General features: G+C 64.5%; 51 protein-coding genes (1 of these 51 running past the window's edge). 27 read left to right on the forward strand and 24 right to left on the reverse strand.

Annotated features, from left to right (window positions below; all coding sequences use genetic code 11):
• The coding region (locus DQW77_RS12255) for an abortive infection family protein (RefSeq protein WP_113258522.1) at positions 1-676 on the forward strand (676 nt) is incomplete at its 5' end.
• Between the two features lie 112 nt (positions 677-788).
• On the opposite strand, the gene glnT is transcribed toward DQW77_RS12255, so the two are convergent.
• From glnT to DQW77_RS12280, 5 genes are all read right to left on the reverse strand, one after another.
• Positions 789-2120 (reverse strand): type III glutamate--ammonia ligase, encoded by a 1332-nt coding sequence (glnT, locus tag DQW77_RS12260; RefSeq protein ID WP_113258574.1) that lies wholly within the window; start codon positions 2118-2120, stop codon positions 789-791.
• Positions 2121-2170: 50 nt separating this feature from the next.
• Positions 2171-3517, reverse strand: coding sequence for an FMN-binding glutamate synthase family protein (locus DQW77_RS12265; protein WP_113258523.1), 1347 nt, complete (start codon positions 3515-3517; stop codon positions 2171-2173).
• A gap of 10 nt (positions 3518-3527) precedes the next feature.
• On the reverse strand, positions 3528-4205 hold the full coding sequence (locus DQW77_RS12270) for a protein GlxC (RefSeq protein ID WP_113258524.1): 678 nt from the start codon (positions 4203-4205) through the stop codon (positions 3528-3530).
• Between the two features lies 1 nt (position 4206).
• A complete protein-coding gene (locus DQW77_RS12275) occupies positions 4207-5103 on the reverse strand; it encodes a glutamine amidotransferase family protein (protein WP_113258525.1) in 897 nt (298 codons plus the stop codon).
• A gap of 106 nt (positions 5104-5209) precedes the next feature.
• The gene (locus DQW77_RS12280; protein ID WP_113258526.1) at positions 5210-5920 is read right to left on the reverse strand and encodes a response regulator transcription factor; all 711 of its coding nucleotides are present in this window, start codon (positions 5918-5920) and stop codon (positions 5210-5212) included.
• A 390-nt stretch (positions 5921-6310) separates the two neighbouring features.
• On the opposite strand from DQW77_RS12280, the gene DQW77_RS12285 reads away from it, so the two are divergent.
• Entirely contained in the window at positions 6311-7075 is a 765-nt protein-coding gene (locus DQW77_RS12285; RefSeq protein WP_113258527.1) for a redoxin domain-containing protein, read from the forward strand.
• Here the strand turns inward: DQW77_RS12285 and DQW77_RS12290 are convergent.
• A complete protein-coding gene (locus DQW77_RS12290; protein ID WP_113258528.1) occupies positions 7072-7704 on the reverse strand; it encodes an XRE family transcriptional regulator in 633 nt (210 codons plus the stop codon). The genes DQW77_RS12285 and DQW77_RS12290 overlap by 4 nt on opposite strands.
• Positions 7705-7912: 208 nt before the next feature.
• On the opposite strand from DQW77_RS12290, the gene DQW77_RS12295 reads away from it, so the two are divergent.
• Positions 7913-8965: a zinc-dependent alcohol dehydrogenase family protein gene (locus DQW77_RS12295; RefSeq protein WP_113258529.1), complete on the forward strand. Its 1053-nt coding sequence runs from the start codon at positions 7913-7915 to the stop codon at positions 8963-8965.
• A gap of 440 nt (positions 8966-9405) precedes the next feature.
• On the opposite strand, the gene ndk is transcribed toward DQW77_RS12295, so the two are convergent.
• On the reverse strand, positions 9406-9828 hold the full coding sequence (gene ndk / locus DQW77_RS12300; RefSeq protein ID WP_113258575.1) for a nucleoside-diphosphate kinase: 423 nt from the start codon (positions 9826-9828) through the stop codon (positions 9406-9408).
• 173 nt (positions 9829-10001) lie between these two features.
• Here ndk and DQW77_RS12305 point away from each other — a divergent pair, with 173 nt between their 5' ends.
• From DQW77_RS12305 to DQW77_RS12325, 4 genes are all read left to right on the forward strand, one after another.
• Entirely contained in the window at positions 10002-11855 is a 1854-nt protein-coding gene (locus tag DQW77_RS12305; protein WP_113258530.1) for an ABC-F family ATP-binding cassette domain-containing protein, read from the forward strand.
• A gap of 298 nt (positions 11856-12153) precedes the next feature.
• A complete protein-coding gene (locus tag DQW77_RS12310; protein ID WP_113258531.1) occupies positions 12154-12780 on the forward strand; it encodes a MarC family protein in 627 nt (208 codons plus the stop codon).
• 76 nt (positions 12781-12856) lie between these two features.
• The gene (locus DQW77_RS12315; RefSeq protein WP_113258532.1) at positions 12857-13438 is read left to right on the forward strand and encodes a TIGR02281 family clan AA aspartic protease; all 582 of its coding nucleotides are present in this window, start codon (positions 12857-12859) and stop codon (positions 13436-13438) included.
• A 343-nt stretch (positions 13439-13781) separates the two neighbouring features.
• Entirely contained in the window at positions 13782-14219 is a 438-nt protein-coding gene (locus DQW77_RS12325; RefSeq protein ID WP_113258534.1) for a hypothetical protein, read from the forward strand.
• Positions 14220-14433: 214 nt separating this feature from the next.
• Here the strand turns inward: DQW77_RS12325 and DQW77_RS12330 are convergent, their stop codons facing one another.
• Both DQW77_RS12330 and DQW77_RS12335 read right to left on the reverse strand, forming a co-directional pair.
• Positions 14434-14892: a DNA polymerase III subunit chi gene (locus tag DQW77_RS12330; RefSeq protein WP_113258535.1), complete on the reverse strand. Its 459-nt coding sequence runs from the start codon at positions 14890-14892 to the stop codon at positions 14434-14436.
• Between the two features lie 4 nt (positions 14893-14896).
• Positions 14897-16369, reverse strand: coding sequence for a leucyl aminopeptidase (locus DQW77_RS12335; protein WP_113258536.1), 1473 nt, complete (start codon positions 16367-16369; stop codon positions 14897-14899).
• 185 nt (positions 16370-16554) lie between these two features.
• Between DQW77_RS12335 and lptF the strand changes: the two genes are divergently transcribed.
• The 6 genes from lptF to rsmA all read left to right on the forward strand — a co-directional run bounded on the left by lptF (position 16555) and on the right by rsmA (position 24111).
• The gene (gene lptF, locus DQW77_RS12340; RefSeq protein WP_113258537.1) at positions 16555-17679 is read left to right on the forward strand and encodes an LPS export ABC transporter permease LptF; all 1125 of its coding nucleotides are present in this window, start codon (positions 16555-16557) and stop codon (positions 17677-17679) included.
• A complete protein-coding gene (gene lptG, locus DQW77_RS12345; protein ID WP_113258538.1) occupies positions 17676-18767 on the forward strand; it encodes an LPS export ABC transporter permease LptG in 1092 nt (363 codons plus the stop codon). The genes lptF and lptG overlap by 4 nt, the downstream gene beginning before the upstream one ends.
• Before the next feature lie 80 nt (positions 18768-18847).
• On the forward strand, positions 18848-21034 hold the full coding sequence (locus tag DQW77_RS12350) for an LPS-assembly protein LptD (RefSeq protein WP_258523850.1): 2187 nt from the start codon (positions 18848-18850) through the stop codon (positions 21032-21034).
• A gap of 16 nt (positions 21035-21050) precedes the next feature.
• Positions 21051-22301: a peptidylprolyl isomerase gene (locus DQW77_RS12355; RefSeq protein ID WP_258523851.1), complete on the forward strand. Its 1251-nt coding sequence runs from the start codon at positions 21051-21053 to the stop codon at positions 22299-22301.
• Positions 22298-23275: a 4-hydroxythreonine-4-phosphate dehydrogenase PdxA gene (gene pdxA / locus DQW77_RS12360; protein WP_113258540.1), complete on the forward strand. Its 978-nt coding sequence runs from the start codon at positions 22298-22300 to the stop codon at positions 23273-23275. The genes DQW77_RS12355 and pdxA overlap by 4 nt, the downstream gene beginning before the upstream one ends.
• Positions 23272-24111, forward strand: coding sequence for a 16S rRNA (adenine(1518)-N(6)/adenine(1519)-N(6))-dimethyltransferase RsmA (rsmA, locus tag DQW77_RS12365; RefSeq protein ID WP_113258541.1), 840 nt, complete (start codon positions 23272-23274; stop codon positions 24109-24111). The genes pdxA and rsmA overlap by 4 nt, the downstream gene beginning before the upstream one ends.
• A gap of 71 nt (positions 24112-24182) precedes the next feature.
• Here the strand turns inward: rsmA and DQW77_RS12370 are convergent, their stop codons facing one another.
• The 4 genes from DQW77_RS12370 to DQW77_RS12385 all read right to left on the reverse strand — a co-directional run bounded on the left by DQW77_RS12370 (position 24183) and on the right by DQW77_RS12385 (position 28708).
• Positions 24183-25313 (reverse strand): Xaa-Pro peptidase family protein, encoded by a 1131-nt coding sequence (locus DQW77_RS12370; protein WP_113258542.1) that lies wholly within the window; start codon positions 25311-25313, stop codon positions 24183-24185.
• Entirely contained in the window at positions 25310-26347 is a 1038-nt protein-coding gene (locus DQW77_RS12375) for a pyridoxal-phosphate dependent enzyme (RefSeq protein ID WP_113258543.1), read from the reverse strand. Before DQW77_RS12375 ends, DQW77_RS12370 begins: the two co-directional genes overlap by 4 nt.
• Positions 26348-26839: 492 nt before the next feature.
• Complete coding sequence (locus tag DQW77_RS12380) at positions 26840-27853, reverse strand: patatin-like phospholipase family protein (protein WP_113258544.1); 1014 nt, start codon at positions 27851-27853, stop codon at positions 26840-26842.
• Positions 27854-27934: 81 nt separating this feature from the next.
• Positions 27935-28708: a 3-hydroxybutyrate dehydrogenase gene (locus DQW77_RS12385; RefSeq protein ID WP_113258545.1), complete on the reverse strand. Its 774-nt coding sequence runs from the start codon at positions 28706-28708 to the stop codon at positions 27935-27937.
• A 269-nt stretch (positions 28709-28977) separates the two neighbouring features.
• Here DQW77_RS12385 and DQW77_RS12390 point away from each other — a divergent pair, with 269 nt between their 5' ends.
• Together DQW77_RS12390 and DQW77_RS12395 are read left to right on the forward strand one after the other, a co-directional pair.
• Entirely contained in the window at positions 28978-30807 is a 1830-nt protein-coding gene (locus tag DQW77_RS12390; RefSeq protein ID WP_181711260.1) for an extracellular solute-binding protein, read from the forward strand.
• A 42-nt stretch (positions 30808-30849) separates the two neighbouring features.
• On the forward strand, positions 30850-30963 hold the full coding sequence (locus DQW77_RS12395) for an entericidin EcnA/B family protein (RefSeq protein ID WP_113258546.1): 114 nt from the start codon (positions 30850-30852) through the stop codon (positions 30961-30963).
• 7 nt (positions 30964-30970) lie between these two features.
• Here the strand turns inward: DQW77_RS12395 and DQW77_RS12400 are convergent, their stop codons facing one another.
• The gene (locus DQW77_RS12400; protein WP_113258547.1) at positions 30971-31594 is read right to left on the reverse strand and encodes a helix-turn-helix domain-containing protein; all 624 of its coding nucleotides are present in this window, start codon (positions 31592-31594) and stop codon (positions 30971-30973) included.
• Positions 31595-31660: 66 nt separating this feature from the next.
• On the opposite strand from DQW77_RS12400, the gene DQW77_RS12405 reads away from it, so the two are divergent.
• The 7 genes from DQW77_RS12405 (at position 31661) to DQW77_RS12435 (ending at position 39735) form a co-directional block, all read left to right on the forward strand.
• On the forward strand, positions 31661-33190 hold the full coding sequence (locus tag DQW77_RS12405; RefSeq protein ID WP_113258548.1) for a class I adenylate-forming enzyme family protein: 1530 nt from the start codon (positions 31661-31663) through the stop codon (positions 33188-33190).
• A complete protein-coding gene (locus DQW77_RS12410; protein WP_113258549.1) occupies positions 33177-33815 on the forward strand; it encodes a DsbA family protein in 639 nt (212 codons plus the stop codon). Before DQW77_RS12405 ends, DQW77_RS12410 begins: the two co-directional genes overlap by 14 nt.
• A 3-nt stretch (positions 33816-33818) precedes the next feature.
• Positions 33819-34184 carry a potassium channel family protein gene (locus DQW77_RS12415; protein ID WP_113258550.1) on the forward strand — a complete coding sequence of 122 codons (366 nt, stop codon included), beginning with the start codon at positions 33819-33821 and terminating at the stop codon, positions 34182-34184.
• A gap of 116 nt (positions 34185-34300) precedes the next feature.
• On the forward strand, positions 34301-35527 hold the full coding sequence (locus DQW77_RS12420) for an MFS transporter (protein ID WP_113258551.1): 1227 nt from the start codon (positions 34301-34303) through the stop codon (positions 35525-35527).
• 159 nt (positions 35528-35686) lie between these two features.
• On the forward strand, positions 35687-37891 hold the full coding sequence (locus DQW77_RS12425; protein WP_113258552.1) for an NADP-dependent isocitrate dehydrogenase: 2205 nt from the start codon (positions 35687-35689) through the stop codon (positions 37889-37891).
• 224 nt (positions 37892-38115) lie between these two features.
• Positions 38116-39345: an NADP-dependent isocitrate dehydrogenase gene (locus DQW77_RS12430; RefSeq protein WP_113258553.1), complete on the forward strand. Its 1230-nt coding sequence runs from the start codon at positions 38116-38118 to the stop codon at positions 39343-39345.
• Between the two features lie 54 nt (positions 39346-39399).
• Complete coding sequence (locus DQW77_RS12435; RefSeq protein ID WP_113258554.1) at positions 39400-39735, forward strand: multidrug efflux SMR transporter; 336 nt, start codon at positions 39400-39402, stop codon at positions 39733-39735.
• A gap of 119 nt (positions 39736-39854) precedes the next feature.
• Here the strand turns inward: DQW77_RS12435 and DQW77_RS12440 are convergent, their stop codons facing one another.
• On the reverse strand, positions 39855-40727 hold the full coding sequence (locus tag DQW77_RS12440) for an NAD(P)-dependent oxidoreductase (protein WP_113258555.1): 873 nt from the start codon (positions 40725-40727) through the stop codon (positions 39855-39857).
• 88 nt (positions 40728-40815) lie between these two features.
• Here DQW77_RS12440 and DQW77_RS12445 point away from each other — a divergent pair, with 88 nt between their 5' ends.
• On the forward strand, positions 40816-43302 hold the full coding sequence (locus tag DQW77_RS12445; RefSeq protein ID WP_113258556.1) for a penicillin acylase family protein: 2487 nt from the start codon (positions 40816-40818) through the stop codon (positions 43300-43302).
• Between the two features lie 68 nt (positions 43303-43370).
• Here the strand turns inward: DQW77_RS12445 and hflX are convergent, their stop codons facing one another.
• The 9 genes from hflX to dusB all read right to left on the reverse strand — a co-directional run bounded on the left by hflX (position 43371) and on the right by dusB (position 55201).
• Complete coding sequence (gene hflX, locus DQW77_RS12450; RefSeq protein ID WP_258523852.1) at positions 43371-44645, reverse strand: GTPase HflX; 1275 nt, start codon at positions 44643-44645, stop codon at positions 43371-43373.
• Positions 44642-44881 (reverse strand): RNA chaperone Hfq, encoded by a 240-nt coding sequence (gene hfq, locus DQW77_RS12455; RefSeq protein ID WP_113258579.1) that lies wholly within the window; start codon positions 44879-44881, stop codon positions 44642-44644. Before hfq ends, hflX begins: the two co-directional genes overlap by 4 nt.
• A gap of 139 nt (positions 44882-45020) precedes the next feature.
• Positions 45021-46541 (reverse strand): TrkH family potassium uptake protein, encoded by a 1521-nt coding sequence (locus DQW77_RS12460; RefSeq protein WP_113258557.1) that lies wholly within the window; start codon positions 46539-46541, stop codon positions 45021-45023.
• A gap of 4 nt (positions 46542-46545) precedes the next feature.
• Entirely contained in the window at positions 46546-47922 is a 1377-nt protein-coding gene (gene trkA, locus DQW77_RS12465) for a Trk system potassium transporter TrkA (RefSeq protein WP_113258558.1), read from the reverse strand.
• 82 nt (positions 47923-48004) lie between these two features.
• A complete protein-coding gene (locus DQW77_RS12470) occupies positions 48005-49387 on the reverse strand; it encodes a sigma-54 dependent transcriptional regulator (protein WP_113258559.1) in 1383 nt (460 codons plus the stop codon).
• The gene (locus DQW77_RS12475; RefSeq protein ID WP_113258580.1) at positions 49384-51660 is read right to left on the reverse strand and encodes a PAS domain-containing sensor histidine kinase; all 2277 of its coding nucleotides are present in this window, start codon (positions 51658-51660) and stop codon (positions 49384-49386) included. Before DQW77_RS12475 ends, DQW77_RS12470 begins: the two co-directional genes overlap by 4 nt.
• Positions 51661-51753: 93 nt before the next feature.
• Positions 51754-53121: a response regulator gene (locus tag DQW77_RS12480; RefSeq protein WP_113258560.1), complete on the reverse strand. Its 1368-nt coding sequence runs from the start codon at positions 53119-53121 to the stop codon at positions 51754-51756.
• Positions 53121-54209: a nitrogen regulation protein NR(II) gene (locus DQW77_RS12485; RefSeq protein WP_404947937.1), complete on the reverse strand. Its 1089-nt coding sequence runs from the start codon at positions 54207-54209 to the stop codon at positions 53121-53123. Before DQW77_RS12485 ends, DQW77_RS12480 begins: the two co-directional genes overlap by 1 nt.
• Complete coding sequence (dusB, locus tag DQW77_RS12490; RefSeq protein WP_113258561.1) at positions 54206-55201, reverse strand: tRNA dihydrouridine synthase DusB; 996 nt, start codon at positions 55199-55201, stop codon at positions 54206-54208. The genes DQW77_RS12485 and dusB overlap by 4 nt, the downstream gene beginning before the upstream one ends.
• Positions 55202-55357: 156 nt before the next feature.
• Here dusB and DQW77_RS12495 point away from each other — a divergent pair, with 156 nt between their 5' ends.
• The 4 genes from DQW77_RS12495 to DQW77_RS12510 form a co-directional block, all read left to right on the forward strand.
• On the forward strand, positions 55358-56494 hold the full coding sequence (locus DQW77_RS12495; RefSeq protein ID WP_113258562.1) for a bifunctional 2-C-methyl-D-erythritol 4-phosphate cytidylyltransferase/2-C-methyl-D-erythritol 2,4-cyclodiphosphate synthase: 1137 nt from the start codon (positions 55358-55360) through the stop codon (positions 56492-56494).
• Positions 56491-56988, forward strand: a complete 498-nt coding sequence (locus DQW77_RS12500; protein WP_113258563.1) for a phosphatidylglycerophosphatase A — start codon at positions 56491-56493, stop codon at positions 56986-56988. Before DQW77_RS12495 ends, DQW77_RS12500 begins: the two co-directional genes overlap by 4 nt.
• Entirely contained in the window at positions 56985-57461 is a 477-nt protein-coding gene (locus tag DQW77_RS12505; protein ID WP_113258564.1) for a CinA family protein, read from the forward strand. Before DQW77_RS12500 ends, DQW77_RS12505 begins: the two co-directional genes overlap by 4 nt.
• Positions 57462-57588: 127 nt before the next feature.
• Positions 57589-57671, forward strand: partial view of a Crp/Fnr family transcriptional regulator gene (locus DQW77_RS12510; RefSeq protein ID WP_113258565.1) — the start only. 622 nt of this gene lie beyond the right edge of the window; 83 of the gene's 705 nt are visible here — the first part of the coding sequence; it begins with the start codon at positions 57589-57591; its stop codon lies beyond the right edge, outside the window.

Here is a 57671-nt window from a genome sequence, read left to right on the forward strand (position 1 = left end):
TGACGTTTCCATCAGTAACACCTGCTCTTCCTCCGTGCCAAAGCGCACGGATGTTAACAATGCAGGTGGGTCAGTTTTAGATGATCATACCCACCCAAGTGGGTCACTTTTGCATGCCGATTCACATTCGTGGTCCATTCGCCGAGGCCACGTTACTGACGCCTTCATACCGCTATTGACCTTCCTCGAGTCAGGTGGCGGCGCGGCAGACGCCACGATCACAGACGGTCTTGATGTCTATGATGCTCCTGCTGTCCAAGCTTTTTGGGCGAAGGCTTTGGAGAGGCGAACAACCGACCCTGACGGCGCCGTGACCGCCGCAAGTACGCTCCTTGAAGAGATCTGCAAACACATCATCGAGGACAGCGGTGCAAAGTGGGAGGCGAAATGGAATGTGCCGAAACTCTATTCTGAAGCCGCAAAAGTTTTAAAACTCGCACCATCGCAGCACCAAGAAGAAGTGTTCAAAACGATTCTGGGAAACTGCCAGAGCGTCGTTCAAAGTATTGGTTCTTTGCGCAACAAAGGTGGTGATGCCCATGCTGGGGGGCGCTCACGAGTTCCGTTCAAGCCGCGTCATGCCGCTTTGACGGTTAACCTTGCTGGGTCCATGGCCCTGTTTCTGATTGAAACTTGGCAAGCGAGAGTTGAGGAACAACGGATCAGTGATCAATAGCCGTGGCAGAATTCTGAAGCAGACATTCGCGCAGCCTCAGTAAACGGCAACTCCGTCCCGCATACCCGCCCTCGGCACAACACCGGTCCCGGCAGGCGCGGCGGAACCCGGATCAGATATCCAGCGTGTGCTCTTTTTCCCAGTTCGAGAAATGCGACACGAAGGACTCCCACTCCCGGTGCTTCATTCCGAGGTACGCTTCGGAAAACGGGCTGCCCATCATCTTCTTGAGTTCCTTGTCCTTATCGTATGTCCGAAGGGCATCCAGAAGGTTGAGCGGCAGTTTCGGCGCGCCACGCACCTTGTGGCCCTCGGCATACATGTCGATGTCGTAACGCTTCCCCGGATCGGCCTTGTGGTGAATGCCGGACATGCCTGCCGCGATGATCACCGCTTGCAGGAGATAAGGGTTGGCGGCCCCGTCCGGCAAGCGCAGTTCGAAGCGCCCCGGGCCCGGCACCCGCACCATATGGGTGCGGTTGTTGCCGGTCCAGGTCACGGTGTTGGGCGCCCATGTGGCGCCGGATGCAGTGCGCGGCGCGTTGATGCGCTTGTAGCTGTTGACCGTCGGATTGGTGATCGCCGCGAGGGCCGAGGCGTGTTTCATGATCCCGCCGAGGAAATGCGTGCCCTGTTCGCTCAGGCCCAGTTCCCCTGCCGGGCCGGTCCCCAGTTCGGTGGCAAAAACGTTTGTCCCGGCCTCGGAACCCGGTGCGTCCCAAACCGAGATATGCGCGTGGCATCCATTGCCGGTCAGCCCCTCGATCGGCTTGGGCATGAAGGTGGCGCGCAGGCCGTGTTTCTCGGCCACCGACTTGACCATGAACTTGAAGAAGGAATGCTTGTCCGCGGTGGCGAGCGCATCGTCGAAATCCCAGTTCATCTCGAACTGGCCATTGGCGTCCTCGTGATCGGTCTGATAAGGGCCCCAGCCCATTTCGAGCATGTAGTCGCAGACCTCGCGCACCACGTCGTAGCGTCGCATCACCGCCTGCTGGTCATAGCATGGCTTCTCGGCGGTATCGAAGGGATCGCTGATCCTGTCGCCCTCCGGCGTCAGCAGAAAGAACTCCGCCTCGACCCCGGTCTTGACATGAAGGCCCGCCCGCGCCGCGGTTTCGATCAGACGCCGCAGCACGTTGCGCGGGGCCTGCTCCACCTCGGCATCCTCCATCATCAGGTTGGCGGGCACCCAGGCGACCTCGGGCTTCCAGGGAAGCTGGATAACCGCCGCGGGATCGGGAACCGCCAACATGTCCGGATGCGCCGGGGTCATGTCCAGCCAAGTGGCGAATCCGGCAAAGCCCGCGCCTTCTTCCTGCATGTCACCGATCGCCTGAGCCGGGACCAGTTTGGCACGCTGCGCCCCGAAAAGATCGGTGAACGAAACCATGAAATACTTCACGCCGTTTTCCGCGGCGAAGGCGGCAAGGTCTCTTGTCATTTTCGTCATCCCTTTCCCTGTTGTCGGTTTTTGCGCAAGCGGCCTCTGACTCAGAAGTCCTGTCCCCTCTTGCCGGGCCACCAGTCGGTGCCGGCCAAGGGCACGCGGGCCATGGCAGCGGCCTCCATCGTCAGGGCGCACAGATCCTCCGGTTCCAGGTTGCGCACGTGGCTCTTGCCGCAGGCACGGGCCAGCGTTTGCGCCTCCAGCGTCATCACCTTGAGGTAATTGCGCAGGCGCCGCCCCGCCTCCACCGGGTCGAGGCGCGCGGCCAGATCCGGATCCTGGGTCGAGATGCCGGCCGGATCGCGGCCCTCGTGCCAGTCGTCATAGGCGCCCGCTGTGGTACCCATCCGCCGGTATTCCGCTTCCCATTTCGGGTCGTTGTCACCGATGGCCACCATGGCCGCGGTGCCGATGCTGGCCGCGTCCGCCCCGAGCGCGATCGCCTTGGCCACGTCGGCGCCGGAGCGGATACCGCCCGACACGATCAACTGCACCTCGCGGTGCAGGCCCATGTCCTGCAACGCGCGGACCGCCTCGGGAATGCAGGCAAGCGTGGGCTGGCCGACATGTTCGATGAAAACGTCCTGGGTGGCCGCAGTGCCCCCCTGCATTCCGTCAAGGACCACGACATCCGCACCCGCCTTCACGGCGAGTGTGGTGTCGAAATAGGGCCGGGCGCCGCCGATCTTGACATAGATCGGCTTTTCCCACCCGGTGATCTCGCGCAGCTCCAGAATCTTGATCTCCAGATCATCCGGCCCGGTCCAGTCCGGGTGCCGGCAGGCGCTGCGCTGGTCGATCCCCTCGGGCAGATCACGCATCTCGGCCACCCGCGGGCTGATCTTCTGGCCCAGAAGCATCCCGCCGCCGCCGGGCTTGGCCCCCTGCCCCACGACCACTTCGATCGCATCGGCCTTGCGGAGGTCCTCGGGGTTCATCCCGTAGCGTGACGGCAGGTATTGGTAGACAAGCTTGGTAGACTGCCCGCGTTCCTCGGGTGTCATGCCGCCATCACCGGTCGTGGTGGAGGTGCCGGCGGCCGACGCCCCGCGCCCGAGAGCTTCCTTGGCCTGGGCCGAGAGCGCGCCAAAACTCATTCCGGCGATGGTGATCGGTATGTCGATCTCGATGGGTCTTTTCGCATGGCGGGTTCCCAGTATGACATTGGTGTCACAGCGCTCCCGGTAACCCTCCAGCGGGTAGCGTGAAACGCTCGCCCCCAGAAACAGCAGATCGTCGAAATGCGGCACCCGCCGCTTGGCCCCGCCGCCGCGGATGTCGTAAATGCCCGTGGCCGCGGCGCGTCGGATCTCGGCATTGACCTCGGCGGTGAAAGTGGCCGACTGGATCGGCAAGGTACGCGGTGCGCCGGCGGGCTGGTCCTCGGCCATGGGCCTCTCCTCAATAGGCGTTGTCGATATCGAAATGGTACAGCCCGCGGGCCGAGCCGTAACGTCTGAAATCCTCGGGGCGGGCATTCATGCCAGCCCGGTCCAGAAGCCCCGCCAGAAGCTCCAGGTGCTCGGGGCGCATTTCCTTCTCGACGCAATCGGCGCCAAGGCCCTTTGCCCGTCCGCGCAGGAAGAGCCGCGCCTCGTAGATCGAATCCCCGAGGGCGTCCCCGGCATCCCCGCAAATCACGAGGTTGCCTTTCTGTGCCATGAAAGCCGACATGTGACCGACATCGCCCCCCACCACGATGTCGATCCCCTTCATCGAGATACCGCACCGCGAACTGGCGTTGCCGCGGATGACCAGCAGCCCGCCATGCCCTGTGGCCCCGGCATACTGGCTGGCGTCGCCTTCCACGATCACGGTCCCGGACATCATGTTCTCGGCCACGCCCGGTCCGGCGCTTCCGGTAATCCGGATCGTGGCGCGGCTGTTCATGCCCGCACAATAATACCCGGTGGACCCATGCACCGTGACATCGAGCGGCGCATCAAGCCCCACCGCGAGGGCGTGACTGCCGCGCGGATTGACCACTTCCCGGGATGTCTCGTTGGTATCGGGGCCCTGCCCCTGAAGGGCAGCGTTCAGATCGCGAAGGCCCATCGATTCAAGATCGAACGTCTGCATTTCAGTGCTTCCAGAAATAGACCGTGGCGGGTTCGGGCTCCCATACGCGGGCAATGTCGATACCCGGAAGCCCCACCAACGCGCGGTATTCGCTGCCAAAGGCAACATATTGATCGGTTTCGGCCATCACGGCGGGCTTGCAGGCGATCGGGTCACGTACGACACCGAAGCCGTCACGCGTGCCGACGACAAACGTGTAAAACCCGTCAAGATCGGCCAGCCCGCTTTCCAGAGCCCGGCCCAGGCTGCTGCCCTGCTGCATCTCGCGCGTCAGGTAGGCGGCCGCGACCTCGGTGTCATTCTCGGTTTCCACAGCGACCCCTTCACGCGCCAGCTTCCGGCGCAGGGAATTGTGATTGGACAACGATCCGTTATGCACGAGGCATTGATCCGCCCCTGTCGAGAATGGATGCGCGCCCAGCGTGGTCACCGCCGATTCCGTGGCCATGCGGGAGTGCCCGATCCCGTGCGTGCCCTGTAGTCCGGGGATGTCGAACCGTTTGGCCACATCGCCGGGCAGGCCGACCTCCTTGTATATCTCGATGGTCTCGCCGGCGCTCATGACGCGGATGTCCGGGCGCAGGTCCCGAAGGGCGGTCCGCCCCCGGTCAAGCATTTCCCGCGGCAGTCCGATCACCGCATGGCTGTCCTTGACGGTCATCGCCACATCGGCCCCGACAACACCGGATATTTCCCGGTCAAGCCCTTCGAAATCCGATGGATCGGCGGCCTGAACCGTCAGCTTTGCCTGCCCCGGCTCCCGGCCCGGGGTGTAAACGGCGAGTCCTGCGCTGTCGGGGCCACGATCCGTCATCGTGACAAGCATTTCGGTCAGCATCGCACCGAGTTCGGGGCGCAAGCCATCATCCTTGAGAAACAGGCCGACAATTCCGCACATCAGTATAGACCCCGTGAATCACGCTCCGCCGGAGTTTATCCGCCAACCTGATGGATTTCAATTAAAAGAATTAAATTTTCACTAGGGGAAACCACGCCAGACGGCATCACACGACCAGCATGTATCCGCGGCCGTGAACTGTCTTTATTCGCAGGCTCCCGTCGTCGTCGGAAAACAGCTTGCGGCGCAGACGGCTGACGATCCCGTCGACCGAGCGATGATTTACCGACCAGTCGCTGCCGCGCACCGATTCGATGATCCTGTCGCGTGAAAGGACAGAGTTGCTCTGTGCAGCCAGCGCACACAGCACATCGAATTCCAGCGCCGTCAGGTTCACCGGTTGACCGGCGAGTGAAACACTGCGCGCGATTGCGCAGATCTCCAGGTCGCCCAGTTGCAGCAGATAGTGCTCGGGCAGCGGCCGCGGCGTCCTGAGCTCCGTCCGCACTGAAAGCACGCGACGCATGACCGACCTGGCCCGCGCGCACATTTCTTTCGGTCGGACAGGCTTGCTCAGGTAATCGTCGGCGCCCATTTCCAGCGCCAGGACCACATCCACCTCGTCATTGCTGTGCCCAAGGACCATGATGCCCGACGATGTATCCTGCCGCAGTTCGCGCACGATTTCCAAGCCGTCCATGCCCCACGCCCGCGATCCGATAAAGCAGATGTCCACGCCCTTCTGCACAACCGTATCCTTGACCATATCCGCCCGCTGACAGGTCAGCGCCGAAATACCTTCGGACTTCAGGCGTTCGACAATCAGCTCCTGCGTCTCCTGATCCTCGTCCAGGACCAGCGCGGTGTTCGTTGGCATTTCAAGCCCTTTCTTGCGTCAGTGGTGGCCAATTCCCTTTACCCGCGGGGCGCCGCCGATCTGGAAACCGCCGAAAATAACCCGATCACCGAACAATCACAAATGGTGAGTCTGCATACCCGCTTTTGCAACCTGTCATGGCAACCCATCACTCATTGATGCGTTTCGGTTTCCAGGCGAGTCCTGCCGAAGCGCCTGAACGCTTGGACATTTACCTAGAGGGAGGACAACCATGACAAGAATGCAGTCTGCTCCAAATGCACAATAACGATAACACATTTACACAAATTTAGACAATCCCGCCAAACTCCTGCCGATACCGCCAACTAGACCGATCGCCACGGGGCCAATCAGGTCTTCACATGCAACCTCAATCGCAGGAGATGGAGAATGACGATACAGTTCTTTTCGCCCCGTGGTCCGGGGAACGAGATACTCAAGCTCCCCCGCGCTTATCGTCGAAGCGTCAAGTGGCTGCCGCAGATCGGCGACATCGTTCCCGACTTCACCGTCGCCACGACGCAGGGCGAACTGGGGTTCTGGGAATGGGCCTCGGGAAGCTGGGTTCATCTGTTCAGCCATCCGGCGGCTTTCACGCCTGTCTGCACGACCGAGGTCGCATCGCTGGCTTCCTATGATGCCGCCTGGGAAGCAAACAATGTCAAGGTGCTTGGCCTGACCGGCTCGACGGTGCCGGAACTGAAGGCCTGGCACCAGGAAATCGAGGAATTCTTCGATACCCGGGTAACGTTTCCGACCGCGCACGATCCCGGGCTGCAATTGTCACGGCTCTTCGGGATGATGCACGAGAAAGAGTCGCAGGATTGGGCCATCCGCAAGAGCTTCGTCATAGACCCCGCGCTGCGCCTGCAGATGATCTTCGAATATCCGATCTTCGTGGGCCGCAACACCGAAGAGATCCTGCGCGTGATACAGGCGCTGCAACTGCGCGCCAAGACCGGCGCCGCCACACCTTCGGACTGGTACAGCGGCGATGTCGCGATCATACCGGACGATGTTTCCGAAGAAGAGGTTTGGGCGCATTTCGGCACCACCTCGACGCAACTCAGGAAATACCTCCGGGTTGCTCTGCCCCGGGCTCGCGGCCAGAACCCGCTTAGTCCGGTGCGCTACGCGCTTGATGCGCCCGATTAACCGCCGCCCTGCGGATAGGAAATGACCGACAGATACCGGATCGGAAGGCTGATCAATTCCTCGGGGCCATGTGCCGCATCCGCATCAAAGAACAGGCTGTCGCCCGGGCGCAGATGGAAACTCCGGTCCCCGTGCCGGTATCCGACCTCTCCTTCGAGAATATACAGAAGCTCGATCCCCGGGTGCTGGAACGTCGGAAAAATGTCGGACGCCTCGTTGAGGGTGATCAGATAGGGCTCCACGACCACGCCGCTGGTATTGGCCCCAAGATGCCCAAGAAGATTGTACTGATGCCCAGCCCGAGTTCCCGCGCGCTCGATCTCTACCGCCTCGCCCGCGCGCATGTGCACTGCTTCTCGGCGCTCCTCGAATCGTCGGAAAAAGGCGGTCAGAGGCATATCCAGAGCCTCGGAAAGAGCCTGCAGCGTGGTCAGGGACGGAGATGTGACACCGTTCTCGATCTTTGACAGCATGCCCACCGACAACCCGGCCGCCGCGGCCAGATCGGCCACCGTATGCCCGCGCCGATGCCGGCAATCGCGAACCTCGCGGCCGATCGCCGTTTCCAGGTTCTTTTCCTTGCGTTCGCGTGTCCCGTGCGGGTCCTGACGCAGCGGCGGTTCCTTCATTGTGCGATCCTCCTGCCGGGTGGCCCCGCAGCATAGCCACCCCCGGTCGTCCTGTCATGCCCGTTCCCGGGGCACGATCACGACGGCAAGGATTGCCACCACAAACGACATGCCGCGGCAATTTACGACGTTTGACTGTCGCATCCACGCTATTGCGCCGTCCGGCTGCAGGGTATGCAGCAGCGAAACACCATTTGCAGGCTTGTACATGAAGGCCGCCCTGATAACCGAATTCGATGGGTCCGTCGATCTGGAAGTGGTCGCGGATCCCACCTGCCCGCGCGACGGCGCCGTCATCGCGATACGTGCCTGCGGCGTTTGCCGTTCCGATCACCACGCCTGGAAAGGGGCCGATCCCGATGTCGTGCTCCCGCACGTGATGGGCCATGAATTCGCCGGCGAAGTCCTGGAAACCGGGCCTGAATGCCACCGGTTCCGCATCGGGGACCGCGTGACCGCGCCATTCATCCTCGGATGCGGCAGTTGCCCGGATTGCCGCGGCGGTGATCCGACGATCTGCGATCACCAGCAGGTGATCGGCTTCACCGGCTGGGGTGCTTTCGCGGAACGTCTGGCGGTACAGCATGCCGATTTCAACCTTGTCCGCCTGCCCGAAACCGTCGATTTCGTATCCGCGGCAGGCATGGGATGCCGGGTGACGACCGCGTTCCGCGCCGTGGTGGACCGGGGCACACTGGCTCCGGGCGAGTGGCTGGCCGTGCACGGCTGTGGCGGCGTGGGCCTTTCGGCGGTGATGATCGGGGCGGCGATTGGGGCACGGGTTCTTGCCGTGGACATCAACCCGCAGGCGCTTGCGATGGCCCGTGACCTGGGTGCGACCGAAACCATTGATGCCGCCGCGGCAGCACCGGATGTGGGCGACGCCGTGCGTGACGCCACCGATGGCGGTGCGCATGTCTCGGTTGAGGCCCTGGGCTTGACCGAAACTTTCGGAAACTCGCTGCGCGGTCTGCGCAAACTGGGCCGGCATGTCCAGATCGGAATGCCTGTGGGTGCCCACGCCACGCCGTCCCTGCCCCTGCTGGAACTGGTCTACGCCCGCCAGATCAGCCTCGTGGGGTCGCGCGGGATCGGCGCGGCGCGATTCTCGGCGCTGTTCGACATGGTTGCGGCCGGACGGCTGGATCCCGGCGCCCTGGTGACCGCGCGTATCCCGCTCAGCGGCGCGGGTGAGGCCCTGCGCGCGATGGACGAATTCCGTGGCCATGGCGTCACCGTGATCGACAGGATGGACGCATGATATTGCCGCGTTTTTACCGGATTTAGACCAGACGCACGCCCGTTTCCACTGCAACACTGCCGGGATAACTCAAGCGCCGGTCAGGCGCGGCCTGACCCGCTTCGATAACAAAGGAGCAGTCCAATGGCATCCGCCGCCACCAGTCAAGACCACACGGAGCCCGCCAAGCCCGAAAGGCCCGCCCCCGCCCCCACGCCGGGGACGACACCCGCCACACCCGCGCCGGCTGCGCGGACGATCTCGAGGCAGGTGTTCAACGACTTCGCGTCGATCTGAGCCTCGGGCGGCAGCGCCCCGCGCGGCCAAGCACACGATGATCAGGCAGGCCAAAAGCCAGTGACGGCAAAGCGCCTCGACCTTTCCGGCTCGACAGGAACCGGACCGGAAAGAAAAGGACCGCCCCGCCGGGACGGCCCATGCGCGGTGCCATCGGCGACGGATCAGCCGACCAGTTCGAGCCCCGAGAAGAAGTAGGCGATCTCGGCGGCAGCGGTTTCAGGCGCATCGGACCCGTGAACCGAGTTCTCGCCCACCGATTCCGCGAATTCGGCCCGGATCGTGCCCGGCGCGGCATCAGCCGGGTTGGTGGCGCCCATCACTTCGCGGTTCTTGGCGATGGCGCTCTCGCCCTCGAGAACCTGCACGACAACCGGCGCCGAGGCCATGAATTCGCACAGTTCGCCGTAGAAGGGGCGTTCCTTGTGAACCGCGTAGAAGACACCGGCCTGCGCCGGGGTCAGCTGGATACGCTTCTGCGCGATGATGCGCAGGCCGGCCTCCTCGAACTTGGCGTTGATCTTGCCGGTCAGGTTGCGGTTGGTGGCATCGGGTTTGATGATGCTCAGGGTGCGCTCAATCGCCATTATCAGCCTCTTTTCCGTTCGGGTTCCGCGGGCCGGCCCCCTGCCCGCCCTCCTTGGATCGCGGCTCCGATAGCATGGGGCGAACGGGTTGAAAAGCCGCATCTTGACACCGCCGGCGCCCCCGGCCCCTTGCCCGATTGACAGCCCCGGCCACCTGCGCCACACCCGCGCCCATGCTACGCATCGAAGACATCTCCTACTCGGTCGCCGGCCGGCCGCTTCTCGAACACGGTTCGGCCACCATACCGGATGGTCACAAGGTGGGAATCGTCGGGCGCAACGGGACCGGCAAGACGACGCTCTTCCGCCTGATCCGTGGCGAACTGGCGCTCGAGTCGGGCCGGATCATCCTGCCGCCACGGGCTCGGATCGGCGGCGTCGCGCAGGAGGTGCCCGGCAACGAGGTGTCGTTGATCGACACTGTGCTGGCGGCCGACACCGAGCGGGCGGCGCTTCTGGACGAGGCCGAAACCGCCACGGAAGGCACCCGCATCGCCGAGGTGCAGACCAGGCTGGCGGATATAGACGCGTGGGGCGCGCCGGCCCGTGCCGCGTCCATCCTCAAGGGGCTGGGCTTTACCGACGCCGAGCAGGCGCAGCCATGCTCGGCCTTCTCGGGCGGCTGGCGGATGCGGGTGGCGCTTGCGGCGGTGCTCTTTGCACAGCCGGATCTGCTGTTGCTGGACGAGCCCACCAACTACCTCGATCTGGAGGGCGCGCTGTGGCTGGAAAGCTATCTTGCCCGCTACCCCCACACGGTGCTGATCATCAGCCATGACCGCGGGCTCCTGAACCGCGCCGTTGGCCATATACTGCATCTGGAGGACCGCAAGCTGTCGCTTTACAACGGCCCCTACGACACGTTCGCCACAACCCGGGCGGCCCGGGTGGCCGCCGCCGAATCCGAGGCCAAGAAACAGGAGGCGCGCCGCGCGCATCTGCAATCCTACGTCGACAGGTTCCGCTACAAGGCCGACAAGGCCCGTCAGGCGCAGGCCCGGATCAAGGCCCTGGCGCGCATGCAGCCGATCACCCGCCCGCAGGAGGCCGCATTGCGTGCCTTTTCGTTTCCGGAACCAGAGGAACTTTCGCCGCCCATCGTCCGGTTGGAAAACACGGCGGTGGGGTATGATGGCAAGGCCGTGCTGTCCCGTCTGGATCTGCGTATCGACCAGGATGACCGGATCGCGCTTCTGGGGCGCAATGGTGAAGGCAAATCGACCCTGTCCAAGCTGCTGTCCGGCCGGCTGGACCCGATGGACGGGCGCATTCACGCCGCCTCCAAGCTGCGCGTGGGCTATTTCGCGCAACACCAGGTCGAGGAGTTGCGGCCCGCCGAGACGCCCATCGACCATATCCGCCGCCTGCGCCCGGGTGAGGCGCCGGCGAAACTGCGTGCGCGGCTTGGCGGGTTCGGCATCGGGGCGGAACAGGCGGATACGACCGTCGGGCGCCTTTCGGGCGGTCAGAAGGCCAGGCTCAGCCTGATGATCGCGACGATCGACGCGCCGCACATGCTGATCCTCGACGAACCGACCAACCACCTCGACATCGAGAGCCGCGAGGCGCTGGTCGAGGCGCTGACCGCCTATACTGGTGCGGTGATCCTCGTCAGCCACGACATGCACCTTCTCAGCCTGGTGGCCGATCGGCTCTGGCTGGTCAAGGACGGCCGGGTTGCGCCTTATGACGGCGATCTGGAAAGCTATCGCGCGTTGCTGTTGAGCGCCGACAAGCCCGCCGCCCCGTCGAAATCGCGCAAACCCGCCAAGCCGGCGCGCCCCGCGCGCGACGCGCTGCAGGCCCTGCGCCAGGACGTGCGCAAATGCGAGCAACGGGTCGAAAAACTGAACGAGATGCGCGACCGGCTGGCGACCAAGCTCGGTGATCCCGCCCTTTACGATCCCGACCGCGCCGACGAGGCCCAGGTCTGGCAACGCAAATATGCCGAGGTGATGGAGGGGCTCGAACGCGCCGAGGCCCTGTGGATGAAGGCACTCGAGAAACTCGAAAACGCTGAAGGCTGAGGGCTGCCCGCCTTGGGCCGGCGCTACAGCGCGTCGGCCGCGTGGATGCTTTCCCGCGGGGCCATGGCCCGCGCGGAGCCGTCATGAGAAAATCAAACGGTGCACCCAAGCCGGAACCCACAACACCGCGGCCTCGGCAAAACGGGCGGCATGGGATCGTGCCGTATCCCGATCCGGCCGGCGTTCCGGCTCAAGGGTATGGAATTCGCCGAGTCCCGGCATGCCGCACCTTCTGCGGCGCTTGCACATCACCCGGTCGCGTCCTAGGCATGCCTTCAGCATACACGAGAAACCCGCCATGGACCCCGCCTTTCTGATCACCGCCTTCGTCACGCTTTTCGTGATCATCGATCCGATCGGCATGACACCGCTTTTCGTGGCGCTGACTCAGGGCATGACAGCGCACCGCCGCCGCGCCATCGCATTCAGGGCCTGCATCACGTCGGTCCTGATCCTGACGCTCTTTGCCGCCTTCGGCGAGGCGGTGCTGGGCTTCGTCGGCATCTCCATGCCCGCCTTCCGCATCGCCGGGGGCATTCTTCTGTTTCTCACCGCGCTCGACATGCTCTTCGAGCGCCGCACCAAGCGCCGCCAGACCCGCGTGGAGGAAGAGGAGGAGGACGACAGCGACGATCCCTCGATCTTTCCGCTGGCCATCCCGCTCATTGCCGGTCCGGGCTCGATCGCCTCGGTGATACTGCTCACCGGGCAGCAGCCGGGCCTTGCGGGGCTGGCCTGGGTGGTGGGCGTCATGGTGGTGGTGATCGCGCTGGTGCTGATCCTTTTCCTCGCCGCCGGGCTTCTGGAACGCGCTCTGGGGCGGACCGGCATCATCGTGGTCACGCGGCTTCTGGGAATGCTGCTGGCGGCGCTGGCGGTGCAGTTCGTGCTTGACGGGCTGCGCGGCTTCGGGATCGCGGCCTGAGCTTTCGGACAGCGGCCTTTCACTGCGCAGCCAACACGCCTATATCCCTTTTCATGGCCCCTGGGAAATACCGCAAATGACCGATTTCGATACCGCACACCTTGTCTACCTTGTCATGCTCGGCTGCGCGGTGGTGTTCTGGTTCATGGCCTCCAATCGTGAAAGCATGGGCCGTGTCGCACAGCAAGCCGTTGTCTGGGGGCTGATATTTCTCGGGGTCATCGCCGCAGTCGGCCTGTGGGACGATATCCGGCAGACGGTGCGCCCCGGTCAGGCCGTTTTCTCGGATGGCAATCGTATCGAGCTGCCGCGCGCACCGGACGGTCACTACTACCTTACCGCTCAGGTGAACGGGACACCGGTGGACTTCGTCATCGACACCGGCGCCACGCAGATCGTTCTGACGCAAGACGATGCCCGGGCCGCGGGCATCGACCCGGACAGGCTGGCTTTCGTCGGCCGCGCCTATACCGCCAACGGGGAGGTGCGCACCGCCCCCGTGCGCCTCGAGAGTATCACGATCGGCCCGATCCGCGACACCGGCGTGCGCGCAGTGGTCAACGAGGGCGAGCTCGAGCAATCGCTTCTGGGCATGACCTACCTGCAACGCTTTTCAAGCGTCGAAATCGCCAATGGACAACTGGTGCTCACGCGGTGATGCGTTTCGGGATTGGTTCGAGACATATCCGGCAGCCTTGAATCCGATCCGGCGCGCGGCGGAATCACACAGATCACAGATTTCGGCAATGGTGTTGAATACCAACGTGAGAGAGCGTGCGCCGATCCGTCCGAGGTGTTGAACCCGGGGCAGATTTCCTTCTTCCATCCGATATATCTGGCCGGTGCCGGGTTCTGGCCGGGAGATTCCCGGTGTGGCCGCTTTCACATTCTTATTTCTGAATACCTTTGACTCAAATCAATGTGGATCCTCCCCGAGGCGCATAGCGTGATGCATAAGCTGACTTCTGGAATCACATTTCACTCTTCAAAGGAGACCCAAGATGCGAAAGACCTTCACCGCCGCGATGATCGCGCTCGCCGCGATGGCGCAGACCCCCGCCACCGCCCAGGAAGCGCCCGATCTCGTTACCATTCTGACCAGCGAAGACCCGCAAACACAGTTGATGAGCATGGTCCTCACGATGCAGTCTCTCAAGCAGGGTTCGACCACTTACACGCTGCTCTGCGGACCCGGCGGGGATCTGGCGCTTCGCGATGCGCCCGCCGCCGCCACCGGCCCGCAGAAGCCCAAGGGCATGAGTCCGCAGGGCCTGATGAAGATGATCATGGATCAGGGCGGCACCGTGGAGGTCTGCGCGATCTATCTTCCCAACAAGGGTGTCGGAATGGATGCGCTGCTCGACGGGGTGGGCTCGGCCAAGCCGCCGGCGATGGCGGCCCGGCTTCTGGCGGACGACACGCGCATCATGTCCTTCTGAACAGCGACCGGCAGGTGGCTTCGCCACGCGCGGGGCCCGCCTGTCCGTACACGCCGAACCGCCGCGGTGTTTCGCGAGGGCAGCCCGACACTTGATGGCGCCCCATTGGTGCGGCGGGTCAACGCACCCGCCCGCCTGTGACGCACACCCGGGATCATGTTCCAAGGGCGCTTGCCCCGTGGCACCGGCAGGGTATTGCCTGCAGGCGTCTTTTTCAGCTTTCGGCTTTTTTCTCCCATTTTCCCGATGCCTCGGACCAATACTGCGCCGCGCATCCGGCCCGGGTCAGCGCCTTCCACTGACTCCGCGCGGCCTGCACGGCCGTCTGGTCATTGCCGTCAAACAGAACGCATGCCCGATCAAGCGCCATCACCTCCTCGGGCGCCATGACGGCGCCATCCACGGTCATCAGACAGTTCGCTCCGTTGGGCATTTCCACTGCGGTGGTCAGCAGCACCGGCTGATCCGCCTCGTGCTGACGCCCGGCAAGACCATGCGGAAGAAATGTATCCTCCGCACCTTGCCACAGCTTCGCGTCAAGCCATTCCATCCTGTCCGGATCCGTCCCGCGAACGGCCACGCGCCATCCCGCCTGAAGAGCCTTTTCCAGCAACAGCGGCAGCGTCTCTTCCAGCGGTCGCCTGGTCAGGTGATAGAAATAGGCCGCGCCCATGGACTCAAGACGTCTCGAACTGCTCGCTCACCAGACGGTTGAGCGCCATAACGCCCCAGCCGGTGGCCCCCTTGGGAGCATGGGCCGTGTCCGATTTCACGCTCGCCACGCCAGCGATGTCGAGATGAATCCAGGGCATGTCCCGCTTGACGAACCGCGCCAGGAATTGCGCCGCCGTGATCGAGCCGGCAGGCCGCCCGCCGACATTCTTCATATCCGCGATACGGCTCTTGAGCATCTCGTCATAAGCCTCCCCGAGGGGCATCCTCCAGGCGCCTTCACCTTCCGCTTCGGCCGCCTTCAGGAAAGTGCCGCAGAACTTGTCATCGTTGGAGAAAACACCGGCTTTCTCGTGGCCGAGGCCGATTATGATCGCGCCGGTCAGCGTTGCCAAGTCGACCAACGCGGCCGGCTTGCAGACCTCCTGAGCGTACCACATCACGTCGGCCAGGACCAGCCGCCCCTCCGCGTCGGTGTTGATGACCTCAACCGTCTCACCTTTCATCGAGGTGATCACGTCCCCGGGACGCGTGGCGCGCTCCGAGGGCATGTTCTCGACCAGACCGACAAGCCCCACGACATTGGCAGCCGCCTTGCGCCGGGCCAACGCGTGCATCACGCCCGTGACGACACCCGCCCCGCCCATGTCCATGGTCATGTCCTCCATGCCGGCAGCCGGTTTCAGGCTGATTCCGCCGGTATCGAAGACGACACCCTTGCCGACCAATGCCAGCGGCGCGGCGTCCTTCGTGCCCCCACGCCAATGCATCACAGCGACCTTCGAGGGGCTTTCGCTGCCATGCCCGACCGCCAGCAGCGCGCCCATGCCAAGTTCGCGCAGGCGCGCCTCTTCCAGGATTTCCACCTCCACGCCCAGATCGCGCAGGCCCTCGATCCGTGTGGCGAACTCGGTGGTGGTCAGGTGGTTGGCGGGTTCATTGACCAGATCACGGGTCAGGAAAACACCTTCGGCCACCGCCGCGGCGGGACCATAGGCGGCCTCCGCGGCATCGCTGTCGGCCACCATCATCCGGACCTCGCCAGCATCCTTGTCCCCGGCCGTCTTGCGCGCCGTGAAATCGTAGGCCCGCAAAGACAGGCCAAGGGCCAGCTCCTCGGGCCGGCGCACCTGCCCGGCCAGGACCAGAAAGCTCTTGTGATCCTTGAGCTTTCCCAGGGCCGAGCCCGCCTTGCGCAGAAGGTCCGGCTTTGCGGTGCGTGGCAGGCAGACAATGTCAAGGGCTTCCGCGGCCATGCCGGTGGGCCACGAAAGGCTGATCACGTCGCCGGGTTTGGCATCCTCCATGACGCCGGCTTCTATCATCCGCTTGAGAGCCCCCTTCGTGAGACGATTGGCCCGCCGTGCCCCGGCATCCATGCGGCCATCGGGCGTGACAACGACAGCCACGCGTCCCTTGGCCGTTGCGATCTCCTCAAGGTCGGTGTCGTGGAATGTGACGGGGACGGGTTTGCTCATGGGATCGCTCCTGTTGTTCGCCTTTGGTAGAGGGCGTTGCCCCTTGGTCCGGCCGGACCGTGCCCGAAGTCCTAGCGCGGTGCCGCCGAGTTGACCAGATAGCAGTTTTCCCGGCGGCGCAATTGGGATACCCTCATCAAAAAGACGGGTACGGGGGATATTGATTGAGCAGATTCGACAGATACATGCTGTCGCAATTCATGATCCTGTTCGGCTTCTTCGCGCTGATCCTCGTGGCGATATTCTGGATCAACAAGGCGGTGCGGATGTTCGATCACCTGATCAGCGACGGACAGTCGGCGTGGGTCTTTCTGGAATTCACCGCGCTGACCCTGCCGGCGGTGATCGCGGTGGTGCTTCCCATCGCGGCCTTCGCGGCAGCCGTCTATGTCACCAACCGCCTGAGCACCGAGAACGAACTGACCGTCATGCAGGCCACCGGCTATTCGCATTGGCGGATGGCCCGGCCGGCGGCGATCTTCGGCCTGATCGTTGCGCTGATGATGTCGATCCTCACGCATGTCCTGGTTCCGGCGAGTGCCGAAAAGCTGCGCCTGCGCGAGGCCGAGGTTGCCCGCAATCTGACCGCCAAACTGCTCACCGTGGGGGAGTTCCTGCACCCGGCATCCGGCGTGACCTTCTATATCCGCAGCGTGACGCCCGAGGGCGAGCTGCAGAATGTGTTCCTGTCGGACCGCCGCGACCCGGAAAACCCGATTGTCTACACCTCGCCCCGTGCCTATCTGGTGCCCCAGGACGGGGGGACCAAACTGGTCATGGTCTCGGGGTTGGCGCAGTATCTGCGCGGCGACGGCGACCGGCTGTTCACCACTCATTACGATGACTTCTCCTATGACATCAGCAGCCTGATACCCGAAGGTGTGGCCAATCTGGACAAGGTGGAATTCGTTCCCACCGCCACGCTGCTCGCTGCCCCGGAGGCGGTGGCCGAACGCACCGGGGCCACACTCGGGCAGGTGGTTTTCGAAACCCACAGCCGAATCTCGGAAGCGGTCATCTGCGTGGCGGCCGCGCTGATCGGTTTCGCCGCGCTCCTCCTCGGCACGTTCAGCCGTTTCGGGGTGTGGTGGCAAATCGTTACCGCCTTCCTGCTGCTGGTGGCGATCAAGCTGGGCGAAGGGATGGTATCGGGGCCGGTGCTGGCCAATCCCGCCCTATGGCCGCTGATGTACCTTCCCGGGTTGGTCGGGCTGGCGACAGTGGCGGTACTGCTTTTCTTTGGATCGCGCGCGCTGGCACTCCGCCGGATTCTCGTTCTGGGCCGGTCTGCCCGGGGAGATCCGGCATGATTCTGGATTTCTACCTTGCTCGCAAGTTCCTGTGGACCTTTCTCGGCATGTTCTTCGTGTTCATGGTGTTGCTGGGGCTGATCGACCTGGTGGACGAATTGCAGGATTTCCCGGACCTGCCATTCGCCGAGGTTGTCCGGATCGTGCTGCTGAACATGCCGCAGGAAAACTACGAGTTCCTGCCACTGGTCCTGATCCTGTCGTCAGTGGCACTTTTCATGCGGCTGGCACGCAGTTCGGAACTGGTGGTTGTCAGGTCGGCCGGGCGCTCGGCGCTGCGCGGATTGCTGGCGCCGTTGACAGTTGCGCTGCTGATCGGGATGATCTCGGTCACGATGCTCAACCCGATCGTCGCCGGCACCGCCAAGCTTGCCAAGGACGTCGAGAACAGCCATGCCGAGGGTGGCACAAGTATTCTCGCGCTTTCTTCCGAAGGCCTGTGGCTTCGTCAGGGCGGCCCAACCGGGCAGACAGTCATTCATTCCGAACGCGCCAGCTCGGATCTCGATGTGCTTTTCGACACCACCTTCATCTCCTTTTCGCCCGACGGCGAGCCGCTGCGCCGCATCACCGCGCGGCGTGCCACGCTGGGCGAGGGCGAATGGCACGTCACGGATGCAAAGATCTGGGATCTGACCCCGGGGCGCAACGCCGAAGCCGCCGCACGCCGGCTGGAAACCCTCAGCGTCCCCTCCGAACTGACCCGCGACAGCATTGTCGACAGTTTCGGCAAGCCCGAATACATCCTGATCTGGGATCTGCCCGAATTCATCTCGCAACTGGAAGGCGCGGGCTTTTCGGCCCGGCGCTACGCCGTGTGGTTCCAGATGGAGTTGGCCCGCCCGATCTATCTCATGGCACTCGTTGTGATGACCGCGGCTTTCACCATGCGCCATGCCCGTCTTTCGAATGCGGGCGTTTCGGTCCTGTCGGCGGTGTTGCTTGGCTTCGGACTGCATTACATCCGGAACTTCGCACAGGTGCTGGGCGAGAACGGGCAAATACCGGTGATGCTGGCCGCATGGGCCCCACCGGTGGCGGGGCTGCTCATGGCGACCGGAATCTTCCTGCACATGGAGGACGGATGACGGCGTCACGCCCATATCGCCCACGCCTCCGAAGCGTCGCGATACCCTGTCGCAGGGAAGGATCCGGACGGGACGTCCTGTTGATCGCGATCCTCATGGTTGCGTTTGCGCTGCTCCTTGCGTTCGCTCCAGCCCGTCCGGCCACCGCACAGGCACAGGGGGCGGCGGCTGCACAACCGGCCATGCTGGTGGCGGACGACGTGCGCCTGAGCGGTGAAAACCGCCTCGAGGCGCATGGCAACGTCGAGGCCTATTTCCAGGGTCAGCGCCTCCGTGCAACCTCGATCACCTATGATCGCGCCACTGATCGGCTGGAAATCACCGGTCCCATCACCCTGACGGATGGCGGCTACACCACCGTCCTCGCCGATAGCGCCAGCCTCGATCGCGACATGCAGAACGGCCTTCTGCGCGGCGCCCGGATGGTCATGGACGAGCGCCTTCAGGTGGCCGGCGCCCAACTGAACCGCGAGGACGGGCGCCTTTCGCAGCTCTACAACGCCACTGTCACCTCCTGCCGGGTCTGCGAACATGGCCGCCCCCCGTTGTGGCAGATCCGGGCCAAGCGCGTTGTCCACGACAACCAGGCGCGGCAGCTTTACCTGCACAATGCGCAGTTCCGGATTCTGGACGTGCCGGTTTTCTACCTGCCGCGCCTGCGCCTGCCGGATCCCACGGTTGAGCGCGCGAGTGGCTTCCTTGTGCCTGTGATCCGCACCTCGAGCCTGCTCGGTACGGGTGTGAAGGTGCCCTATTTCCTTCGTCTGGGCGACCATGCCGACATCACCCTCACCCCGTATGTATCGGAAAAGACCCGGACACTGGAATTCCGGTATCGGCAGGCATTCAGCAATGGCGATCTGCGCCTCAACGGAGCGATCTCGGATGACGATCTTACCAATCGCGACACCCGCGGCTACCTTTTCGGAGAAGGCAGGTTCGACATCGGCAACGACTTCAAGCTCAACTTCGATGTCGAGCTTACCAGCGACGACGCCTACCTGGTCGATTACGGGTACTCCGGCAAGGATCGTCTTGAAAGCCAGATCGAACTGGAGCGCACCGACCGCAACACGTGGTTGCGCGGCGCAGTGACCGGGTTTCACAGCATCCGCGATGGCGAACAGAATTCGACCCTGCCCACCATAGTGGGCGACATCGCCTACGAACGGCGCATCTTCCCCGAGCGGACCGGCGGCGAAGTGCGCCTTACCGCCGAGGCCCACAGTCATTTCCGATCTTCCGATCTTGCCGTGGATGGTCCCGATTTCGATACCTTTGCAGACGGACGGGACGTGACCAGACTGACCACAGCCGCCGACTGGCGTCGAAGCTGGACCCTTGCCGGTGGGCTGCGCGGCACGGTGATGACCGGTCTTGCCATTGATCACTTCGAGATCCGGCAGGCCGGTGTGACGAGTGCCGGCTCGGCGACAGAATTGACACCTTCGACGGCGGTGCAGCTGCGCTGGCCGCTGATAAGGACGGGCACCGGGGGCGTCACCCATGTCGTCGAACCCGTGGCCCAACTGGCCTGGGTCGGCGGGTCGGATCCTTTCGTGCCCAACGACGAAAGCACCCGCAACGAATTCGACGAGGGCAACCTTTTCTCTTTGTCACGGTTCACCGAAACGGACCGGCGCGAACGCGGCGCCAGTGCAGCCTATGGTGTCACCTGGACACGGACCGATCCGCAAGGTTGGCACGGCAACCTGACCCTGGGCCAGGTGGTGCGCGAGGAACGGCAGACAGAGCCGGGTGGCGGCTTCAGCTTCACCCAGACATCGGGGTTGCGCGGTGACTACTCCGATCTGCTTGTTTCCGGGCAGGTGCACATGCCGTCCGGGTTCAGCTTGTTCGCACGCGGAATATTCGACCCGGAACTTGATACCGAGAAGGCCGAGGCGCGGGCATTCTGGTACACCGACAAGACGCAGTTCGGCGCATCCTACATTTGGCTCGGGGACGATCCGGCGGAAAACCGCAACGGTACGCTGTCGGAATGGGCCTTCAATGGCAGCTACCGCTTTACCCGCCACTGGACTGGCAGTGCTCAATGGCGTTATGACGTCGCCAACGACGAAAGCGTCACCGCCGGCGCCGGCGTGACCTACACCAACGAATGCGTGGAGGTATCGTTGTCGGCGCTGCGCCGCTTCACGTCGTCAACCGTGCTTGAACCTTCGACGGATATCAGCTTGACCGTCGGACTGCGCGGCTTCAGCACGCGAACCCAGGACAAGAGCTATGTCCGCACATGCAAGTAACAGGCAAACAGGCATCATGATACGACCCTCCCGCACCGCCGCGACGGCCCTCCTGGCCGGCATCGCGTTTCTGTTCGCCGCGGCCCTCGGCCTTGCCGCCCCGCGCGCCACGGCACAGAATCTCTTCGAGCCGGTGATCACCGTAGATGGGAACGCCATCACGCGCTACGAACTGGACCAGCGTGCCAAGCTGCTCAGCCTGCTGCGCGCGCCGGCCAATCCCGAACGTCTGGCCCGCGAACAGCTGATCGAGGAGCGGCTCAAGATGAACGCCGCCCGCAGTGCCGGCGTGACCATCGACGACGCCACCATTCGCGAGGGCATGGAAAACTTTGCCAGTCAGGGCGATGTCACCGCGGATCAACTGATCGAGCAGCTCGACGCCGCCGGCGTGTCCGAGCAATCGTTCCGCGATTTCGTTCGTGCCGGGATCACATGGCGCGAAATGGTGCGCGCCCGCTTTTCCTCCCGCGTTTCGGTCAGCGAGGAGGATCTGGACCGCGCGCAATCAGCTGTCAGCGGGCGTGCGGGTGTGCGCGTTCTTCTGTCCGAAATCATCATTCCCATGCAGGAAGGTCAGGAGAACCGGATTCAGGCCCTTGCCCAGACCCTCTCCGAAATCACCTCGCCCAAGGCGTTCTCGGCCAATGCGAGGCAATATTCGGCCTCTCCCTCACGCGACGATGGCGGGCAGCTTGACTGGCTGTCGCTCAACAAGCTGCCGCAACAGCTCCGGCCGGTGGTCCTGGGCCTGGCCCCAGGTGAAGTGACAGACCCGATTCCGATTCAGGGCGCCCTGGCGCTTTTCCAGATGCGCGCCATCGAAGAGGTCGATGCGCCCAGCCCTGACTACGCGGCAATCGAATATGCCATCTATCACCTTGACGGCGGACGCAGCCCCGAATCCCTTGAACGCGCGGCCGAGATCGAGGCCAATACCGATACCTGCGATGATCTTTACGGCGTCGTCGGGAACACCTCGCCGGAGGTATTGCAACGCACGAGCAAGGCCCCATCCGAGATTCCGCGGGACGTGGCGCTGGAGCTGGCGCGTCTTGATCCCGGCGAAATATCGACAAACCTGACAGGTGGCGATGGCCGGACACTCATGGTGCTGATGCTGTGCGGACGCACCGAGGAAATCCAGGAAGATCCCGATGGCGCCGCCGAGGATCTCGCGCGACGGATCGGCAACCAGAGGCTCGAGGCATTTGCCCAAAGCTGGCTCGAGCAGCTGCGCGCAGAGGCGCGGATCATCGAGAAATGACCACTCCTCTGGCGCTGACCTGCGGCGAACCGGCCGGGATCGGCCCTGAAATCGCCGTCGCGGCGTGGCGCGAACTCGGTGCCGGATTGCCGTTCTTCTGGATCGGTGACCCGGCCCACCTGCCCGGAACCTGCCCGGTCGTCGAGATTGCGCAGCCCAGTGACACCCGGGCGGCCTGCGCCCGCGGCCTGCCTGTCCTGCGCCACGATTTTCCCGGTCCGCGATTGCCGGGCCGCCCTGATCCGGCGCAGGCGCAGGGTATCATCGACGTCATCGCGCGCGGTGCCGATCTGGTATCCTCGGGCGCGGCGGCCGCGCTCTGCACTGCCCCGATCAACAAACAGGCACTCGCCGAAGGCGCGGGGTTCTCCCATCCCGGCCATACCGAGTATCTTGCCGCGCTCGCGGGGACGAAAAAAGTGGTGATGATGCTGGCCTGCGAGGCGCTGCGCGTCGTACCGGCCACGATCCACATCCCGCTTTCCGAGGTGCCGGCGCGGCTCAACGGCGAGGATCTGGAGGAAACGATCCGTATCACCCATGCGGGGCTCATCCGCGATTTCGGTATAGCCGGGCCGCGTATTGCGGTGGCCGGGCTCAACCCACATGCCGGAGAGGGCGGGCGCATGGGCCGCGAGGAGATCGAGATTATCACCCCGACGCTGGACCGCCTGCGCGCCGAAGGCATGGACATCGCCGGCCCCCTGCCCGCCGACACGATGTTCCATGACGCCGCGCGCACGCGCTATGACGCGGCGGTGGCGATGTATCACGATCAGGCGCTCATTCCCGTCAAGACGCTGGATTTCGATCACGGCGTGAACGTCACGCTGGGCCTGCCTTTTATCCGTACGTCGCCCGATCATGGCACCGCGCTCGACATTGCCGGGCACGGCACGGCCAACCCCGCCTCGTTGATCGCGGCGCTGCGCATGGGCGCCCGCATGGCCGCTGCCCGCGCCGCGACCCGATGAAAACGCTTGATACCCTGCCACCGCTTTCGCGGGTGATCGCCGATCACGACCTCGACGCGCGCCGGTCACTTGGGCAGAATTTCCTGCTGGATCTCAACCTAACCGGCAAGATCGCCCGTCAGGCGGGCGATCTGACCGGCGCGGACATCCTGGAGATCGGCCCCGGCCCCGGCGGCCTGACGCGAGGGCTTCTGGCCGAGGGCGCGCGCCGCGTTCTGGCTGTGGAAAAGGACCGCCGCTGCCTGCCCGCGCTGAAGCAAATCGCCGACGCCTGCCCCGGACGGCTGGAGGTGATCGAGGCCGACGCGCTGCAACTCGATCCGCTGGCCCATCTCACGCCGCCGGTGAAGGTGGTGGCGAACCTGCCCTACAATGTCGGAACCGAACTTCTGGTGCGCTGGCTCACCCCGCGGGACTGGCCCCCGTTCTGGCAGAGCCTCACGCTGATGTTCCAGCGCGAGGTCGCCGAGAGGATCGTGGCAACGCCGGGCTCGAAGGCCTATGGACGGCTGTCGTTGCTGGCGCAATGGCGGTCCGTGCCCCGGATCGTCCTGAACCTGCCGCCGGGGGCCTTTTCTCCGCCCCCAAAGGTGTCCAGCGCCGTGGTGCACCTGCAAGCCCTTCCCGCGCCGCGCTTCCCTGCCGATCACAAGGTTCTGGAACGGGTGGTCGCGATGGCCTTCAACCAGCGCAGAAAGATGCTGCGCGCCGCGCTCAAGGGCCTTTGCCCCGATATCGGGGACCGCCTTCGCGCGGCCGGCATCGACCCCACTCAGCGGGCCGAGACAGTAACCCTCGAACAGTTCTGCGCCCTGGCCCGGAACGTCCCCGGGTAAACATGTTGCGCCAGATCGGAGTGACCCGACCGTGGTGTCAGCAACGGGCACGCGCCCACCCGGGCGGCCCGTCAGATCACCGGCAACTCGGGCCCGGCCAGAGGGCTCAACGCCTCAGCCGCCCCCGCGCGGATCACCACCACTTCCTCGTGGACCATGATCCGTCCCGGCCCGGTCACCACGCCCGGCTCCAGCGTGATCACCATACCCGGGTGCAGCTCCGTCCGGTCCCGTGCCGTCAGCGACAGCCCCTCGGTGAGCTGCATGCCCAGCCCGTGACCCAGCCGTCCCTCGTCCTGCGCGGTTCCCGTGACCGCCGCCATCGCGCGCCATACATCGCTGGCCAGAGCCCCCGGCCGGGCGGTGTCCAGCCCGGCCCGCACCGCCTCGATCAACCGGCGATGTGCATCGCGCTGCGGCCGAAGGCCGTACCCGATCGCGACGTTTCTGTCGAAATCACAGAAATACCCGGCCTTGACCGCGCCTGTATCCAGCATCAGGACATCGCCCTCGGCAAGCGGCGCTTCAGTTGCAGGCGAAATCACGTCCCCGTATCCATCCGGCCCGGCCCCGCCGGCTATATAAGGCACGCAATCGGCGCCTTCCTCCAACAGCAAACGCTGGAAATCCCGGAAAACCCGCGCCAGCGGCACACCGGGCGCCACGATCTCGTCCAGCCGCCCGAAGGCCCGCCCCGCCACGGCACAGCTTTGCCGGATACGGGTGATCTCGGCCTCCGACTTCACTGATCGTAACGCTGCGACGATCCCAGCATCGCCACGCCATTCCAGCCCGCTATCGCGCCGCACCCGGTCGAAATCGTCAAGCGGCATGCGCAACATGCTTTCCGGACCCGAGGGCACACCGACAGGCCCGCCAATCTCGCGCAGAGCCTCCGCAAGCAGGCTGATCCCGTCATCATCGGGCCGTGGCGCAGGCCAGGTCCGGATGTCGCGCACCCATGTCCGCTGCATCAGCGCCGCGCCGATCTCGGGGATCACCGCCACCGGATCGCCATGTGCGGCAAGGACAAGGAACCAGGGCCGGCTCGGGCTTTCCCAGAAACGGGTTAGAAAACCGCTGAAGTAGCGGAAATCCGCCTCGGCCGTCAGCAGCAGGGCGCCAAGGCCAGCCGCGCCCATCCGCGCCTGCGCGGCGGCAACACGCGCGCGGTACTCTTCCTCGGCAAATCCCTCGCTCACATTTCCGCCTCTTCACTCAGGATCACCAAAACGCGGTCTTCGCGGCCGGGCTGCGGTGTCATCGCGCGCAGCGCCGCCAGCCCCGCGGCACCGGATTCTGTCGTGGCCAGCCCCCGGGCCTCCAATTGCGGCAGCACCGCGGCGGCCTGTGCGTCACTGACGGTCACGAAGGCATCGGCATCCCGCGCCAGCCCCTTGAGAGCGATCAGCGAAGGCGCCTTGCAATCCAGCCGCCCCATGCTGGACACCGGTCCGGCCGCCGTTACCGGCCGGCCGGCCGCGATCGAATCCCTCAGCGCCGGTGCCGCTTCCGGTTCGACCACCACGATGCGCGGGCCGTCCCCCCAGGCCTGCCGGAACCATGCGGCGCAGGCCCCGGCAAGACCGCCGACACCGGCCTGAAGCATCACGAGGTCAGGCGCGTCCGGCATGGCCCCGGTGATCTCGGCCGCCATCGCCAGATATCCCTCCATCAGACGATGCGGCAGGTCGAAATAGCCCGGCCAGGAACTATCCGAAAGCAGCGTCCAGCCATTGTCACGCGCCGCTCGGGACGCCGCGTTCATGCTGGCCTCGTATTCCTGCCCTGCGCGGATCACCTCGGCCCCCTTGCCGCGCAGCCGGGCGGCGAAGCTCTCGGGCACGGTCCCGGCCAGATATATCACGGCGCGGGCCCCGAATATCCGCGCGCCGGCGGCAACGGAGAGGCCATGATTGCCCGCACTGGCGGTCACGTAAACCCGCCCCGACAACGCGCCTGACAGGTCCGTGGAACCGGTTGCCGCGGCCTCGTGGGCAATCACATAGGCCGCACCGAGCGCCTTGAAACTGCCCAGGCCCATGCGCTGACGTTCGTCCTTGACCATCACCCGCGCACCGAAACCGCTGCATGGGACCAACGGCGTCGGCGCGGCCGTGGGGCATCGGCTCAACAAGAACTCCGGCCGCGACGCGTCGACACTCGGCCACGGCGCATCCGACAGCACTTCGTCCGGCAGGCCGCGCCCCCGCCATGGATTCAGGGGAATGTCCATCACCTCTCCTCTTGTCAGGCTGGGCGCAAGTCAAGACCGGCGCCCGGCTGCGGTCAAGCCGGAACAGTGACTCAGGGTATTCCGCGGCCGATCAGGCGGCCGCGTCACGCCACACGCGCTTCCTTTCGGATGCACCTGAAAACCCTCCAACGACGGACATAGCCGAAAAACGCACGATGACGGGGCCGATCCTGCCCGGAAAAAGCCATTGTCGCGCTCACCGCAGGATCCAGATTCGCCACAATCGGGTCCGATATTGAAGATGCATCCCGTCCTCTCGTGATCGGTAAACCCATGTTTCACGTTGTTCCGCCTCCGGATTTGCCGCGGCACACGCGCCTATTCGAACTGATCCGCCAGGAAAACCTCGCGCACCTTGTGGCGAGCAGACTGCACGCGCGACCGGTCGGGACACCGGATGAAAGTCACCGCATCATCCGACGTGCGACGCGATCCCTGCAAGCCCTGCACCCGACAAGCGTATGACACCCGTCAGCTGAACATCGCATCCAGGTCGGTGGTGCCGTTCTTGTTGAGGTCATCCTTGTGGGCGTCGATGAAGGCATCGGCCCGGGCGCGTCCGGCCTCCTTCAGCCGCCCGAGGACATGAGGCGTCGGCATCAGCTTGGTGGCTACGGACAGTTCCCGCATCAAAACGTCATCGGCGATCATGTGCACCAGGACCCGTTTCATGCGGCCTTCAGGCAACTGCCCTTCGCAAAGAAGGCGTTGCACGAAGGCGATTGCGCGCAGCTCGCGAAGAAGCGAGGAATTGAAACTTATCTCGTTGATACGGTTCTGGATCTCCTGCGGGCTGCGCGGCACCTCGGTACGTTCGAGGGGGTTGATGTTGACCACCACGATATCGGCGGGCAAGTCATGGCTGAACAACGGGAAAAGCGCCGGGTTGCCGGTGTAGCCGCCATCCCAGTAATGCGCGCCGTCGATCTCCACAGCCTGAAAAAGCGTTGGCAGGCAGGCCGAGGCCAAAAGGCTCCGGGTGCTGATCTCGTGGCCCGTGAAGACGCGGATCTTGCCGGTGTGAACATTGGTTGCACCGACGAACAAGCGTGGCCCCGCGGTGGCGCAGACCGTATCGTAATCGAATTCATCGGCAATGCCGGTCAGCGGGTTGCGATAAAACGGACCGTACGCATAAGGCGACACCATGCGCGAGACGGCATCCGCCATGTTGTAATGCAGGGAATGTTCCAGGGCCGAGGAAATCGCGCCGGGCATCAGCGGCCCTGCCATCCAGGCCGGCATGCGCATGTCCCCCACGGCACCCAGCCGTCCCCATAACCAATCGAGGTTTTCGCGCGCCCCATCGCGCCCCCCCTTGAGCCAGCCGGATTTGAACGCCGCACCGTTGAGCGCCCCTGCCGAAGTGCCCGAGATCCCGGCAACCTCAATGTCCGGCTCGTCCAGCAAACGATCGAGCACCCCCCAGGTGAAGGCCCCGTGCGCGCCGCCGCCCTGAAGGGCCAGATTGATGCGGATCGTCATTTTCGTTCATCTCCCCGGCTCCGCGCATGAAGCCGGTCCGAGGCTTTGCCCACGCCGAACGTCATCGCGAAGCGCCAAGACCTAGAGAGCGGTCCATCCGCCATCGACACTGATCGTCGTGCCGGTGATCTGCGCCGCCGCGTCAGAGCACAGGAAGACGGTCGTGCCGCCAAGTTGCTCGACCGTCGCGAACTCCTTGGAGGGTTGCCGCTTGAGCATCACGTCCCGGATCACGTCTTCGCGGGACATGTCGTATTCCTTCATCGTGTCCGGAATCTGCGCCTCGACCAGAGGTGTCAGCACGTAGCCCGGACAGATCGCATTGGCAGTGATCGGCTCCTCGGCGGTTTCCAGCGCCGTGGTCTTGGTGAATCCAACGATACCGTGCTTGGCCGCGACATAGGCGGATTTGAAAGGCGAGGCCGTCAGGCCGTGCGCGCTGGCGATATTGACGACCCGGCCCCAGCCGCGTTCGCGCATCACCGGCAACGCCGCGGCAGTGGTGTGGAACGCGGAGCTGAGATTGATCGCAATGATCGCATCCCATTTTTCGGTCGGAAATTCGGATATCGGCGCGACGTGTTGAATACCGGCATTGTTCACGAGGATATCGCACCCGCCCGCCGTGTCGATCAAAGCCCGGCAGTCCTCCGCTCTGGACATGTCGGCCCTGATGTAGCGGGCCTCGACGCCGTGTTCGCGGCCGATTTCCGCGGCAAGCGCATGATCCTCTTTCGAATCGGTGAAGGAGTTGAGGACGACATTCGCACCGGCCCGGGCCAGTTCGCGCGCCACCCCGAGCCCGATGCCCGAGTTCGATCCGGTAATGATCGCGGTCTTGCCTGAAACACTCATGTCACCATCCCCTTATTTCGCGGTTGCAGCATATATGCGGCACATGCGAATGCAACGGGCGCCGGGGCGGGGGTGGACAAAAAAAGACGCCGGTACAAGACCGGCGTCCAGTTATTGAGGCAGGTTTCATACAGGCAAGAAACCTATCGAGCAGTGACTTCTTTATAAGCAATCCGGCGCCGTCATCCAAGCTAAAAGTTTGAAAAGCCATGAATCCGTCTCTACGCTCCGGGTCAATGAAACAAGGGATGCCGGGGATTGTTGCGCGAATGACACCAGTTTTTTTCCACGGAACCATCCGCGCCATGGCCTTTTTTGTATCGGTTTTGTGGGCTCAGACGGCACTGGCGAACCCCGAGCATGGCATAGCTATGTACGGGGATCCGGCCCTCCCACCGGATTTTGTGTCTCTGCCCTATGCCAACCCGCAGGCGCCGAAGGGCGGCAAGGTGGTGACCGGCAATGTCGGCGGTTTTGATTCGCTCAACCCGTTCATCCTCAAGGGCAGCCCGCCCTGGCAACTGCGATTTCTCGCATACGAGTCGCTTCTTGGGCGTTCCTGGGACGAGCCGTTCTCCCTTTACGGGCTTCTGGCCGAATCGGTAGAGACTCCGCCGGGGCGCGAATGGGTGGAATTCACCCTGCGTCCCGAGGCCCGATTCTCCGATGGCAGCCCGGTCACCGTGGAGGATGTGATATGGTCCTACCGCACCGTCGGCACCAGGGGCCATCCGCGATACCGAAGCCTCTGGGACAAGATCGAGGTGATAGAACCCACCGGCCCGCGGAGCCTGCGCATCACGTTCAACGAAAAGGACAGGGAACTGGCCCTGCTGGCCGGGATGCGCCCGATCCTCAAGAAAGCGCAGTGGGAAGACCGCGATTTCGCCGAGGGGCGCCTCGCGGATATTCCGATTGGAACGGCGCCCTATGTCGTGGACAGCTACGAGGTGGACCGGAACGTGGTCCTGACCCGTAATCCGGACTACTGGGGCAAGGAACTTCCCCTGCGCCGCGGCACCAACAATTTCGACGAGATCCGCATCGAGTTCTACGGCGACAACGCAGTGATGAAAGAGGCGTTCAAGGCCGGCGCGATCAGTTACATGCGTGAATTCAACGCCGAGAAATGGGAGCGCGACTACGATTTCCCGGCAATCCGCCGCGGCGAGATCGTCAAATCCGAGATCCCGCACAGCAAACCGTCCGGGATAACGGGGTTCGTCATGAACACCCGCCGCCCGCCGCTGGATGACTGGCGGGTACGCGATGCACTGATCCATGCCTTCAATTTCGAATACATCAACGACACCCTGACCGGCGGGCGGCAGCCGCGCATCACGTCGTACTTCTCGAATTCCGAACTGGGTATGCGCCCCGGACCGGCCACCGGCCGGGTGCGCGACCTCCTGATGCCCTACAAGGACGAGCTGCTGCCCGGCGCACTCGAGGGGTACACGCTTCCCGAAAGCGACGGCACCAAGCGAAACCGGGGCAACCTCCGCAAGGCCCTGCGGCTTCTGGAAAGGGCCGGCTGGGCGGTGCGCGATGGCAAGCTGCGCGACGCCGAGGGCACGGCGCTGGAACTGACCGTGCTCTTGCGCCAGGATGCCCTGATCCAGCAGGCCAGCGCGATGATGGACATATATGCACGGGCGCTGGAAAGGCTGGGCATCACCCTCGACATCCAGAGCATCGACAAGGCCCAGTACAACGAGCGCGAGCGCCAGTATGATTTCGATCTCACCTTCATGCGCCGGTCTCTGTCGCTGAGCCCCGGCAACGAGCAATATTACTACTGGGGATCTTCCGGGGTGGACACGCCCGGCAGCCGCAACCTCATGGGAATGGACTCGGCCGCGGCCGAAGCGATGATCGAGGAAATGCTCACCGCGCGCACCCGCGAGAACTTCGTGATGGCGACCCGCGCGCTTGACAGGGTGCTGACCACCGGCCGCTACGTGATACCCGTTCATCAGTACGCCGTGGGGCGCATCGCCCATCAGGCGGCGTTGCAATATCCCAAGGACAATCTGCCCATCTACGGCGACGGTATTGGATTTTTGCCCGAAGTGTGGTGGTATGAGCCGCAGGACTGAGCGGTCTCACCAACAAAGAAACGAGCAGACAAGGCAGAAACAATGAAAACGCTGATCGCAGTGATGCTTCTGGGCATTCTGGGTGGCTGTGCAACGGTCGATGGTATCGGGCGCGATATTTCGGGGGCGGCGCGCGGCGTCCAGACCTGGTTCTGAACACGTGTCAGTCGAGTGACGTGACCCACAGGATCGTGGCGTCCTCCTCGCTGAGTGAAATCACGTTGTGGCCCATCGTGGCATCGTAATACGCGCTGTCCCCGCGCCGCATCTCGACCGGTTCGTAGAATTCTGTGTAAAGCCGGATCACCCCGGTCAGGACATAGAGGAACTCCTCTCCGTCGTGGCGCACCCAGCCATCGAATTCCTCGAAGTGCCGGGCACGGACCCGTGCACTGTAGGGCAGCATGCGTTTCTTGGTCAGGCTTTCGGCCAGAAGACGGTGCTCGTAGGTCGCGGTGGCGTGATGCGCGCCCTCGCCGGCGCGGGTCATCGCCATGCGACCGTTGATCTGGTCGCGCTGCGGCGGGGTGAAAAGCTGCGGCACGGATATCTTCAGCCCTTCGGCGAGCTTCCTGAGCGCCTCGTAGGTCGGTGACATCTGGCCGTTCTCGATTTTCGACAGGGTCGAGCGCGCCAGCCCCGCCTGTTGCGCAGCCTGTTCAAGGGTCCAGCCATGCGCCTTTCGCAAGCCGCGCACCCGCGTACCGAGATCCAGCGGCTCCCCGGTTTCTTCGTGGCCATTGTCGCGCGATATGCGGATCAGATGTCGGGGATCGCTCTGGTTCATGACCCCGTCTATAAGCGCGCCGGCGGACCCTTGCAACTGACCCGGGCGGCGCCTAAGCCTTCGATCATGCTATCGGTCCACGATCACGGGGCGCCACCGCCCTGCCCGGCGCCATTCAACCTGGCTGCGTATGTCCTCGCCCGTGCCGCGGAGCAGCCGGACAAGGTCGCACTTTCGATACTGGGGTTTTCGGGGGCCGCACGCTGGCGCTACGGGCAACTGGAAAGCGCCGTGCGGGGGACCGGCACCGGGCTGCTGCGCGCCGGGCTCGTTCCCGGTGATCATGTGCTCATGCGGCTGGGCAATGATGTGGAATTCCCCATTGCCTATCTCGGCGCCATCGCCGCGGGGCTGGTGCCGGTACCAAGTTCCGCACAACTCACCGCGCCGGAGGTGCGTGTGCTCATCGACGCTGTAAACCCGGCCGCGATCCTGCATGGTCCCGGCATTGTCTGCCCGCAGGATACCGGCACAAGGCTGATCGGGACCGAGACACTTCTGACAATGCGAGACATGCCGCCGGTGAACTGGGACATGGGCGATCCCGACCGCCCGGCCTATATCGTCTTCACCTCCGGCACGGCGGGGCGGCCGCGCCCTGTCGTCCATGCCCATCGCGCCATATGGGCGCGCAGGATGATGCGCGACGGCTGGCACGCGATCGGGCCGGGGGACCGTATATTGCACGCGGGCGCGTTCAACTGGACCTACACAATGGGCACCGGCCTCATGGACCCCTGGACCTGGGGGGCGACGGCCCTGATCCCGGCGCCGGGGATCACGCCGGAGCAGCTTCCGCTGCTCCTGGCGCGCCACGACGCGACGATCTTCGCGGCCGCGCCGGGGATCTACCGCAAGATGCTCAGGACCGGCACCCCGTTGCGGCTGCCAAAGCTTCGGCACGGGCTTTCGGCCGGTGAAAAGCTGGCCGACGGGATCCGCGACGATTGGGAGGCCGCCACAGGCACGCGGATCCACGAGGCTTACGGCATGACCGAATGCTCGACCTTCATCTCCGCCAGTCCCGGCCATCCGGCCGCATCCGGAACCCTTGGCCGCCCGCAGAAAGGGCGCCGTGTGGCCATCCTCGGCTCCGGCGGGCCGGTTGCCCGCGGCACGCAGGGCATGATCGCCGTCCATCGCGGCGATCCGGGCCTCATGCTGGGCTACCTCGGAGAGCCCGAAGCCACCGCTACCCGCTTCAGCGGTGACTGGTTTGTGACCGGCGATCATGGCACCATGGACGACGATGGTGCGATCACCTATCTCGGACGTGAGGACGACATGATGAATGCCGGCGGCTACAGGGTTTCACCACTGGAGGTGGAGGCGGCACTTGCGCGAATGCCCGCCATCAACGAAATCGCGGTCACCGACGTCGAGGTGCGGCCCGATGCAAGGGTGATCATGGCCTTCTACACAGCCCCCGAACCAGTGCCGCCCGAAACGCTGGATGTTCACGCAGCCACCTGCCTTGCACGCTACAAGCGGCCGCGGGGATACGTTCACCTTGGTGCCCTGCCCACAGGCGCCAACGGAAAAATAAAGCGCCGCGCATTGCGGACGATCTACAAGGACCTCCATGATCAAGCTTGACATCATATCCGATCCGATCTGCCCTTGGTGCTACATTGGCAAGACACTCCTCGATCAGGCCCTGACCGAGCGCCAGGGCCATCCGTTCACGATCGAATGGCATCCCTTCCAGCTCAACCCGGAGATGCCGCGCGAAGGGATGGACCGCCGCGCCTATCTGGAAGGCAAGTTCGGCGGGCGCGAGGCCGCGGCGCAGGCCTACGCGCCGGTCCTGGAACGGGCCGAGGCGGCCGGCCTCGATATTGATTTCGCCGCCATAAAGCGCACACCGAATACGCTCGACGCGCACCGCCTCATACACTGGGCCGGTATCGAGGACTTGCAGACCCCGATGGCGATGGCACTTTTCCGCGCCTATTTCGACGACGGCCGGGATATCGGGGATCACGAGGTCCTGGCCGATGTTGCCGACAGCCTGTCACTGGACGGCGCGATGATCCGCCGGCTGTTGGAAAGCGACAGCGATACCGACGACATTCGCGCGCGGGACACCCAGTTTCGCGAAATGGGGATCACCGGCGTTCCCACCTTCATCGTCGGCGGAAAGCACGCCGTGCCCGGATGCCAGCCCGCCGATCTGTGGATGCGGGTGATCGACGAACTGGCCCCCGGCGGGACCGGCTGACCGATGCGCGGTGCCAAGGCCCTTTCGCTGATTGCCATGCTGGCCGCGATCGTCCTGGGCGGAACCGTTTTCTTCAGGCTCGTGGAAGGCTGGAGCTGGCTGGACAGTTATTTCTTCACCGTCGTGACGCTCTCGACCGTCGGGTATGGCAGCCTCGTTCCCGCCACGGCAGCGGGCAAGATCGGCACGACCCTGTTCATCTTTCTGGGTCTCGGCGTCTTCGTGGCGGCCGTGCAACAGTTCGGCTCCTACGCGGTCAAGAAACGTGAAGAGCATACCGAGTGGCTGATCGGGCGGCTGGGCCATCATCCGGGCAACCCGGAAGAGGACCCCGAAGCCGCCAACAACCCGGATCGCCCGCCGGAATAGGCAATCGCGCCCGGACCTGACCCGAAACCGCCTTGTGCGGGATCCGTATCCTGCCTGTGGTGCGACGGCCAGCGGCCATGCTGGCGCTGGCCACACCAACATGTTAACGGCCATGAATGAGCACAACCAGCACCCCCAAGGCCCGGGCGCCCGTTGGCAAGGTCGAATTCGTCGCGCTCATGGCGATGCTCGTGGCCATCGTTGCATTCTCCATCGACGCGATGCTGCCGGCCCTGCCCCGCATCGGCGCCGAGCTGACGCCGGGGGCTCTGAACCGGGCACAGCTTGTGGTGACGTCTTTCGTCCTCGGGCTTGGCGCGGGGACTTTCGTTACCGGCCCCCTCTCGGACAGCTACGGACGCAAGCCGGTGATCCTTGTCGGCGCGGCCGTCTACATGTTCGGCGCAGCCCTTGCCTGGGTCGCTCCGGCGCTGGAGTGGCTGATCGCGGCGCGTATCATTCAGGGCCTCGGGGCGGCCGCGGCGCGTATTGTCGCAATCGCCATCATCCGCGATCTTTTCTCGGGCCGCGAAATGGCGCGGCTGATGAGCTTCGTGATGATGGTTTTCGCGCTTGTGCCGGCCGTCGGGCCCTTGCTGGGCAGCCTCATCATCGCGATCTCGGACTGGCGGGGCATATTCGTCTCCTTCGTGCTCTTTGCGGCGGTCAGCAGCCTGTGGCTGTCGATCCGCCTGGACGAGCCCCTGTCGCGCTCGGCCCGCCGCCCGTTTCGCGCAGCGTCCCTGGGCAGGGCACTCCGCGAGGTGCTATCGCATCCCGGGGTTCGCATTTCCATCGCGGTGCAACTGCTGTGTTTCACCACGCTGTTCGCATCAATCAGTTCGATCCAGCAAATCATCGGGGAAACCTTCGGCCGTGGTGACGAATTCCCCTATTGGTTCTTCATGATCGCGGTGGTCGCCGGCGCCGGCAGCTTCATCAATGCCAGTCTCGTGATGCGATTGGGCATGCGCCGAATGGTCAGCATCGCCCTCGGGGCACAGATCGTGTTAAGCGCCGCGACGCTTCTGCTCATGCAGTCGGGGCTGGCCGGCGGGGCGCAATTCGCGCTTTACATGGCTTGGCAGACCACGATCTTTCTTCAGGCCGCCCTCACTCTCGGCAACCTGACCTCGCTCGCGATGGAGCCGCTCGGCCATATCGCCGGCATGGCGGCAAGCGTCATCAACGCACTGGCAACCGTCGGATCGGTCATTCTGGCAGTGCCTATCGGACTTGCCTTTGATGGCACGCCACAGCCGTTGCTCGCCGGTGTGCTGGTCTGCGTACTGCTTGGGCGGTTGCTCTTGCGGCAGCTTGAAAAACCCGCGGATGAAGGGTAACGCCAACCGAGTTTTTTATGTATACTGTCGCATACCGTCTTTCCAGACGCGTTGCGATAAGCTATGACGCGCCCAGACCGACCCATGCCGTTGACGCCGTCAGCCCCATTCCGGAAACAGGCGCAGCGAAGTTCATAATCTGATCAAGAGGGATCACCGATGGCCGAAAATTCCAATCCCGATATCGTTTACACCAAGGTTGACGAGGCACCCGAACTTGCCAGCGCTTCGTTCCTGCCGATCATCCAGAGGTTCGCCGCCGCGGCAGGCATCTCCGTTGGCCCGAAGGATATTTCGCTTGCCGGGCGCATTCTCGCGGCCTTTCCCGATCACCTCGCCGAGGATCAACGGATCAACGACGACCTTTCGGAACTGGGTGATCTGGTGAAGACCCCGGGCGCGAACGTGATCAAGCTGCCCAACATATCGGCCTCGGTCCCGCAGCTTCTGGCGGCTGTCAAGGAATTGCAGGAACAGGGCTACGCTGTCCCGGACTATCCATACGAGCCCGGAACGGACTCGGAGAAGGAAATCCGCGCACGCTATGACACACTCAAGGGGTCCGCGGTGAACCCGGTCCTGCGTGAAGGCAACTCCGATCGCCGCGCCGCCGCTGCGGTCAAGAAGTTCGCCCAGAACAATCCGCACCGCATGGGGGACTGGACCGCCGACAGCAAGACCCGCGTCGCCACGATGGGGACCGACGATTTCTTTTCCAACGAAACTTCCGCGACCCTGCCCAGGGAAACCGGCGCCCGGATCGTGTTGGAGACCGCAAGCGGCGAGACCGTTCTGAAGGACGGCCTCAGCTATCCCGCCGGCACCGTTGTCGATGCCACCTACATGAGCGCCGCCGCGCTCGATGCCTTCCTTGCCGAGGAGATCGAGAAGACCAAATCCGAGGATATCCTTTTCTCGCTGCACATGAAGGCCACGATGATGAAGGTCTCGGACCCGATCATTTTCGGACATGCCGTGAAGCAATGGCTGAAACCCGTGTTCGACGAATACGGCGACCGCATGGACGAGCTGGGCGTGAACCCGAACTCCGGCCTTGGCGATCTTCTTGAGCGGGTGAAGGATGAGCCCGCGATCATGGCTGCCATAGACAAGGTGCGCGCCGAGCGCCCGGCGATGTACATGGTGGACAGCGACAAGGGCATCACCAACCTGCACGTTCCCTCCGACGTCATCATCGACGCCTCCATGCCCGCGCTCATCCGTGGCGGCGGCAAGGGCTGGGGCCCTGACAACAAGGAACACGATGCCGTCTGCGTGATTCCCGACAGTTCCTATGCGCCGGTCTATGACGAGACGATCAAGTTCTTCAAGGAGAACGGCAAGCTCGATCCTGCCACCGCCGGGACGGTGCAGAACCTCGGCCTGATGGCGCAGAAGGCCGAGGAATACGGCTCTCACCCCACCACATTCGAAATCCCGCAGGCGGGCACCGTAAAGATGATACTCGACGACGGGACCGTCCTGCATCAGCACAACGTCGAGGCCGGCGACATCTGGCGTTCCGCCTCCGCGCGCAAGGCCCCGATCGAGGACTGGGTGAACCTAGCGATCGAGCGGCAGAGGGCCACGGGCTATCGCGCGATCTTCTGGCTGGATTCGAGCCGCGCCCATGATGCCGAGCTGATCAGCTTCGTGAAACCGATCCTCGAAGCACGCGGCGTGGCCGACAAGTTCGAGATCATGGCCCCGCGCGAAGCGACCCGCGCCTCGCTCGAGACGATCACCGGGGGCGGGAACACCATCGCCATAACCGGCAACGTGCTGCGCGACTACCTGACCGATCTCTTTCCGATCCTCGAGCTGGCCACCTCGGCCAAGATGCTTTCCATCGTTAAGCTGATGAATGGCGGCGGACTGTTCGAGACCGGCGCGGGCGGCTCCGCGCCCAAGCACGTCCAGCAGCTTCAGGCCGACAACCACCTGCGGTGGGACAGCCTCGGCGAATTCTGTGCGCTCGGCGAAAGCCTCAAGTTCCTTGCCGAAACCCACGACAACGCCCGCGCCCGCGTTCTTGGCGAAGCGGCCGAAACCGCGACACAGGGCATCCTGGATCACGGCCGTTCGCCCTCACGCAAAGTCGGGGAACCGGACAACCGCGACAGCCATTACTGGTTCGCCCGCTACTGGGCCGAGGCGCTGGCGGCACAATCGGATGACGCGGACCTCGCCGAGGAATTCGCACCGGTGGCAAAGGCACTGGCCGAAGGCGAGGCGCAGATCACTTCCGAACTGGCAGCGGTACAGGGAAAAGCGGCGGATATAGGGGGCTACTACCATCCCGACTCGGAAAAGCTTGCAACGGTGATGCGGCCCTCGGCGACGCTCAACGCGATCATCGGGTGAGCGGGCCGGCGCAGGCCGGGGACGGGTCCCGCCCTGAAAGGACGCCCCCTGAGCCCCGGCGCGGGATCAGGGGTGAATTACGCCGCGCCATCACCAGCCCCCGGACCGGCGCAGGCACGGCCAATGCAAACGGCAGGAACAGTCCACTCCCTGCCCCCGGCCCTTCCGGCACCACCGCATCGCTGCTATAGCCGGTTCAGACCCACCCCAACCGGAGCGCATCCATGTCCAAGATCAAGGTAGACAATCCCGTCGTCGAAATGGACGGAGATGAAATGACCCGGATCATCTGGGATTTCATCAAGCAGAAGCTCATCCTGCCCTACCTCGATATCGACCTGCTCTATTACGATCTCGGCATCGAGGAACGTGACCGCACCGAAGACCAGATCACTATCGACGCCGCCGAAAAGACCAAGGAAATCGGCGTCGCCGTCAAATGTGCCACGATCACCCCTGACGAGGCACGGGTCGAGGAGTTCGGCCTCAGGAAAATGTGGCGCAGTCCCAACGGAACGATCCGCAACATCCTTGGCGGCGTGGTGTTCCGCGCCCCCATCATCTGCCGCAACGTGCCCCGTCTCGTGCCCGGCTGGACCAGGCCGATCGTGATCGGCCGGCACGCCTTTGGCGATCAGTACCGCGCCACCGACATCAAGTTTCCCGGCCCCGGCAAGCTGAGCCTGAAATTCGAGGGCGCGGACGGCGAGGTGATCGAGCGCGAGGTTTATGATGCCCCTGCATCGGGCGTCTACATGGGCATGTACAATCTTGACGACTCGATCCGCGATTTTGCCCGCGCGTCTATGAACTACGCCCTCGGGATGGGCTGGCCGCTTTACCTTTCGACCAAGAACACCATTCTCAAGCAATATGACGGGCAGTTCATGCTTCTGTTCCAGGAGGTGTTCGAGGAAGAGTTCAAGGACCGGTTCGAGAAGGCCGGCATCGAGTATCAGCACCGCCTTATCGACGACATGGTCGCCTGTGCGATGAAATGGAACGGCGGCTTCGTCTGGGCCTGCAAGAACTACGATGGCGACGTGCAGTCGGACACCGTCGCACAGGGTTTCGGCTCACTTGGGCTGATGACCTCGCAACTTCTCACCCCGGACGGCAGGATCATGGAGGCCGAGGCGGCGCACGGCACCGTCACACGCCACTACCGCCAGCACCAGCGCGGCGAGCAGACCTCGACCAACTCCATCGCCTCGATCTACGCCTGGACCGGAGGGCTCAGGCATCGCGCCAAGCTTGACGGAAATGAGGAACTGGCCCATTTCGCCGATACGCTCGACAAGGTCGTCGTTGATACAGTGGAAGCGGGATACATGACGAAGGATCTGGCCCTGCTTGTCGGGCCGGACCAGGGTTGGCTCACCACGATGGGCTTTCTCGAAAAGGTTGACGAAAACCTAGACAGGGCGCTGGCCGGCTCGCAAGTGGGGGCTTGACGCCCCGATTGCCGGGATCAACTGGTATTGGGCGATATTTCCGGAGGCACCGCAATGGGCAAGGCTTATCTGTTCCTGCTGATCGCTGTCCTGTTCGAGGGGCTGGGCTCTGTGTCCCTTCAGGCCAGTCAGCAATTCACACGCTTCTGGCCCTCGGCCGGCGTGGTCTTCGGTTTCGGCATGGCATTCTACCTGTTCACGATCGTCCTGAGATACATGCCCCTGGGCGTCACCTACGCGATATGGTCGGGCCTTGGCATTTGTCTGACGGCCCTGCTGGGATGGCTGTTCTTCAAGCAGAACGTGGATTTTCCGGCGATCATCGGGATGGCCATGATCATCGCCGGAATCATCGTGATCAACGTGTTCTCCAGCACCGCAACCCACTGAGCCCGCCTGCCGCGGCCGGACATGCCGTCATAGGCTGGACGCCCGTCAAGACAATCACGGACCGCCGAATGTCCGGGCAGGTCTGCAATCGCGGGTAATCCCGCACCTCGGGACCGCCCTCAGCCCAGGGCGCGCAGGCGTTTGATCAGGCTGGACGTGTCCCAGCGATTGCCGCCCAGCTTCTGCACATCCTTGTAGAACTGGTCCACAAGCGCGGTGACCGGCAGGCTGGCGCCGTTCTCGTTGGCGGTGCGCAGGCAGATATCAAGATCCTTTCGCATCCAGTCGACCGCGAAACCGTGATCGAAATGATCGTCCAGCATCGTCTCGTACCGGTTTGACATCTGCCAACTTCCGGCCGCGCCCTGGCTTATCACCTCGACCACCGCGCGCCCGTCGAGGCCGGCCTTCTCGGCGAAATGCAGTGCCTCGGACAGGCCCTGCACCAGCCCGGCAATGGCGATCTGGTTGCACATCTTGGTCATCTGTCCCGCGCCGGGACCGCCGATACGCCGGCACATCTTGGAATAGATCTGCATGATCGGCTCTGCAGCGGCATAGGCATCGGGTTCGCCGCCGCACATGATCGACAGTTGCGCGTTCTCCGCACCCGCCTGTCCACCGGAAATCGGCGCGTCGACATAGCCCAGCCCGGCGGCGCCGGCTTCGGCGTGAAGCTCGGCGGTGACAGCCGCCGAAACCGTGGTGTGATCGACGAATACCGCGCCGTCCGCCATCCCGGCAAACGCCCCGGTGTCGCCTGTGCAGACTCCGCGCAGATCGTCATCATTGCCGACACAGGCCATCACGAACTCCGCGCCCCGCGCGGCCTCACGCGGGGTTGCGGCCATGGTTCCACCGTGCTCGGCCACCCACTTCTCCGCCTTTGTCCCGGTGCGGTTGTACACGCGGACCTCGTGACCGGCCTGTTGCAGATGACCGGCCATCGGATACCCCATGACTCCCAGTCCGAGAAATGCCAGTTTCGTCATCGTTGACCCCCTTGCCATTGTGTTGTCCCGGATTTCTGACTATCCCGGCCGGGGATGCAAGCACAAACGGGGCGTGGCACGGGCAGGTATGACAGGGCTGTTCAAATGGTTGCTGCGACTGGCCGTCGCGATGGTCATCCTTTGCATGGTGGCAGGCATCGCCGTCTACGTCCTGCTGTCGCGGTCTCTGCCCGATTACGACAAGACGATGCAGGTCTCGGGGCTGGACGCGCCAGTCGAGATCGTGCGCGACAACGCCAATGTGCCGCATGTCTTCGGCGAATCCGACGCCGCGGTGTTCTTCGGACTGGGCTATGCCCACGCTCAGGATCGGCTGTGGCAGATGACGATGCTCCGGCGGACCGCGCAAGGGCGCCTGTCAGAAGTGTTCGGCGCCCGCACTGTCGAGATTGACAAGCTTATGCGCCGGTTCGACATCTACGGCGCGGCGCGGGATTCGGTGGCGGCGCAGGACGCCCCCACGACAACAGCCTTGCAAGCCTACGCGAAGGGGGTGAACGCGCGTATCGCGGAGATCAACGCGCAGTCGCTCGGTCGCGGGGCGCCCGAAATGTTCATGTTCGATGCGCCGTTCTCGCCGTGGCAACCGGCGGATTCAATCGCCATCGTCAAGGTCATGGCGGTGCAACTTTCACAACATCTTTCCAAGGAGGTGCTGCGCGCCCGCGTGTCGCTGGCGCTGGATGATCCCGCCCGCCTGAAGGATATCCTGCCCGACGCGCCCGGCAGCGGCATCGCCGCACTTCCTGATTTCGCCGAACTTCTGCCCGACGGGGCGGAGCTGCCGCGCCACGCCGCAGCCGGCGACACCGCCGGGGACGGGGCGCGCGATCCGCTTTCGCCTTTCCTGCCGCCGCCACTGGCCGGTGCCTCCAACGCCTTCGCCGCGGCGCCCGAACGGTCGGCTTCGGGGGGGACGCTTCTGGCCAACGATCCCCACCTGAATTTCGCCGCACCGGGCGTGTGGTACCTGGCACGGCTGGAGCTTGACACGGGCGGAGTGATCGGCGGCACCATCCCCGGCATTCCCGCGGTGCTGACCGGTCGCGGGTCCAGACTGGGCTGGGGGCTGACCTCGGCCTACATGGACGATCAGGATTTGCATATCGAACAGATCAATCCCGACAATCCGACCGAATACCGCACGCCCGACGGCTTCCGCCACTTCCGGACGCGGCGCTCGATCATCCGCATCAAGGATGCGGACCCGATCACGCTCACGCTGCGATGGACCGAAAACGGGCCGGTCCTGCCCGGTTCGCATCAGGATGTCGGGTCGGTAACGCCCAAGGGTCATGTCACCAGTCTGTCCTGGACAGCGCTGGACCGTGCCGACACCACGATGAGCGCGGGCATGGCCCTGATGCGGGCCGACACGGTGCCCGAAGCCATCGCGGCCACCGAAAACTACGTTGCCCCGGCCCAGAATCTGATGCTGGTCGATGACGATATAATCGCCATGAAGACCATCGGCGCCATGCCACGGCGCGATGCGGGCCATGAAAGCAGGGGCCGGATGCCCAGTCGTGGCTGGATTCCCGAAAACCGGTGGCAGGGGCGTTACAGCGCCTCGGCCAACCCCGAATTCGTCGCGCCCCGGGGCGGCATCCTCGGCAACACGAACAACAAGGTGGTCGACCGGCCCTTCCCGCTCCATGTCAGCCACGACTGGGGCGACACGCAACGCATAAACCGCTGGCGCAAACTGATGCAGGACCGCGAGGTTCACACCCGCGACAGCTTCATCGAGGCGCAACTCGACACGGTCAGTTTCACCGCGCGCTCGATCCTGCCCCTGATCGGTGCGGACCTCTGGTTCACCGGCGATGCCGCGCCCGAGGGGACGGCCGAACGCCAGCGCCAGCGCGCCCTTGATCTGTTGGCCGACTGGAACGGAGAGATGAACGAACACCTCCCCGAGCCCATGATCTACGCCGCATGGCTCAGGGCCTTGCAGACGCGGCTTGCCAAGGATGAACTGGGACCGCTGGCGGCGGAATTCACCCATCCCGATCCGGTCTTCATCGAACGGGTCTACCGCGACGTGGATGGCGCGGGCGCCTGGTGCGACGTTCGACAATCCGCACCGGTGGAAACCTGTACTGAAATCGCCCGGCTGGCCCTGGACGACGCCCTGGTCTGGATCGGTGAAACCTACGGTACCGCGCTGGAAAGCCTGCGATGGGGTGATGCGCATCAGGCCACGCATGATCACCAGGTTCTGGGTGACGTGCCCCTGCTGCGCTATTTCGTCAACATCCGGCAATCCACCTCGGGAGGCGACAACACCCTCATGCGCGGACGGACACGGGGCACGGGGCCGCACCCGTTCCGCAACGTGCACGGGGCCGGGTATCGCGGAGTTTACGATTTTGCCGATCCCGACAGTTCCGTGTTCATCATATCGACGGGCCAATCCGGTCATTTCCTGTCGCGCCATTACGATGATCTGGCCCAACTCTGGCGGCGCGGCGAATATATTCCGATGTCGCTCGATCCCGAGCTCGCGCGCGCCGCCGCTGTCGGGGTCACGACACTCACACCGGCGCGATAGCTTCACCCGGCCGGCGTTCCCGGCGCTTTGCGCCTGTCGCCGACCCGGCCGCGGATATGGCCGGCATCCTACAACTCGCGGAAGCGGGCGGCCTGTTTTTCGGTCCAGCGCACCGTCATCTCGAAGCCGGCCTCGCCCTGCGCCTCGTCCTCCACGACACCCTGCTCATGAAGCCATGCACGGCGGCGGCCCTCCGAAAACGGGAGCAGCAACGTTTCGCACCGCCGCTCCCCTTCAAGCGCCCGCGCCATGGCCTCCAGCAAGGGCGTCATCCCTTCCCCGTCAAGCGCCGAAACGGGATATACCCGGTCTTCCCGCGCGGCGCGCGTCCGCAAGGCACTGGCCTCCGGACCGGGTAGATTGTCCATCTTGTTCCATACTTCAAGAATGGGCGTTTCGCCCTTCACGCCAAGATTCTCCAGGATCGCCACGACATCGCGTGCCTGTGCCTCGGTTTCGGGATGCGAGATGTCGCGCACATGCACGATCAGATCCGCCGCCAGGACCTCTTCCAGCGTGGCGCGAAAGGCCGCCACCAGTTCGGTCGGCAGGTCAGAGATGAAGCCCACCGTATCGCTGAGGATGACATCCAGACCGTTGGCCAGCCGGACCGCCCGCATGGTCGGGTCGAGAGTGGCGAACAGCATGTCCCTGACCATCACTTCCGCTCCGGTCAGGCGGTTGAAAAGCGTCGATTTTCCGGCGTTTGTATAGCCTACCATGGCAACGATCGGATAGGGAACCTTGGCGCGGGACGCGCGATGCAGTTCGCGCGTCTTGACCACCTTGTCCAACTGTTTGCGCAGTCGTACCAGTTGCGCGTCGATGGCACGCCGGTCGGCCTCTATCTGCGTTTCGCCGGGGCCACCCACGAATCCGAGCCCGCCGCGCTGCCGTTCGAGATGGGTCCAGGCCCGCACCAGGCGGGTGCGCTGATAGGACAGCGCCGCCATCTCGACCTGAAGCACACCCTCGCGGGTCGCGGCCCGGTCGCTGAAAATTTCCAGAATCAGGCCGGTGCGGTCCAGCAGCTTGATTCCCCATTCGCGCTCCAGGTTGCGCTGCTGAACAGGGCTGACCGGCCCGTCCACCAGCACAAGGTCGATTCCGTCCTCCCTGAACCGCTCTCCCAACTCGGCGATCCGGCCCTTGCCGAACAGGGTGCCGGGATGGGGTCGCGGCAGGCGCACCGCCTCGGCTCCCTGCACGGATATGCCGGGCAGCGCCCGTGCCAGCGATACAGCTTCCTCAAGGGCGCGGTCAGGGTCCCGCGAAGTTTCGGCGGAAGGGATGTCCGGATGCAGAACCCAGGCACGGGTCACTGCGGTGTCTTCATCCGTCAAGAGGCGTCGTCACCATCATACAGGTTGAGAGGCTGCGACGGCATGATCGTCGATACGGCATGCTTGTAAACAAGCTGGGATTGTCCATCGCGGCGCAGGAGGATGCAGAAATTGTCGAACCAGGTGATCACGCCCTGAAGTTTCACGCCATTGATCAGGAAAACCGTGACCGGCGTTTTCGTCTTGCGCACCTGGTTGAGAAAAGCGTCCTGCAGGTTCTGTCGGTCGGATGCCATGTTTCCACGTCGCCTTTTTATTGTGTTCTTTTCGGGCCGCACAGCGCGCGCGTAGCGCGTCAATTTGATTATGTAGTGACAAGGTCAGGGTTTCCACCCCAAATTTCAACCCTTTGGACGGGCGGCAGGCGCGATCATGTCAATCTCGCCACAGCCCGGGATTGAAAAGCGCGATGATCGCCAGGGTCTCGAGACGGCCAAGCATCATCGCCACGCAATAGACCAGCTTCGCCGCCGCGCCCATTTCCACCAGCGCGATCGGCGCATCCCCGGCGCTGGCCGTGAGCGGCCCGGTCGTCGACAGGGCGGAAATCGAGAGAATGATGGATTCCTCGAAACTCATCCCCAGCAGCGCCAGCACGACGGTGATGACCGCCAGCGACAGCGCGAAGAGCATGAAGAAGATCCACGCCACGAAAGCCCCCTGCCGCCGTATGCGCCGGCTGCGCGCGCCGGCCCGCCCCACCGAGGAGGGATGGACCAACCGCTCCATCTCGCGCTGACCGTTGAGATAAAGCGCATAGACACGAAGAAGCTTCACCCCACCGGCGGTTGTGGCAACGCCGCCCCCCACAAGCGACAGCCCCAGAAGGATCAGCCCCGGCGTTCCCAGCCCGGACCAGTCTCGCGCCGCGTCCCAGTGGGCACTCTCGAACCCGGTGGTCGAGAGGAACGACAGGACGTTGAACAGGCCCCCCCACAACGCGTGAAGCGCTTTCGCGCCCTCTTCGCCATCGGCCAGTTCCAGGGCCCCGAACCAATGGCGCGCGAAGATCAGCAACGGCACCCCGATCACCAGAAGCATGCCCAGACGGAACTCGGGATCGTTGTGCAGGCCCGGGCGCGCGGTCGTGATCGTGTCGGAGGAAAATGTCAGCCGCGACAATGCAAAGAGAAGAAACAGGAAGATCACGACCTCTCCGGAGAAACCCGAAGTCGCGTTTTCAACCCCGCCAACAGGCGAGATTCCGCTTGTCGCGAGCGTGGACATCGCGTGGACTGCCGCGACCAGCGGCCGGTCCCCGCCCACCACCAGCATGAGCCACAAGGCCAGCGTCAGCCCGAAATAGATCGGCGCCAGGGTCCGGGTGATCTGCACCAGCCGCTTGGCGGAATTGGCGCGCTCGAAGCGGTCGAGACGCGTGTCGCCTTGCCCCGGATCGGCGGTCGAGGTGACCTCGAACCCGCCCAGGTTCAGCGGCGCGAGCACCGAGGACGCGGCGACCCAGATCAGCAGCCCGCCGAGCCAGCCGACCATGCCGCGCCACAGGTGGAGGCTGTCCACCAGCCGCCCGGGCTTTTCGAACAGCGTCGCGCCGGTGGTTGTGATCGCCGACACCATCTCGAAATAGGCGTTGAGAAAACTGGTGGTTCCAAGCCCCTCGTAAAAGGGCACCGCCAGGAAGATCGGCAACGCGGAATACGCCAGCGCCAGGGAAAGAAGATTGGACAGGTCACTCGTATCGCGGACCGGCCGGTTGCTCATGGCCAACGCGATCAGCGCGACAAGCGACAACCCCAGAAGACCGGAATACGCGAAGCTGCGCGCGACGGTATGATCCTCCTGCACCAGCGCGAGAATGGCCGGCACGAACATCGACAGGGCTGCCAGCGCGGACAGGACCAGTACAAGCGGGAAACGCAGGACACCGGCGGCCATCGGATCAGAAGAAATCGATCGAGACCTGCAGCAGGCGCTCGACGCGGCCCACCTCGGAGGCCATGGCGAAGATGACCACCACATCGCCCTCCTCGATACGCAGGCCACCTGTGGGTTTACGGATTTCCCCGCCCTTCAGGACGGCCCCGACAAGCACGCCTTCGGGAAAGTCTATGTCACGGATGGCGCGCCCGGCGATCGAGGAGGTGGACATCACCTGCGCCTCGATCACCTCGGCCTCGGCATCCCCGATCGAATAGACGCCGCGCACCCGTCCGTGGCGGATATGGCGCAGGATCGAACTGACGGTCGTGGCGCGCGGGTTGATATAGGCGTCGATGCCCATCGGCTCCAGCAGCGGCACCAGGGTCGGATCGTTGACCAGCGATATCGCCATCGAGCATCCTTCGGATTTCGCCCGCACCGCCGCCAGCAGGTTGGTCTTGTCATCATCGGTCACTGCCAGCACCGCGTCGGCCCGCTCTATGCCCGCCTCGCGCAACAGGGTGCTGTCAAGCGCGTCGCCGTTCAGGACGATTGTCCTCTCCAGCGCATCGGCGGCCCGTTCGGCCACCGCCCTGTTGCGCTCGATCACCTTGGTGCGCAAACGCCGCCCCTTCTCTTCCAGGCGCCGCGCCACCGCGAGGCCCACATTGCCGCCTCCCAGGATCACGATACGCTCCTGCGGGCGCGCGCTCTTGCCGAACACTTCGAGGGTGCGCGGAATATCCTCGTTCGGGGCAAAGACATAACATTCATCCCCCACGAAAAGCTGATCGCCCGATTCCGGCGCGAACAGCCGCCCGTCACGGCGCACCCCCAGGACCACCACCCGCAATGTCGAGAAAAGGTCACTGAGCTGTCGCAACGGGGTGTTGACCACCGGGCAGTCCTCGTCGAGGCGCAGGCCCATGAGTTGCGCCTGCCCGCCGAAGAACTTCTCGGTATCGAAGGCGGCGGGTGCCGCAAGGCGCTGGATCGCCGCCTCGGCAACCTCGCGCTCGGGGCTTATCACCACGTCGATCGGCATGTGATCGCGCCTGTAGAGATCGGAATAGATGGCGTCGAGGTAGGATTGGCTGCGCAGCCGGGCGATCTTGCGCCGGATCGCGAAAACCGAATGCGCCACCTGGCAGGTCACCATGTTGACCTCGTCGGAGTGGGTGGCGGCGATGATCATGTCGGCATCCCGCGCGCCCGCCCGGTCCAGGACATCCGGATAACTGGCGAACCCCGCCAACCCCTGCACATCGAGGGTTTCGGCGGCACGCCGCACCAGATCGGCATTGTTGTCCACCACCGTGACGTCGTTCTTTTCGCCCGACAGATGACGGGCGATCTGCCAGCCGACCTGACCCGCCCCGCAGATGATGACCTTCATGGCCTCTTCGCCTCCGGCCCGTTCCGGTCTATCTCAATGGCAGAGGGGTGTGGACGGGTCAATTCAAATATCGGACCCGGGCTCAGGCGCCACGCGCGCCGGTTACCACCCCAAGCGACTTCAGCTTGCGGTGCAGCGCGCTGCGCTCCATTCCCACGAATTCCGCGGTGCGGCTGATATTGCCGCCAAAACGGTTGATCTGGGTCATCAGATACTCGCGCTCGAAGGCTTCCCGTGCCTCGCGCAGTGGCAACGTCGCCAGCGCCCCGGACAGCACCACACGGCCCTCGTCCGGCTCCGCCTCGGGTTCGCCCGGCAACTCCCGTGCGTCGATCTCCCCGCTTCCCTCGCCGAGGATCAGCACCCGTTCTATCATGTTGCGCAACTGACGCACGTTGCCCGGCCAGCGCATTGTCTGCAGGAGGGCATTCGCCTCGTTGCTCAGGGGGCGCGGCGGCAAGCCCTGCGTCTTGTTCAGCATCTCGATGAAATAGGCCGCCAGAAGCGGGATGTCCTCGCGCCGCTCCTCCAGTGACGGCACCATGATCGGCACCACGTTGAGCCGGTGATAGAGTTCGCGGCGAAACCGGTCCGCGGCGATTTCGGCCTCCAGATCCCTGTTGGTGGACGAGATCACCCGCAAATCCACCTCGACCTTTTCACTGCCGCCGACCCGCATGAATGTCTGGTCCACCAGGACCCTCAGGATCTTGGATTGCGTGCCCGGCGGCATGTCCGCCACCTCGTCGAAATAGACCACGCCGCCATTGGCTTCTTCCAGAAGCCCGGGTTCGACACCGCGTTCCTCGCTCTCGCGGCCGAACAGGACCTCCTCCATGCGATCCGGCTCGATCGAGGCGCAGCCGACGGTCACGAAGGGCGCTTCCGCCCGTTGCGAATTGGCGTGGATGTAACGCGCGGCAAGCTCCTTGCCCGATCCGGCAGGCCCCGAAAGCATCACCCGCCCATTGGAGCGCGTGACCTTCTCCAGCTGCCCCACCAGGGCCCGGAAGGCCGAGCTTTCACCGAGCATTTCCGCGGGGCCCGTCTCGCGCCGCTTGAGCGCCTGGTTCTCCCGCCTCAGCCGCGAGGTCTCCATGCTGCGGCGGATCACCACCAGAAGCTGGTCGATGTTGAACGGCTTCTCGATGAAGTCATAGGCGCCTTGCTTGATCGCAGCGACGGCGATCTCGATGTTGCCATGTCCCGAAATGATCACCACCGGCACATCCGGATAGTCGCGCTTGACGATCTTGAGAATGTCGATGCCGTCCATCTGGCTGTCCTTGAGCCAGATATCGAGGATCAGCAGGGCCGGCGGCTGATCCGCGATGGCGCTCATGCATTCCTCGGACGTGCCGGCCAGCCGGGTGGCAAACCCTTCGTCGCGCAGGATGTCCGCAATCAGTTCGCGAATATCACGCTCGTCGTCCACGATCAGGATATCGCCCGGATTCTGGTTCATACTGCCTCCTTGTCCTCGTCCTCTCGGTCGGCCGCGGGTTCACGAAGGTGCAGCCGCACGACCGCCATCGCGCCCCGATGGGCCCCTTCCGCGAAGGGCGGCGCGTCCTCCAGCACCAGCGTGCCGCCATGTTCCTCGATGATCTTGCGCACGATCGGCAGGCCCAGCCCGGTGCCGCTGGCGCGGGTGGTCACATAGGGTTCGAACAGGCGGGCACGATCCTCCGGCAGGCCAATGCCATTATCGGCGATGCGCAGTTCCGCCTGCCCGTTCACGACAGCGCAGGAAATCCGGATCTCGGGCTGGAATCCCTCGGGCGACTTACCTTTTTCCTTAATTGTCTCAATTGCCTCTCCGGCATTCTTGATCAAGTTGGTGAGGGCCTGACTGATCATCGTGGCATCCACATCGGCCCATAACGGGGCGGTGCAGAAATCGGTCACGAAGCGAACCTCGGGCTGGCCCGATTCCTGCAGCGTGGCCGCCTCGCGCAGAAGTCGCGTCAGGCTTTCAGGCGCCTTTTCGGGTTCCGGCATGCGCGCAAACTTCGAGAATTCGTCCACGATCCGGCGCAGGTCATTGGTCTGCCGCACGATCACGTCGGTCAGATCGGCCAGATCGGCGGCGTCCGCCTCGTCCAGCTTGCGCGAGAACTTGCGCCGCGTGCGTTCCGCCGAAAGCTGGATCGGCGTCAGCGGATTCTTGATCTCGTGCGCGATCCGCCGCGCCACATCCCCCCATGCGGCCAGGCGTTGCGCACTGACCAGTTCGGTCACGTCGTCGAAGGCCACCACGTAGCCCTCGCGCCGGCCATCATCTCCGCGCCGCGTGGACATCCGCACCAGAAGATGCTCCAAGCGCCCGGCCCGCGTCACCTTCACCTCCTCCTGGAGAAACCCGGTGCCGCCGGACCGCAACCGATTGAACAAAGGACCGAATTCCGGAACTGCCACCGACAGTTCCAGCGATTGCTGCTGCTCCTCCTCCTCCCAGGCCAGAAGCCGCTCGGCGGCCCTGTTCACGAACGCCACACGGCCGCGCGCATCCAGTCCGACAACCCCGGAGGACACCGAGCCGAGAACCGAATCGAACAATCGACGGCGGCGCTCGATCTGTTCGGTATTGGCCAGCAGCGTGGCGCGCTGCGCCTTGAGCTGCCGGGTCATCTGGTTGAAATAGCTGCCCAGCATGGCGATCTCGTCTTCGCCCTGGTCCTCGCGCACCTGCACGTCCAGATCTCCCGATCCCACGCGCTGCGCCGCACTGGTCAGGCGCCCCACCGGACGCGAGAGACGTTCGGCAAACCACAGGCCCAGCCATATCGCTGCAAGGATGAGGATCACCGCGAAGCCGAGGTAAAGAAGCCCGAACTCGAACAGCACCCGGCCCCGGTCGCTTTCGCGCTGCTGGTAGAAGCGCGCCGTCTCCTGGGTTTCGTCCAGCAGGTTCAGGATGGCGCCATCGACGTTGCGGCTGACATAGAGAAGCCGGTCGGGGAACGCCTCCAGCGGCATCAGGGCGCGGAATTCGTTGTTGTCCCAGTCTTCGATCACCACAACGCCGTCCTCGATGGCGCGTTCGATCTGTGCGTCGCTCGGCGCCTCGTAGTCGAAGAGGTACGAACGTTCGCCGCGGGCACGGATCTCGCCGGTGCCGTCGATCACGAACGCCTCGCGCAGGCCACGCTGTATCTCGCGCTGTCCTTCCGACAACACCCGGCGGATGTCGCCATCGTCGATGAACACCGCGGCGCGCTTGGTGGCGTTGATGACCGAGGCCACGACCCGCGCGTCGGTGATCAGATCGCGGCGGTGTTCTTCCTCATAAGCCTTGGCGGCGGCCACGGAGTTGCTGACGACGCGCCCCACCCGGTCCGAGAACCACGCCTCGAGCCCCATGTTCACCGACAATGTGGCAAAAACCGCCACCGTCACCGTGGGCGCCAGCGCCATCACGGTGAAGACCCCGGTCAGCCGCAGATGCAGCCGCGATCCTGCCGAGCGTTTGCGCCGCGCCGCGATCATCTGGGCCACGCGCTGCAGCACCAGTGCCGCGATCACGATGACATAGACAAGGTCCGCCAGCAGCACCATGCGCAGGCCCTGCGACGCGCTGCCCTGGTCGAGCGGCCCCATGGCCAGGAATGTCAGAAGCGCCAGGACCGGGCCCAGAATCACCAGCCCCAAGGTCACCACGGTCTGGACGCGGCGCCGTTTGCGCAGCCGCAACAACCTTTCCCATGACAATCTGCGTGTTCCGGTTGCCACCGGCATCCCCCGCTCCTTTGTGGCGCCGCTCAAACGCACCGCAAGATACAGTGGACCGCGGCGCGACTGCACCCTTTCGGCCACAGGTCTGTTGCCGGTTTACATCAACTTCCGCCGCCGTGTCACGCGAATATCAAGATCGCGGATCTTCTTGCGCAGGGTATTGCGATTGATTCCCAGGAGGTCGGCACACTTGGCCTGATTGCCTCCTGTCGCATCGAGCGCAATCTCGATCAGCGGCAGTTCCATTTCGCGCAGGATGCGCCCGTAAAGCCCCGGCGGCGGCAGCATGTCGCCATGCAGATCGAAGTAGCGCTGCAGGTGGCGCGCAACCGAGTCGGCCAGCCGCTCGCCCTCGGCCTGTCCCAGCACCGGCGCCACCTCGGGCTGGTTGCCAAGCGCCGCTTCGACCTCGCTTCGGGTGATCTCGTCGCCGCGCGCTGTCAGGCCCAGCCGGCGCACGGTATTTTCCAGCTGACGCACATTGCCCGGCCAGCTATAGGCGCGCATCAGTTCCAGCGCCTCGTCAGTGACCTGCCGCGGCCCGCCGCCGTCACGCTCGGCACGGGCGAGGAAATGAGAGGCCAGAAGGCCGATGTCATCCACCCGCTCGCGCAGCGGTGGCACCTCGATCGTGGCGCCGCCCAGCCGGTAATACAGATCGTCGCGCAACCCCGCCTCGCGCGGCGCCGTGGCAAGCCGCCCCTGCCCGGTGGCCATGAACCGCGGGACGTGATCACCCGGCGCATCCATCATCCGGACCACGCGGCCCTGCGCGTCGCTGTCCAGATCCGCAACTTCATCCAGGACGATGGTGCCGCCGCGTGCCCGCGCCATTACCCGCGCCGGTCCTTCAAGATCGGCCAGATCAGCCGGGGTGACAGTTATGAAGGGCAGAGTGCGCCGGTCCGAGAAATCATGGATCGCCCGCGCGATCAGCGATTTTCCGGTGCCGGATTCGCCGGTGACCAGAACCGGCATGTCGGTGTTCATCAGCCGCGCCACCACCCGGTAAAGCCCCTGCATCGCCGGAGTCTGCCCCACCAGCGGCAGGTCGTCGGGACGGTCCGCCTCGTCGGGTCCCGGGCTTTTGCGGACCGAACGACGGCTTTCAAGGGCCCGCGCGGTGCGCTTCATCAGATCCGGCAGGTCGAAGGGCTTGGGCAGGTAATCGAACGCCTCGGCCTCGGCGGCCTGTATGGCCGTCATGATGGTGTTCTGCGCGGAAATCACGATCACCGGCATGCCGGGGCGATCCGCACCGATGCGGGGCAGCATTTCCAGCCCGTTGCCATCCGGCATCACCACGTCCGAAATGACGACATCGCCACGCCCCTCCCCGATCCAGCGCATCAGCGTGGTCAGCGACGAGGTGGCATGTACCCGGCAACCCGCCCGCGTCAACGCCTGCGTCAGAACCGTGCGGATCGTGCGGTCGTCATCGGCGACCAGAACCGTGCCATCCATCAGTCTTGCTCCTCTTGATTGTCGGATGCCCGTGACAGCGATATGCGGAACACGGTGCGGCCCGGGACCGAACTGACGGAAATCCATCCGCCGATCTCGGAAATGATCTTGGCCGCCAGCGCCAGGCCCAGGCCCGTACCGTTCTCGCGTCCTGAAACGAAGGGCTCGAAAATGTTACCGGCGATTTCGGCCGGCAGTCCGGGCCCGTCGTCGATCACCTCGATCTGAAGTGGCAGCGCGCGGCCGGTGCCGTCATCGCGGCGCACCCTCAGCGACTGCTCGTAGTAGCTGCGCAGACGGATTGTGCCACCCGTGTCACCTGCGGCCTCGGCGGCATTCTTCAACAGGTTCAGGATCACCTGCAGCAGCTGGTCGGGATCACCCCATGCCAGCGGCAGCGAGGGATCGTAATCCTCCATCACGGTCATGTCCGCGGCGAAGCCAACCACGGCCGAACGGCGCGCCCGGTCCAGAACGTCATGGATGTTGACCGCCTGCATCTCCGGGGCGTTGATATTGCCGAACTGCTCAACCCGCTCCAGCAGGGCCACGATGCGCCGCCCTTCGCTGACGATGAGGTCGGTCAGTTCCAGGTCATCCGCACCGAGGTTCATCGACAGAAGCTGCGCCGCGCCGGTGATCCCGGCCAGAGGGTTCTTGATCTCGTGGGCCAGCATCTCGGCCATGCCGATGGCGGATTTGGCCGCGGACCGGACAGAATGGCTCTGGGAAACGCGGCCGGCCAGTTCACGCGGCGAGATCAGCAGGATCATCTGCCCGTCACCGCCCGACACCGGCGCGATCTGAAGGTTGCACTGCATCGGCGCCCGTTCGCCGGTGCCCACGTCCACGTCGTTGACGAACAGCGGAGCCTTGTTGCGACGGGCCCTATCAAGAGCGCCCTCCATCGGCGCATCGACCATCACCTGATCCCACACCGGCAGACCGATCACGGCCCGCGCCGAGGCGTTGAGGAACCCTTCGGCGGCCGGGTTCAGCCCTGCGATGCGATCACGCGCGTCCAGAAGCAGCGCCGGAACCGGCAACGATGTCCAGATCGCCTCGTCCGAAGTCAAAGCCACGTTCATGCCGCGGCGCTCCGGCCTTCGCAAAGCGCATCGGGAAGCGCCCGCAGTACCCGTTCCGGACAGGTCTCGGTCAGGACCACGCGGCGAAGCGCCGCCGACGTGCCAGCCTCATCCATGTACCAGCCCAGATGCTTGCGCGCCACGCGCCCGCCCAGATCCGCGCCGTAGAAGGTCAGCATCGCCTCGTAATGCGCCGCCACCATCGCAGCGAAGGCGCCGCCGCGGGGGATCTCGGGGGCCGGAGCGCCAAACAGCTCGTGGGCGATACGCGCCGGCATCCACGGACGGCCCTGCGCGCCCCGCCCAACCATCACGCCGTCGGCGCCCGAACGGGCCATCGCCTGACGTGCCGTAGCGGAATCGATGATGTCGCCATTGGCCACGACCGGCACCGAAACCGCCTCGCGCACCGCGCGGATCGCGGCCCAGTCGGCAGATCCCTTGTAGAACTGGCAGCGGGTGCGACCGTGGACGGTGATCATCGCCACGCCCGCATCTTCCGCCCGGCGCGCGATCGCGGGGGCGTTGAGCATCCCGTCATCCCAGCCCAGCCGCATCTTCAGCGTCACCGGAAGGTCCACCGCGCCAACAACCGCCCCGATCAGGCGCAGGGCGCGGTCCGGATCGCGCATCAATGCCGCCCCGGCGGCGCCGACGCCGCTGCCGCTTGTGACCTTCTTGGCCGGACAGCCCATGTTGATGTCGATGATCCGCGCGCCCTGCCCGGCCACGCGGCGGGCCGCCTCTGCCATCCAGTGCGGCTCGCGCCCGGCAAGCTGCACCGCGGTGGCCTGCGCACCGGCCCCCAGTTCGGCGCGCTCGCGCACACCCGGCTTTGCCTGCACCATTTCCTGACTGGCCACCATCTCGCTGACCACCAGACCGGCGCCGAACTGCAGCACCAGATCGCGGAACGGGCGGTCGGTGATTCCCGCAAGCGGCGCCAGGAGCACCGGCGGCGCGATGCGGCGGTCTGAAAGCATGAGGGACATGTGATTAATCCTTGTGCGTTGTCGTGCTTGTATCGCGCACCCCGGAAAGACTCAATGTTCACACCGGATGAACAGCGCCACCAGCCATAATATGATTAAGAATTGTGCAATCTTGCCGCCATTGCACTCATCCCGGAGCCGGCGTAATCAGGGTCCATGACAGACGCAGCGATCATTGTCGCCGCAGGCCGCGGGACCCGCGCCGGCGGCGCCCGGCCAAAGCAATGGCAGCCCGTGGCCGGCCAACGCATGACCGACCGCACCGTCGCCGCCTTCACGGCGCTGGAGCATATCGCCCGCGTCGTGCTGGTCCTGCACCCGGAAGATATGGAACTTTACACCGGGTCCGGCCGCGTAACCACCGTTGCCGGTGGTGCGACAAGGGCGCAATCGGTGCGCAACGGGCTTGAGGCGCTTGCCGATTCGGATGTTGACAGGGTGCTGATCCACGACGTGGCGCGCGCCTGCGTGACACCCGCCATGATAACCGGCATTCTTGGCGCAACCGTGCGGCGCGGCGCCCGAGCAGCGGCGCCGGCCCTGCCCGTCACCGATGCGCTCTGGCAGGGTGAGGATGGCCGCGTGACAGGCACGCGGGATCGGACCGGGCTGTACCGCGCGCAAACGCCTCAGGTCTTCGACTTCGCGGCGATCCTCGCCGCTCACCGCGCCCATGACGGGCAAGCCGCCGATGACGTCGCCGTGGCCCGCGCTGCCGGCCTGCAGGTGGAGATCCTGCCGGGCGATGAGAACAACCTTAAGATCACCACGGCGGCGGATTTCGCCCGAGCCGAGAAAATCATCCGGGGACGCATGGATATACGCACGGGCACAGGGTTCGATGTTCACCGCTTCGGGCCGGGCGACCGGATCACGCTCTGCGGGGTCGACATCCCCCATGACCGCGCCCTGCAGGGCCATTCGGATGCCGATGTGGGCATGCACGCGCTCAGCGATGCGATTTACGGCGCGCTCGGCATGGGCGATATCGGCCACCATTTCCCGCCGTCGGATCCTCAATGGAAGGGCGCCGCCAGCGACGTTTTCCTGAGCCATGCCGCCGGGCTGGTACAGAACGCCGGCTTTGTGATCGCCAACATGGATGTCACGCTTATCTGTGAACGGCCCAGGGTCGGGCCCCATGCGGGGGAGATGCGCGCCGCACTGGCGCGGATCGCCGGGGTCGACGCGGGGCGTGTCTCGGTCAAGGCCACCACCACCGAAGGGCTGGGTTTTGCCGGCCGCGCCGAAGGCATCGCGGCACAGGCCGTGGTGACACTGGTGACATCATGAACCTGACCCGACTCATCACCACCTTCTGCGGCGTCGGCCTTCTGCGTCCCGCACCGGGGACATGGGGCGCGTTGGCGGCGCTTCCCGTGGCCTGGGCCCTGCATGTCCTCGGCGGATTCCCCCTGATGGTCGCGGCAACCGCGCTGGTGGCGGTGCTCGGCACATGGGCCACCGAACAGGAAATCGCCAAACGCGACGACAAGGATCCCCCCGAGATCGTCATCGACGAAGTGCTGGGCCAGTGGATCGCGCTGTCGCCGGTCTCGGCCGGAGCATGGTTTGCTGGTGCCAATGTCCTGGCGCTCTGGCCGGGTTGGATCGCGGCCTTTGTCCTGTTCCGGCTCTTCGACATTCTCAAGCCCGGGCCGGTGGGACGTGCCGACCGGATGGGCGGCGTCCGCGGGGTGATGCTGGACGATGTGATCGCCGGTATCTTCGCCGCGCTTGGGGTGGCGGCGCTTGCCGCGTTGTCGCACGGGGTGATGGGCCGATGACCGTGGCGGAGATCCTCGATCTTGCCCGCGGCCGCGGCGTTATGATCGCCACCGCCGAAAGCTGCACAGGCGGCATGGTGGCGGCCGCCCTGACCGACGTGGCCGGATCCTCGGCGGTGGTCGAGCGCGGCTTCGTGACCTATTCCAACCGCGCCAAGACCGAGATGCTGGGCGTATCGCCCGACACTCTGGCCGCGCAGGGCGCCGTCTCCGAGGCGGTCGCGCGGGAGATGGCCGCGGGTGCGCTGGAGCATTCGGAAGCGCAGCTCGCGGTGTCGATCACCGGGGTCGCCGGCCCCGGCGGATCCGCGAACAAGCCCGAGGGCCGGGTCTGTTTCGGGCTGGCCATGACCGGCAAGGCCACGACGGCCTCGACCGAGGAATTCGGCGCCCTTGGCCGCGACAGGGTCCGCGCGCTTTCGCGCGATCACGCGCTGGCCCTTCTGGCGGACGCGCTTTCGCAGAGCGGTTGAGCGGCCCGCCGAGGCACGGCATCCTCGACCCTGCGAACCCGTCTTGCCAGAAATGAGGCCTTATGGCATTTAAACTCGAACAGGTTGTGCGCCCGTGTGCGGGAAAGCAACGTCTCGGAGGGCGCGAGTGACGCAGTTCTTGGACACGAGCGTCTATGACTGGGCCGGTTATGCCGGTGTTGCCATCTACCTTGGGGCGTATATCGCTCT

Origin of the sequence: Roseovarius sp. TE539 (genome assembly GCF_003298505.1) — a bacterium.
Lineage (GTDB): Bacteria > Pseudomonadota > Alphaproteobacteria > Rhodobacterales > Rhodobacteraceae > Roseovarius.

Coding starts and splice junctions, on each gene's coding strand:
- glnT (WP_113258574.1), bottom strand. CDS start 2,120: ATGACAAGAGACCTTGCCGCCTTCGCCGCGGAAAACGGCGTGAAGTAT.
- DQW77_RS12265 (WP_113258523.1), bottom strand. CDS start 3,517: ATGGCCGAGGACCAGCCCGCCGGCGCACCGCGTACCTTGCCGATCCAG.
- DQW77_RS12270 (WP_113258524.1), bottom strand. CDS start 4,205: ATGCAGACGTTCGATCTTGAATCGATGGGCCTTCGCGATCTGAACGCT.
- DQW77_RS12275 (WP_113258525.1), bottom strand. CDS start 5,103: ATGTGCGGAATTGTCGGCCTGTTTCTCAAGGATGATGGCTTGCGCCCC.
- DQW77_RS12280 (WP_113258526.1), bottom strand. CDS start 5,920: ATGCCAACGAACACCGCGCTGGTCCTGGACGAGGATCAGGAGACGCAG.
- DQW77_RS12285 (WP_113258527.1), top strand. CDS start 6,311: ATGACGATACAGTTCTTTTCGCCCCGTGGTCCGGGGAACGAGATACTC.
- DQW77_RS12290 (WP_113258528.1), bottom strand. CDS start 7,704: ATGAAGGAACCGCCGCTGCGTCAGGACCCGCACGGGACACGCGAACGC.
- DQW77_RS12295 (WP_113258529.1), top strand. CDS start 7,913: ATGAAGGCCGCCCTGATAACCGAATTCGATGGGTCCGTCGATCTGGAA.
- ndk (WP_113258575.1), bottom strand. CDS start 9,828: ATGGCGATTGAGCGCACCCTGAGCATCATCAAACCCGATGCCACCAAC.
- DQW77_RS12305 (WP_113258530.1), top strand. CDS start 10,002: ATGCTACGCATCGAAGACATCTCCTACTCGGTCGCCGGCCGGCCGCTT.
- DQW77_RS12310 (WP_113258531.1), top strand. CDS start 12,154: ATGGACCCCGCCTTTCTGATCACCGCCTTCGTCACGCTTTTCGTGATC.
- DQW77_RS12315 (WP_113258532.1), top strand. CDS start 12,857: ATGACCGATTTCGATACCGCACACCTTGTCTACCTTGTCATGCTCGGC.
- DQW77_RS12325 (WP_113258534.1), top strand. CDS start 13,782: ATGCGAAAGACCTTCACCGCCGCGATGATCGCGCTCGCCGCGATGGCG.
- DQW77_RS12330 (WP_113258535.1), bottom strand. CDS start 14,892: ATGGGCGCGGCCTATTTCTATCACCTGACCAGGCGACCGCTGGAAGAG.
- DQW77_RS12335 (WP_113258536.1), bottom strand. CDS start 16,369: ATGAGCAAACCCGTCCCCGTCACATTCCACGACACCGACCTTGAGGAG.
- lptF (WP_113258537.1), top strand. CDS start 16,555: ATGCTGTCGCAATTCATGATCCTGTTCGGCTTCTTCGCGCTGATCCTC.
- lptG (WP_113258538.1), top strand. CDS start 17,676: ATGATTCTGGATTTCTACCTTGCTCGCAAGTTCCTGTGGACCTTTCTC.
- DQW77_RS12355 (WP_258523851.1), top strand. CDS start 21,051: ATGATACGACCCTCCCGCACCGCCGCGACGGCCCTCCTGGCCGGCATC.
- pdxA (WP_113258540.1), top strand. CDS start 22,298: ATGACCACTCCTCTGGCGCTGACCTGCGGCGAACCGGCCGGGATCGGC.
- rsmA (WP_113258541.1), top strand. CDS start 23,272: ATGAAAACGCTTGATACCCTGCCACCGCTTTCGCGGGTGATCGCCGAT.
- DQW77_RS12375 (WP_113258543.1), bottom strand. CDS start 26,347: ATGGACATTCCCCTGAATCCATGGCGGGGGCGCGGCCTGCCGGACGAA.
- DQW77_RS12380 (WP_113258544.1), bottom strand. CDS start 27,853: ATGACGATCCGCATCAATCTGGCCCTTCAGGGCGGCGGCGCGCACGGG.
- DQW77_RS12385 (WP_113258545.1), bottom strand. CDS start 28,708: ATGAGTGTTTCAGGCAAGACCGCGATCATTACCGGATCGAACTCGGGC.
- DQW77_RS12390 (WP_181711260.1), top strand. CDS start 28,978: ATGACACCAGTTTTTTTCCACGGAACCATCCGCGCCATGGCCTTTTTT.
- DQW77_RS12395 (WP_113258546.1), top strand. CDS start 30,850: ATGAAAACGCTGATCGCAGTGATGCTTCTGGGCATTCTGGGTGGCTGT.
- DQW77_RS12400 (WP_113258547.1), bottom strand. CDS start 31,594: ATGAACCAGAGCGATCCCCGACATCTGATCCGCATATCGCGCGACAAT.
- DQW77_RS12405 (WP_113258548.1), top strand. CDS start 31,661: ATGCTATCGGTCCACGATCACGGGGCGCCACCGCCCTGCCCGGCGCCA.
- DQW77_RS12410 (WP_113258549.1), top strand. CDS start 33,177: ATGATCAAGCTTGACATCATATCCGATCCGATCTGCCCTTGGTGCTAC.
- DQW77_RS12415 (WP_113258550.1), top strand. CDS start 33,819: ATGCGCGGTGCCAAGGCCCTTTCGCTGATTGCCATGCTGGCCGCGATC.
- DQW77_RS12420 (WP_113258551.1), top strand. CDS start 34,301: ATGAGCACAACCAGCACCCCCAAGGCCCGGGCGCCCGTTGGCAAGGTC.
- DQW77_RS12425 (WP_113258552.1), top strand. CDS start 35,687: ATGGCCGAAAATTCCAATCCCGATATCGTTTACACCAAGGTTGACGAG.
- DQW77_RS12430 (WP_113258553.1), top strand. CDS start 38,116: ATGTCCAAGATCAAGGTAGACAATCCCGTCGTCGAAATGGACGGAGAT.
- DQW77_RS12435 (WP_113258554.1), top strand. CDS start 39,400: ATGGGCAAGGCTTATCTGTTCCTGCTGATCGCTGTCCTGTTCGAGGGG.
- DQW77_RS12440 (WP_113258555.1), bottom strand. CDS start 40,727: ATGACGAAACTGGCATTTCTCGGACTGGGAGTCATGGGGTATCCGATG.
- DQW77_RS12445 (WP_113258556.1), top strand. CDS start 40,816: ATGACAGGGCTGTTCAAATGGTTGCTGCGACTGGCCGTCGCGATGGTC.
- hfq (WP_113258579.1), bottom strand. CDS start 44,881: ATGGCATCCGACCGACAGAACCTGCAGGACGCTTTTCTCAACCAGGTG.
- DQW77_RS12460 (WP_113258557.1), bottom strand. CDS start 46,541: ATGGCCGCCGGTGTCCTGCGTTTCCCGCTTGTACTGGTCCTGTCCGCG.
- trkA (WP_113258558.1), bottom strand. CDS start 47,922: ATGAAGGTCATCATCTGCGGGGCGGGTCAGGTCGGCTGGCAGATCGCC.
- DQW77_RS12470 (WP_113258559.1), bottom strand. CDS start 49,387: ATGAACCAGAATCCGGGCGATATCCTGATCGTGGACGACGAGCGTGAT.
- DQW77_RS12475 (WP_113258580.1), bottom strand. CDS start 51,660: ATGCCGGTGGCAACCGGAACACGCAGATTGTCATGGGAAAGGTTGTTG.
- DQW77_RS12480 (WP_113258560.1), bottom strand. CDS start 53,121: ATGGATGGCACGGTTCTGGTCGCCGATGACGACCGCACGATCCGCACG.
- DQW77_RS12485 (WP_404947937.1), bottom strand. CDS start 54,209: ATGAACGTGGCTTTGACTTCGGACGAGGCGATCTGGACATCGTTGCCG.
- dusB (WP_113258561.1), bottom strand. CDS start 55,201: ATGTCCCTCATGCTTTCAGACCGCCGCATCGCGCCGCCGGTGCTCCTG.
- DQW77_RS12495 (WP_113258562.1), top strand. CDS start 55,358: ATGACAGACGCAGCGATCATTGTCGCCGCAGGCCGCGGGACCCGCGCC.
- DQW77_RS12500 (WP_113258563.1), top strand. CDS start 56,491: ATGAACCTGACCCGACTCATCACCACCTTCTGCGGCGTCGGCCTTCTG.
- DQW77_RS12505 (WP_113258564.1), top strand. CDS start 56,985: ATGACCGTGGCGGAGATCCTCGATCTTGCCCGCGGCCGCGGCGTTATG.